This is a genomic window from Eubacterium sp. An11 (assembly GCF_002161065.1).
Lineage (GTDB): Bacteria > Bacillota > Clostridia > Lachnospirales > Lachnospiraceae > Anaerobutyricum > Anaerobutyricum faecale.
The window spans coordinates 1-57,671 of sequence record NZ_NFLV01000014.1 but is presented as its reverse complement, the minus strand read 5'-3'; the positions used below and the strand labels follow the sequence as shown (position 1 = coordinate 57,671).

At 47.0% G+C, this 57,671-nt stretch carries 60 protein-coding genes and 1 other annotated feature (1 of these 61 running past the window's edge); of the genes, 57 read left to right on the top strand and 3 right to left on the bottom strand.

From position 1 onward, the window contains the following. The 15 genes from B5E53_RS11670 to B5E53_RS11600 all read left to right on the top strand — a co-directional run. On the top strand, positions 1-36 hold the 3' end of the coding sequence (locus tag B5E53_RS11670) for a cell division protein SepF (RefSeq protein ID WP_242963654.1). 513 nt of this gene lie to the left of the window's left edge; the window shows 36 of its 549 coding nt (coding positions 514-549); the start codon falls outside the window, past its left edge; the stop codon is at positions 34-36. A gap of 158 nt (positions 37-194) precedes the next feature. Continuing rightward, the gene (aroB, locus tag B5E53_RS11665) at positions 195-1,310 is read left to right on the top strand and encodes a 3-dehydroquinate synthase (protein WP_087315213.1); all 1,116 of its coding nucleotides are present in this window, start codon (positions 195-197) and stop codon (positions 1,308-1,310) included. Continuing rightward, the gene (gene lspA, locus B5E53_RS11660) at positions 1,307-1,816 is read left to right on the top strand and encodes a signal peptidase II (protein WP_087315211.1); all 510 of its coding nucleotides are present in this window, start codon (positions 1,307-1,309) and stop codon (positions 1,814-1,816) included. The genes aroB and lspA overlap by 4 nt, the downstream gene beginning before the upstream one ends. Positions 1,817-1,977: 161 nt before the next feature. After that, positions 1,978-2,853, top strand: coding sequence for an RluA family pseudouridine synthase (locus B5E53_RS11655; protein ID WP_087315262.1), 876 nt, complete (start codon positions 1,978-1,980; stop codon positions 2,851-2,853). Between the two features lie 174 nt (positions 2,854-3,027). Beyond that, positions 3,028-3,294, top strand: a complete 267-nt coding sequence (gene rpsO / locus B5E53_RS11650; protein WP_087281797.1) for a 30S ribosomal protein S15 — start codon at positions 3,028-3,030, stop codon at positions 3,292-3,294. Between the two features lie 236 nt (positions 3,295-3,530). Beyond that, a complete protein-coding gene (locus B5E53_RS11645) occupies positions 3,531-4,187 on the top strand; it encodes a tetratricopeptide repeat protein (RefSeq protein ID WP_087315209.1) in 657 nt (218 codons plus the stop codon). A gap of 413 nt (positions 4,188-4,600) precedes the next feature. Next, on the top strand, positions 4,601-4,864 hold the full coding sequence (locus tag B5E53_RS11640) for an HPr family phosphocarrier protein (RefSeq protein ID WP_087281801.1): 264 nt from the start codon (positions 4,601-4,603) through the stop codon (positions 4,862-4,864). 25 nt (positions 4,865-4,889) lie between these two features. Then, positions 4,890-6,596: a phosphoenolpyruvate--protein phosphotransferase gene (ptsP, locus tag B5E53_RS11635; RefSeq protein ID WP_087315207.1), complete on the top strand. Its 1,707-nt coding sequence runs from the start codon at positions 4,890-4,892 to the stop codon at positions 6,594-6,596. A gap of 119 nt (positions 6,597-6,715) precedes the next feature. Further along, positions 6,716-8,722 (top strand): ATP-dependent helicase, encoded by a 2,007-nt coding sequence (locus B5E53_RS11630; RefSeq protein WP_087315205.1) that lies wholly within the window; start codon positions 6,716-6,718, stop codon positions 8,720-8,722. Between the two features lie 99 nt (positions 8,723-8,821). Further along, positions 8,822-9,643, top strand: coding sequence for an undecaprenyl-diphosphate phosphatase (locus B5E53_RS11625; protein WP_191532522.1), 822 nt, complete (start codon positions 8,822-8,824; stop codon positions 9,641-9,643). After that, complete coding sequence (locus tag B5E53_RS19770) at positions 9,640-10,455, top strand: class I SAM-dependent methyltransferase (RefSeq protein WP_242963652.1); 816 nt, start codon at positions 9,640-9,642, stop codon at positions 10,453-10,455. The genes B5E53_RS11625 and B5E53_RS19770 overlap by 4 nt, the downstream gene beginning before the upstream one ends. Before the next feature lie 161 nt (positions 10,456-10,616). Next, positions 10,617-11,384: a dihydroorotate dehydrogenase electron transfer subunit gene (locus B5E53_RS11615; protein WP_087315203.1), complete on the top strand. Its 768-nt coding sequence runs from the start codon at positions 10,617-10,619 to the stop codon at positions 11,382-11,384. Beyond that, positions 11,381-12,280: a dihydroorotate dehydrogenase gene (locus B5E53_RS11610; protein ID WP_087315202.1), complete on the top strand. Its 900-nt coding sequence runs from the start codon at positions 11,381-11,383 to the stop codon at positions 12,278-12,280. Before B5E53_RS11615 ends, B5E53_RS11610 begins: the two co-directional genes overlap by 4 nt. A gap of 284 nt (positions 12,281-12,564) precedes the next feature. Next, on the top strand, positions 12,565-12,981 hold the full coding sequence (locus B5E53_RS19535) for a hypothetical protein (RefSeq protein ID WP_204245521.1): 417 nt from the start codon (positions 12,565-12,567) through the stop codon (positions 12,979-12,981). Beyond that, positions 12,974-13,228: a DUF4160 domain-containing protein gene (locus B5E53_RS11600; RefSeq protein WP_087315200.1), complete on the top strand. Its 255-nt coding sequence runs from the start codon at positions 12,974-12,976 to the stop codon at positions 13,226-13,228. The genes B5E53_RS19535 and B5E53_RS11600 overlap by 8 nt, the downstream gene beginning before the upstream one ends. A 157-nt stretch (positions 13,229-13,385) precedes the next feature. Here B5E53_RS11600 and B5E53_RS11595 read toward each other — a convergent pair whose 3' ends face one another. Next, positions 13,386-13,637, bottom strand: coding sequence for a helix-turn-helix transcriptional regulator (locus tag B5E53_RS11595; RefSeq protein ID WP_087315198.1), 252 nt, complete (start codon positions 13,635-13,637; stop codon positions 13,386-13,388). Positions 13,638-13,783: 146 nt separating this feature from the next. Between B5E53_RS11595 and B5E53_RS11590 the strand changes: the two genes are divergently transcribed. The 4 genes from B5E53_RS11590 (at position 13,784) to B5E53_RS11575 (ending at position 16,454) form a co-directional block, all read left to right on the top strand. Continuing rightward, a complete protein-coding gene (locus tag B5E53_RS11590; protein ID WP_087315196.1) occupies positions 13,784-14,065 on the top strand; it encodes a hypothetical protein in 282 nt (93 codons plus the stop codon). 15 nt (positions 14,066-14,080) lie between these two features. Then, the gene (locus tag B5E53_RS11585; protein ID WP_087315193.1) at positions 14,081-14,404 is read left to right on the top strand and encodes a hypothetical protein; all 324 of its coding nucleotides are present in this window, start codon (positions 14,081-14,083) and stop codon (positions 14,402-14,404) included. A gap of 91 nt (positions 14,405-14,495) precedes the next feature. After that, positions 14,496-15,989 (top strand): hypothetical protein, encoded by a 1,494-nt coding sequence (locus B5E53_RS11580; protein WP_140401489.1) that lies wholly within the window; start codon positions 14,496-14,498, stop codon positions 15,987-15,989. Positions 15,990-16,034: 45 nt separating this feature from the next. Next, positions 16,035-16,454 (top strand): hypothetical protein, encoded by a 420-nt coding sequence (locus B5E53_RS11575; RefSeq protein WP_087315189.1) that lies wholly within the window; start codon positions 16,035-16,037, stop codon positions 16,452-16,454. 588 nt (positions 16,455-17,042) lie between these two features. On the opposite strand, the gene B5E53_RS20145 is transcribed toward B5E53_RS11575, so the two are convergent. After that, positions 17,043-17,198, bottom strand: a complete 156-nt coding sequence (locus B5E53_RS20145) for a hypothetical protein (RefSeq protein WP_162611902.1) — start codon at positions 17,196-17,198, stop codon at positions 17,043-17,045. 290 nt (positions 17,199-17,488) lie between these two features. Between B5E53_RS20145 and pyrE the strand changes: the two genes are divergently transcribed. The 21 genes from pyrE to manA all read left to right on the top strand — a co-directional run bounded on the left by pyrE (position 17,489) and on the right by manA (position 37,130). Beyond that, positions 17,489-18,163, top strand: coding sequence for an orotate phosphoribosyltransferase (gene pyrE / locus B5E53_RS11570; RefSeq protein ID WP_087315188.1), 675 nt, complete (start codon positions 17,489-17,491; stop codon positions 18,161-18,163). A 17-nt stretch (positions 18,164-18,180) separates the two neighbouring features. Next, positions 18,181-18,333, top strand: a complete 153-nt coding sequence (locus tag B5E53_RS19530) for a hypothetical protein (protein WP_191532532.1) — start codon at positions 18,181-18,183, stop codon at positions 18,331-18,333. Between the two features lie 149 nt (positions 18,334-18,482). Then, positions 18,483-18,977 (top strand): VanZ family protein, encoded by a 495-nt coding sequence (locus B5E53_RS11565; RefSeq protein ID WP_087315186.1) that lies wholly within the window; start codon positions 18,483-18,485, stop codon positions 18,975-18,977. A gap of 3 nt (positions 18,978-18,980) precedes the next feature. Beyond that, positions 18,981-19,289 carry a DUF6142 family protein gene (locus B5E53_RS11560; protein ID WP_087315184.1) on the top strand — a complete coding sequence of 103 codons (309 nt, stop codon included), beginning with the start codon at positions 18,981-18,983 and terminating at the stop codon, positions 19,287-19,289. Between the two features lie 89 nt (positions 19,290-19,378). Next, complete coding sequence (locus B5E53_RS11555) at positions 19,379-21,526, top strand: aminopeptidase (protein WP_087315182.1); 2,148 nt, start codon at positions 19,379-19,381, stop codon at positions 21,524-21,526. 19 nt (positions 21,527-21,545) lie between these two features. Then, the gene (locus B5E53_RS11550) at positions 21,546-22,835 is read left to right on the top strand and encodes a dihydroorotase (RefSeq protein WP_087315180.1); all 1,290 of its coding nucleotides are present in this window, start codon (positions 21,546-21,548) and stop codon (positions 22,833-22,835) included. 102 nt (positions 22,836-22,937) lie between these two features. Then, positions 22,938-23,855, top strand: a complete 918-nt coding sequence (gene pyrF, locus B5E53_RS11545; RefSeq protein ID WP_087315178.1) for an orotidine-5'-phosphate decarboxylase — start codon at positions 22,938-22,940, stop codon at positions 23,853-23,855. A 30-nt stretch (positions 23,856-23,885) separates the two neighbouring features. Further along, on the top strand, positions 23,886-24,398 hold the full coding sequence (gene purE, locus B5E53_RS11540) for a 5-(carboxyamino)imidazole ribonucleotide mutase (protein WP_087315176.1): 513 nt from the start codon (positions 23,886-23,888) through the stop codon (positions 24,396-24,398). Positions 24,399-24,534: 136 nt separating this feature from the next. Beyond that, on the top strand, positions 24,535-25,560 hold the full coding sequence (gene purM, locus B5E53_RS11535; protein ID WP_087315174.1) for a phosphoribosylformylglycinamidine cyclo-ligase: 1,026 nt from the start codon (positions 24,535-24,537) through the stop codon (positions 25,558-25,560). After that, complete coding sequence (gene purN / locus B5E53_RS11530; protein ID WP_087315172.1) at positions 25,554-26,180, top strand: phosphoribosylglycinamide formyltransferase; 627 nt, start codon at positions 25,554-25,556, stop codon at positions 26,178-26,180. Before purM ends, purN begins: the two co-directional genes overlap by 7 nt. Before the next feature lie 13 nt (positions 26,181-26,193). Then, complete coding sequence (gene purD / locus B5E53_RS11525) at positions 26,194-27,465, top strand: phosphoribosylamine--glycine ligase (RefSeq protein WP_087315169.1); 1,272 nt, start codon at positions 26,194-26,196, stop codon at positions 27,463-27,465. After that, positions 27,462-28,160 carry an AzlC family ABC transporter permease gene (locus B5E53_RS11520; protein ID WP_087315167.1) on the top strand — a complete coding sequence of 233 codons (699 nt, stop codon included), beginning with the start codon at positions 27,462-27,464 and terminating at the stop codon, positions 28,158-28,160. Before purD ends, B5E53_RS11520 begins: the two co-directional genes overlap by 4 nt. Before the next feature lie 64 nt (positions 28,161-28,224). Continuing rightward, positions 28,225-28,542, top strand: a complete 318-nt coding sequence (locus B5E53_RS11515) for an AzlD domain-containing protein (protein WP_087315165.1) — start codon at positions 28,225-28,227, stop codon at positions 28,540-28,542. A 246-nt stretch (positions 28,543-28,788) separates the two neighbouring features. Next, a complete protein-coding gene (locus B5E53_RS11510; RefSeq protein ID WP_140401488.1) occupies positions 28,789-29,244 on the top strand; it encodes a PTS sugar transporter subunit IIA in 456 nt (151 codons plus the stop codon). 10 nt (positions 29,245-29,254) lie between these two features. Next, complete coding sequence (locus B5E53_RS11505; protein ID WP_087315254.1) at positions 29,255-30,679, top strand: PTS fructose transporter subunit IIBC; 1,425 nt, start codon at positions 29,255-29,257, stop codon at positions 30,677-30,679. A 187-nt stretch (positions 30,680-30,866) separates the two neighbouring features. After that, positions 30,867-32,780, top strand: coding sequence for a PTS sugar transporter subunit IIA (locus B5E53_RS11500; RefSeq protein ID WP_087315161.1), 1,914 nt, complete (start codon positions 30,867-30,869; stop codon positions 32,778-32,780). Between the two features lie 47 nt (positions 32,781-32,827). Further along, entirely contained in the window at positions 32,828-33,817 is a 990-nt protein-coding gene (locus tag B5E53_RS11495; RefSeq protein ID WP_087315159.1) for a mannose/fructose/sorbose PTS transporter subunit IIA, read from the top strand. 33 nt (positions 33,818-33,850) lie between these two features. After that, positions 33,851-34,651 carry a PTS mannose/fructose/sorbose transporter subunit IIC gene (locus B5E53_RS11490; protein WP_087315157.1) on the top strand — a complete coding sequence of 267 codons (801 nt, stop codon included), beginning with the start codon at positions 33,851-33,853 and terminating at the stop codon, positions 34,649-34,651. 19 nt (positions 34,652-34,670) lie between these two features. Further along, positions 34,671-35,582 carry a PTS system mannose/fructose/sorbose family transporter subunit IID gene (locus tag B5E53_RS11485; RefSeq protein WP_087315155.1) on the top strand — a complete coding sequence of 304 codons (912 nt, stop codon included), beginning with the start codon at positions 34,671-34,673 and terminating at the stop codon, positions 35,580-35,582. 170 nt (positions 35,583-35,752) lie between these two features. Beyond that, positions 35,753-36,124 (top strand): DUF956 family protein, encoded by a 372-nt coding sequence (locus B5E53_RS11480; protein WP_087315153.1) that lies wholly within the window; start codon positions 35,753-35,755, stop codon positions 36,122-36,124. 52 nt (positions 36,125-36,176) lie between these two features. Further along, positions 36,177-37,130 carry a mannose-6-phosphate isomerase, class I gene (gene manA, locus B5E53_RS11475; RefSeq protein WP_087315151.1) on the top strand — a complete coding sequence of 318 codons (954 nt, stop codon included), beginning with the start codon at positions 36,177-36,179 and terminating at the stop codon, positions 37,128-37,130. A 216-nt stretch (positions 37,131-37,346) separates the two neighbouring features. On the opposite strand, the gene spoIIID is transcribed toward manA, so the two are convergent. Then, positions 37,347-37,601 (bottom strand): sporulation transcriptional regulator SpoIIID, encoded by a 255-nt coding sequence (gene spoIIID, locus B5E53_RS11470; RefSeq protein WP_087315148.1) that lies wholly within the window; start codon positions 37,599-37,601, stop codon positions 37,347-37,349. Between the two features lie 351 nt (positions 37,602-37,952). Continuing rightward, positions 37,953-38,238, top strand: a binding site (T-box leader). 238 nt (positions 38,239-38,476) lie between these two features. Between spoIIID and trpE the strand changes: the two genes are divergently transcribed. The 17 genes from trpE (at position 38,477) to B5E53_RS11380 (ending at position 56,987) form a co-directional block, all read left to right on the top strand. Beyond that, positions 38,477-40,042, top strand: a complete 1,566-nt coding sequence (gene trpE, locus B5E53_RS11465; RefSeq protein ID WP_242963650.1) for an anthranilate synthase component I — start codon at positions 38,477-38,479, stop codon at positions 40,040-40,042. Continuing rightward, positions 40,039-40,617 carry an aminodeoxychorismate/anthranilate synthase component II gene (locus B5E53_RS11460; protein WP_087315146.1) on the top strand — a complete coding sequence of 193 codons (579 nt, stop codon included), beginning with the start codon at positions 40,039-40,041 and terminating at the stop codon, positions 40,615-40,617. The genes trpE and B5E53_RS11460 overlap by 4 nt, the downstream gene beginning before the upstream one ends. Positions 40,618-40,626: 9 nt before the next feature. Then, a complete protein-coding gene (trpC, locus tag B5E53_RS11455) occupies positions 40,627-41,415 on the top strand; it encodes an indole-3-glycerol phosphate synthase TrpC (protein WP_087315144.1) in 789 nt (262 codons plus the stop codon). Continuing rightward, positions 41,385-42,170, top strand: a complete 786-nt coding sequence (locus B5E53_RS11450) for a phosphoribosylanthranilate isomerase (protein WP_087315142.1) — start codon at positions 41,385-41,387, stop codon at positions 42,168-42,170. The genes trpC and B5E53_RS11450 overlap by 31 nt, the downstream gene beginning before the upstream one ends. Next, positions 42,160-43,341 (top strand): tryptophan synthase subunit beta, encoded by a 1,182-nt coding sequence (gene trpB / locus B5E53_RS11445; RefSeq protein WP_087315140.1) that lies wholly within the window; start codon positions 42,160-42,162, stop codon positions 43,339-43,341. The genes B5E53_RS11450 and trpB overlap by 11 nt, the downstream gene beginning before the upstream one ends. A gap of 1 nt (position 43,342) precedes the next feature. Further along, entirely contained in the window at positions 43,343-44,149 is an 807-nt protein-coding gene (gene trpA / locus B5E53_RS11440) for a tryptophan synthase subunit alpha (protein WP_087315138.1), read from the top strand. 178 nt (positions 44,150-44,327) lie between these two features. Next, positions 44,328-44,807, top strand: a complete 480-nt coding sequence (ybaK, locus tag B5E53_RS11435; RefSeq protein WP_343215644.1) for a Cys-tRNA(Pro) deacylase — start codon at positions 44,328-44,330, stop codon at positions 44,805-44,807. 45 nt (positions 44,808-44,852) lie between these two features. Next, the gene (locus tag B5E53_RS11430) at positions 44,853-45,569 is read left to right on the top strand and encodes a LytTR family DNA-binding domain-containing protein (RefSeq protein ID WP_087315134.1); all 717 of its coding nucleotides are present in this window, start codon (positions 44,853-44,855) and stop codon (positions 45,567-45,569) included. Positions 45,570-45,677: 108 nt separating this feature from the next. Further along, a complete protein-coding gene (locus tag B5E53_RS11425) occupies positions 45,678-47,036 on the top strand; it encodes an InlB B-repeat-containing protein (protein WP_087315132.1) in 1,359 nt (452 codons plus the stop codon). A 50-nt stretch (positions 47,037-47,086) separates the two neighbouring features. Next, on the top strand, positions 47,087-48,013 hold the full coding sequence (locus tag B5E53_RS11420) for an EamA family transporter (protein WP_087315130.1): 927 nt from the start codon (positions 47,087-47,089) through the stop codon (positions 48,011-48,013). A gap of 411 nt (positions 48,014-48,424) precedes the next feature. Next, positions 48,425-49,969: a lactate permease LctP family transporter gene (locus B5E53_RS11415; protein ID WP_087315128.1), complete on the top strand. Its 1,545-nt coding sequence runs from the start codon at positions 48,425-48,427 to the stop codon at positions 49,967-49,969. Positions 49,970-50,043: 74 nt separating this feature from the next. Beyond that, positions 50,044-51,456 carry an FAD-binding oxidoreductase gene (locus tag B5E53_RS11410; RefSeq protein WP_087281875.1) on the top strand — a complete coding sequence of 471 codons (1,413 nt, stop codon included), beginning with the start codon at positions 50,044-50,046 and terminating at the stop codon, positions 51,454-51,456. Positions 51,457-51,474: 18 nt separating this feature from the next. Beyond that, positions 51,475-52,278, top strand: a complete 804-nt coding sequence (locus B5E53_RS11405; protein WP_087281877.1) for an electron transfer flavoprotein subunit beta/FixA family protein — start codon at positions 51,475-51,477, stop codon at positions 52,276-52,278. 13 nt (positions 52,279-52,291) lie between these two features. Continuing rightward, positions 52,292-53,299: an electron transfer flavoprotein subunit alpha/FixB family protein gene (locus B5E53_RS11400; protein ID WP_087315126.1), complete on the top strand. Its 1,008-nt coding sequence runs from the start codon at positions 52,292-52,294 to the stop codon at positions 53,297-53,299. Positions 53,300-53,501: 202 nt separating this feature from the next. Further along, positions 53,502-54,644: an acyl-CoA dehydrogenase gene (locus B5E53_RS11395; RefSeq protein WP_087315249.1), complete on the top strand. Its 1,143-nt coding sequence runs from the start codon at positions 53,502-53,504 to the stop codon at positions 54,642-54,644. A 73-nt stretch (positions 54,645-54,717) separates the two neighbouring features. After that, complete coding sequence (gene larA, locus B5E53_RS11390) at positions 54,718-56,007, top strand: nickel-dependent lactate racemase (RefSeq protein ID WP_087315124.1); 1,290 nt, start codon at positions 54,718-54,720, stop codon at positions 56,005-56,007. A gap of 215 nt (positions 56,008-56,222) precedes the next feature. After that, positions 56,223-56,987: an FCD domain-containing protein gene (locus tag B5E53_RS11380; RefSeq protein WP_087315120.1), complete on the top strand. Its 765-nt coding sequence runs from the start codon at positions 56,223-56,225 to the stop codon at positions 56,985-56,987. Positions 56,988-57,671: the final 684 nt, after the last annotated feature.

Sequence of the window (57,671 nt, the reverse complement as noted above, 5' to 3'; positions counted from 1 at the left end):
GACAGCATGATTTCTCCTGAATTAACGAAGTTTTAGAGAACATTTTTCATGACAGGCAGAGCGCCTGTGCGGCGGAATATCTGCTGTTTCAAAGAGAAAACAGCGAGGAGGCCGGACGGCGGCTCTGCCATTTCTTATGTCGGATGAACGCCAACAAATAGATGCCCGTCGGGCTGAAAATGCAGGAGGAGAATATGTTAGAAAAACGTTTGGAAGTAAAAGCAGATGGAAAAAAGGTATATGACATCATAATTCGTGACACCTTTGAGGGACTGGCCAAAGAACTGGCTCCTTTCGGCACAGAGGAACGGAAGCTCTGTATTGTGACAGAGAGAAATGTTTCGTCCTACTACCTCAATGAGGTACAGGAGATCCTGGAAAAGGTGAGTGCCAGAGTGGATATTTTTATTTTCCAGGAAGGAGAAGCCAGCAAGAATCTGGACACAGTCAGCCAGCTGTACCGGTATCTGATTCAGCACGAATATGACAGAAAAGACATGCTCGTTGCCCTGGGCGGCGGCGTGGTGGGAGATCTGACCGGTTTCGCGGCAGCCACTTATCTGAGAGGAATTGACTTTGTGCAGGTTCCGACCAGTCTGTTGTCCCAGGTGGACAGCAGCATCGGAGGCAAGACCGGTGTGGACTTTCAGTGTTATAAAAATATGGTCGGTGCCTTTTATATGCCAAAATTAGTCTATATCAATATTAATACCTTAAAAACGCTCTCCGAGAGAGAATTCCACAGCGGCCTTGGCGAGGTGATCAAGCACGGGCTGATCCGTGATAAGGAATACTATAACTGGATCAGGGAGAATAAAGAAGCCATTGCGGAGAGAGAGCCGGAGGCCATGGCGGTGATGGTAGAAGGAAGCTGCCGGATCAAGAGAGCTGTGGTGGAGGAAGATCCGAAAGAACAGGGAATCCGTGCCCTGCTGAATTTCGGTCATACCTTCGGACATTCCATTGAGAAATTGATGAACTTCCGGCTGACCCATGGAGAATGTGTGGGGATCGGATGTATCCTGGCGGCGTCCATGTCCAGAAAGAGAAATTATATTTCCAGAGAAGAATACGACGATATTGTGCGTATATTCCGGTATTTTGATTTCCCGGAACTGCCGGCAGAGCTTAAATGCGAAGAGATTGTCCGTGAGACAAGACATGATAAAAAAATGGAACATGGTTCCATCAAATTTATTTTGTTAAAAGCAGTGGGGGAAGCGGCAATCTGCAGGGATGTCACAGAAGAAGAAATGCTGGAAGTCTTTGAAGAGCCAGACAGCCGGACGAAGTCGGGAGGCCAGGCATGAAAAGGGAAATCAAAATGTTCATTGGCTGTGTGTTTCTGATCCTTCTGGATCAGGTCACAAAGCTTCTGGCGCTGCAGAACCTGAAAGGACAAAATCCGGTCACCCTCATTCCGGATGTCTTCCAGCTGCTCTATGTGGAAAACCGGGGAGCGGCCTTTGGCATTCTGCAGAACCGTCAGTGGGTGTTCCTCATCATCACGGTGATCGTTCTGGCGGCGCTTGTCTGGGCGCTGCCGAAGATCCCGCAGGAGAGACATTTCCTGCCCCTCACCCTCTGTCTGTGTTTTATCGGAGCCGGTGCGGTGGGAAATATGATCGACCGGATTTTCCGTGGATATGTGGTTGACTTTTTTTATTTTAAACTGATAGATTTTCCGGTCTTTAACGTGGCGGATATATATGTGACCACGGCGGCGGTCATTTTGATTGTGCTGATCGTATTTTTGTATAAAGAAGAAGATTTTGACCGGATTTTCCCGAAAAAAGACAAACGAGGGACAGAATGAACGAAATGAGAGAAAAGAATCAGCGGCAAAACGGCAGTGGCTGGGAGTCGTCCGGGCAAATTTGGGAAAAAACGGTCGGACAGAATGAAAAGAACCGGGACGGACAGGACAGCCAGGAGGAACAGAGATATTATTACACCGTGGAAAAAGAACAGGAAGGAATGCGCCTTGATCAATTTCTGGCAGCGGAACTGACGGAACATTCCCGTTCCTATATTCAGAAGCTGATCAGAGAAGGACGGGTGACGGTCAATGACAAGGCCATGAAACCCGGCGGAAGAATTCAGGCCGATGACAAGATCCTGATGACGGTGCCGCCGCTTCAGGAGCTCAGTGTGCTGCCGGAAGAAATGGATCTGGATATCCTCTATGAAGACGAGGATGTCATTCTGATCAACAAACCGAAAGACATGGTGGTGCATCCGTGTCCGGGAAGATATTCGGGAACGCTGGTGAACGGGCTTCTGGCCCACTGTCAGGACAATCTTTCCGGTATCAACGGCGTGCTGAGGCCGGGAATCGTGCATCGCATCGATAAGGATACCACCGGAGTGCTGGTGGTGTGCAAGACAGATCTGGCGCACCGGAGCCTGGCGGAGCAGCTGAAAGAACATTCCATCACGAGAAAGTATGAAGCCATCGTTTACAATAATATTCCGGAGGAGGAAGGGACGGTGGACGCGCCCATCGGCAGGAATCCTTCTGACCGGAAAAAGATGGCGGTGGAATACAAGAACGGAAAGCGGGCGGTGACCCATTACCGGGTGATCGATCATCTGAACCATCAGTTTAATCATATTGAATGTCAGCTGGAGACGGGGCGTACTCATCAGATCAGGGTTCACATGGCCAGTATCGGCCATCCGCTTCTGGGAGATGAGATATACGGCCCGAGAAACGGCAGAAAGGGACTGGAGGGACAGTGCCTCCATGCAAGGGTGCTGGGCTTTGTCCATCCGAGGACAGGAGAGTACATGGAATTTGAGGCTCCCCTGCCGGAATATTTTAAAGAACTTCTGCGAAAACTAAGCATCTGAAAAACTGAGCAGCCGAAACAGAAAAAAATTCTTTACAAACATTTTTCCGTATGGTAAACTTGCTAAAGTGTCTGCGTGAGAAGAAGGCGCAGGCGGACATAACCTTTGCCAGGATATGGAGTTACTCCGACCTTGTCTTCGTAAAGGTGTTTATAATTGAAGGAGGATTAGAACATGATCACAAAGGAAATGAAACAGGAACTGATTGCAAAATATGGAAGAAAAGAAGGAGACACTGGTTCACCGGAAGTACAGGTTGCCATCCTTACAGCAAGAATCAACGACCTTCAGGATCACTTCAAGGCTAACCCGAAGGATCATCATTCCAGAAGAGGTCTTCTGAAAATGGTAGGTCAGAGAAGAAACCTTCTTGCATATCTGAAAGCAAAAGATATTGAGCGTTACAGAACCTTAATCGAGCAGTTAGGATTAAGAAAATAATACAAAGGACGAGACGGCGCTGCATCCCCCGGGGTACGGCGCCTTTTTCCTGCGCGAAAAAAGACGCTTACAGTGTGGCGGACAGCTGTCAGGGACAGTGTTTGTTCACATTCTGCCAGTTGTTTTTTTAACGAAAATAAGATAGAATAAGACAGGAAATACAGCTGTGCCGACAGGAAGACAGCTGGTAACACAGAGACTGTTTATGGAACAGAGGAAAGTAAGAGGTTGTTTGTATGAGCAGATTATTGCGGGGAATCATAGCAGCAGCAGTCGTCGTTCTGATCATTGCCGGTATCTGGCAGTGGAGAGAATACGGCACAAAACAGGATCTTCGGGATGATGCTCTGCTGTATTTTGACGAAGAAGATTATTCGAAGACCATCCAGTATCTGGAGAGTGCCCTGGACAGACATTCTCTGTTTGCAGGCAGACTCAATCATGATATGACCTGTTATCTGGCGGAGAGTTATTATCAGCTGGAAGATTATGAGGAAGCAGAGGCGATTTATGACAAACTCATCGCATCTGATTCCAAAGAACCCAGATACTATCAGTTAAAAGGCAGATGCGCCAGAGATGCCGGCGATTATAAGCGGGCCATGGACATTTATTCCCAGGGCTGGGAAGCCACAGAGGACAGTATGTTCTTAAAAGATATCTGCGATATTTATCTGGAGCAGGGAGATTATGAAAATGCCCTTTCCTTTACGGAGCAGGGAATTGCTGCCGGAGGAGACAACAAGGGAGATTTCATGTATCAGAAGGTTATTATTTATGAGCGTTCACAGGATTATGAAGCTGCCTATGAGGCAGTGCAGGAGTACTGTGAGCTGTTCCCAAATGACGAGGATGCACAGAAAGAACGGACGTTTTTATCCACAAGGATATAAAGATATTGCCGGGCAAATCGGTTGACACTATATCCAAACAATGGTAAAATTAGTCCTATAAAATAACTAAGGGGACATAAAAAATAGAAAAAAGTCTGTAGATATTTTCACAAAAAAAGGGGTTCTTTTGTAATTTACCTAAATTGTGATGTATGGCAGTTCTTTTTTTGTTTATACTGCATGTTATGATTGTCATTTCCATGGGGATGATAAGGAAGCGGCATGCAGTCTGCGGTATCGCGCGTAAGCCGCCGTCAGCAGAGAGAGGCGGACGGTGGAACTATAATACTAATCCAACATGCATCTACCAGCAGTGAATTGATCCGGTTATTTTTATTCTGTTATTCTATAACATGACAGCGGCTTTTCAGGAAGCTGTTTCATAACTTTTTAAAGAAAAGGAGAAGAATATTATGGTATCACAAAAAATCACAATCAACAATCCACAGGGACTTCACATGAGACCAGCAGGTGTTTTTGCAAAAGGTGTTGCAAAGTTTGAGAGCGATGTAACAATCCACTTCAACGGCAAAGACATCAATGCAAAGAGCCTCCTCAATATTATCGGCGCATGTATCAAATGCGGTTCCGAGATCGAACTGGAATGTAACGGACCAGACGAAGAAGAAGCTTTAAAGACAGCTGTAGAATTAATCGAATCTGGTTTAGGAGAATAATGTAAATAATATAGAGGTGGAAATCATGTATACTGGTATTGGTGCATCTGCCGGGATTGGTATTGGTTCCGTAGTGATTGTGAAGGAACCATCTCTGGCATATGATAACGTTGCAGTAAGCGATATCGCTGCTGAAAAAGAACGTTTTAACAATGCACTGGAGAAATGTATTGCTAAGACGCAGGCTATGGCAGAAGACATGAAGACCCGCGTGGGGGAAAAAGAGGCAGAAATTTTAGAGGGACATGTCCTGCTGTTAATGGACCCGGAAATGACGAGTCAGATTAACGACAAGATTGAGAATGAAAAAATGTGTGCGGAGGCCGCTGTAGAGCAGGTCTGCGACATGTACGCACAGATGTTTTCCTCCATTGAAGATGAAATGTTCCAGCAGAGAGCAACAGACGTCTGTGATATCAAAACACGACTTCTGAAGATCCTTCTTAATGTGGAAGATCTGGATCTGGCGGCTGTTCCGGCAGGAACAGTTCTTGTGGCGGAGGATCTGACGCCATCTATGACTGCCGGTATTAATCCAGCCAACGTGGCCGGAGTGCTGACAGAGATTGGTGGAAAGACTTCCCACTCTGCAATTCTTGCAAGAGCTCTTGAGATTCCTGCTGTACTGAGCATCGAAGGAATCGTAAGTAAGGTGGAAAATGGACAGACCGTTATTCTGGACGGTTCCACCGGTCAGGTTTTCCTGTCTCCGGATGAGGCTACTCTTAAGGAATATACAGCCAAGAGAGAAGAATATCTGGCTGAGAAGGCTGCTCTTCAGGCCTTCGTCGGCAAACAGAGCGTTACAGCTGACGGCCATGTGGTTGAGCTGTGCGCAAACATTGGTAAACCGGAAGACGCGTTGAAAGTTGTGGAATGTGACGGAGAAGGCGTAGGTCTCTTCCGTACAGAGTTCCTTTTCATGGATCGTCCGCAGGTTCCGACAGAAGACGAGCAGTTTGAAGCATATAAGAAGGTTGCTGAGACTTTGTCCGGCAAACCGGTGATCATCCGTACACTGGATATCGGCGGAGATAAAGAGATTCCATATCTTGGACTTGGCAAAGAGGAGAATCCTTTCCTTGGATTCCGTGCCATCCGTCTCTGTCTCAAGAGACCGGATCTGTACCGTCCGCAGTTAAGAGCTCTGCTTCGCGCGAGCGCTTACGGCGAGATTAAGATCATGGTTCCGATGATTTCCTGCGTGGATGAGCTTCGTGAAGTGAAGGCAATGATTGAGGAGATCAAAGCAGAACTTGACGAGAAAGGCATCCCGTACAATAAGGATATCAAGGTTGGTATCATGGTGGAGACACCGGCGGCCAGCCTGATGGCAGATGCTTTCGCAAAAGAAGCAGATTTCTTCAGTATCGGTACCAATGACCTGACAGGATATACCATGGCGGTTGACCGTGGTAACCCGGATGTGGCTTATCTGTACTCTACCTATAACCCGGCAGTACTTCGCTCCATCGAGAGAGTGATCAAGGCCGGCAAGGCGGAAGGAACGATGGTTGGTATGTGTGGAGAGGCAGCAGCTGATCCTCTGCTGACACCATTGCTGCTTTCCTTCGGACTGGATGAGTTCAGTGTGAGCGCAACTTCCATTCTGGCCACCAGAAAGACCATTTCTCTCTGGACCATGGAAGAAGCCAATGCTGTGGCTGAAAAAGCAATGTCTCTGGTTACAGAAGCAGAAGTTAAAGCATATCTGGAATCAGTTGCAAAATAAAAATATATCAGAGATTATTCTGAAGCAAAGGAGAAAGGGTGTTTTTATAAACACCCTTTTTTTCCGCACAGAGCACAAAGTGTCAGCTAGAAGACAGGCACCTGTAGAGGATGGAGATTATGAGCGCAGAATTTAACGATGAACAGAAGAAAGCAATCACCCACAAAGACGGGCCGGCTATGGTACTGGCCGGACCAGGGTCCGGGAAAACCATGGTGATCACTTACCGGGTGAAGTGGCTCATAGAACAGGCAGGGGTGCATCCGTCGCAAATCCTTGTCATCACGTTCACGAGAGCGGCAGCAAGAGAGATGCAGCAGCGTTTTGAAAAACTGATGGAGGGGCAGAATGTGCCGGTTATGTTTGGCACTTTTCATTCCGTTTTTTTTATGATTCTTCGTTATGCATACCGCTATACGGGGGCAAATATCGTCCGGGAGGAAGACCAGCGAAGATACATAAAAGAGATGATTGACGAAAAAGAGCTGGAGATTGAGGATGAGACAGAATTTCTCACCGGTGTTCTCAATGAAATCAGTTATGTCAAAGGCGAGATGATGGATTTATCTCTGTACCACAGCAGCAACTGTGCCGATGAATTGTTTCGGGAACTCTATGAGGGATATGAAAAACAGCTCCGGAGCCGTCAGATGCTGGATTTCGACGATATGCTGGTTTTCTGTTATGAGCTGCTGAGGGACCGGCCGGATATTTTAAAGATGTGGCAGGAGCGCTTTTCTTATATTCTGGTGGATGAATTTCAGGATATCAACCGGATTCAGTATGAAATTGTGAAAATGCTGGCGGGAGAGAAGGCCAATCTGTTTATTGTCGGCGACGATGACCAGTCCATCTATCGTTTTCGGGGAGCCAAACCGGAAATCATGCTGGGATTTGAGAAAGATTATCCGAAAGCAAAGAGGATGATTCTGAATATCAATTACAGATGCAGTCAGGAGATTGTGGACGGGGCAAGGCGGCTCATCAGTCATAATACAAAACGGTTTGCCAAAGAACTCACGGCGGCCCGGGGAAGCCGGGTCCCCATTGTGTACCGGCAGTTTGACAATGTGGGTGCCGAGTGCGCCGATATTGTCAATGCGATCCGCTTTTATATGAAAAAGAAGATACCGCCGGAGCAGATGGCGGTGATTTTCCGGACTAACACGCAGCCAAGACTCCTGGCCGGGCGGCTGATGGAGTATAATATTCCCTTTCAGATGCGGGATGTGCTGCCTAACATTTTCGAACATTGGATTGCACGTAATATCATCACCTATCTGAAACTTGCCATGGGGAACAGAGACCGAAAACTTTTTCTCCAGATTATGAACCGGCCGAAACGGTACATTTCACGGAAAATGCTCACGGAGCCGGAGGTGGACCTGACGGCGCTCAAGCAGCAGACGTTTGGAAAAAGGTGGCTCTACGAAAAAGTCGACAAGCTGGAGATGGATTTATATTTATTGAAGAAGATGGAGCCCTATGCGGCCATCCAGTACATCAGAAACGGCATTGGTTATGAGGAATATCTTGCCGAGTACGCAGCTTTCAGGCGGATGAGCCCCGATGATCTGACAGAAATCCTTGATCAGATCCAGGAGAGTGCCAAAGGTTATCACACAACGGAAGAGTGGTTTGCCTATATTGAAAATTACGGGGAAGAATTGAAAAAGCAGATCGAGGCAGGCCGGCGCATGGATAATAATGGAGTTACTCTCACCACCATGCACAGTGCCAAGGGCCTGGAATACGAAGTGGTCTTTGTGATGGATATGAATGAGGGCGTTACCCCTCATAAGAAGGCGGTGAAAGATGCGGACCTGGAAGAAGAGCGCCGGCTCATGTACGTGGCTCTCACCCGGGCTAAAACCTACCTGTTTCTGTATTCAGTGAAGGAAATGTATCAAAAAGAAGCGAAGCCTTCCCGGTATCTGGCGGAAATCCGTTACGATACACAGTCTTTCCAGGCAGGACAGCGCATTAGACATAAGAAATACGGGGAGGGAACCATCGTTGGCGTAGACGGCGATAAAATTACTCTGCGGTTTGATAAAAACCCCCGCACAAAAATGTTTTCCCTGCGTTTTCTGACAGAACAGGGGCTGATCTCGACGGTTTCCTGAAAGGAAGTTTAAAGAAATCATCTTCCACAAGGGATGGCATTTATGATACAATAAACTGTATTTTTGAGAATAGTATCATTACAGGAGGTACGTAACAAAATGATTTTGGAAATGTTAAAGGTAATTTTGCTGGGTATTGTGGAGGGTATCACGGAATGGCTCCCGATCAGCTCCACGGGACATATGATTCTGGTGGATGAGTTTATCAAGCTCAATGTGTCCGATGCATTTAAGGAAATGTTTCTGGTGGTCATTCAGCTGGGCGCTATTCTGGCCGTCTGTATTTTATATTTTCATAAGCTGAATCCCTTTAGTCCCAAAAAGACTCCGGTGGAGAAGAAAGAGACCTTCCGGCTGTGGGGCAAGGTCATTGTGGGCTGTCTGCCGGCGGCCATCATCGGTCTGCCCTTCAATGATCAGATTGACGCCTTATTCTACAATCCGCAGACAGTGGCGTTTACTTTGATTCTGTATGGTATTTTATTTATCGTGGTGGAAAACTACAACAAAAAGCGGACGCCGACCATGACCACTCTGGAGTCGGTGAGTGTTAAGACTGCTTTTCTCATCGGATGTTTCCAGATTCTTGCATTGATTCCGGGAACTTCCCGTTCCGGTGCCACCATCCTCGGCGCGGTACTGATTGGAACATCCCGTTATGTGGCAGCGGAATATTCCTTCTTCCTTTCCATCCCGGTGATGTTCGGAGCCAGCCTGTTAAAGATGGTAAAATTTGGTTTTCATTATACAGGATATGAGGTGGCAGTGCTTCTGGTCGGTATGGTGGTGGCCTTCGTGGTATCCATTCTGGCCATCAAGTTCCTGCTGAATTATGTAAAGAAAAATGACTTCAAAGCCTTTGGTGTATACCGGATCGTACTTGGTATACTGGTGGCAGGATACTTCCTGCTGGCACGATGAAACGTTTTGCGATCACCGGCTGGTGTCAGATGAGAATCCGGCAGATGCTGGCGGAGGAACCGGAAACCGGAAAAGATGCCAAAGAGTCATGTGATTCTTCCCGGCAGTTTATCGACGCCACCGCAGGCACCGGAAAGGATACCCTCTTTCTCTGCGATCTTCTGGGAGAGAGCGGAGGAGATATTCTGTCCATGGATATCCAGGAGATGGCGTTGGAGAAAACAAAGGCCCGTCTCATGAAAAGCGGCTATGAGGAGTGCCCGGCGGAACGTCCGTTGATTAAAGGTTATGAAGCAGGGCCGGCGGAACGTCCGTTGATGAAAGGTTATGAAGCAGGGCCGGTGGACCGTCCGGCTGCCGTTGGAGATGACGATGACAAAAAGAATCCGGATGAAGATGCTGCCGGCGGCAGCATGGGAAGAGAAGAATGGGCGTTTTTGACAGATGTATCCGGCAGAAAGCAGGTGCGTCTGGTTCTGGGCAGCCATGAACACATGGATGCATACTTCCCGGCGGGATCCGTGAATCTGATCATGTTTAATCTGGGCTATCTGCCTGGCGGTGACCATGCTCTGGCCACGAAGCCTGCCACGACCCTTCCGGCGCTGGAGAAAGCGCTGGCGCTTTTAAAAACCGGCGGTCTGCTGTCTCTGATGATCTACAGCGGCGGAGACTCCGGATTTGAAGAGAAAGAACAGGTGCTGGCCTGGCTGAAAGGACTCGATCCAGAGAGGTATATGGTGCTGATTGAGTCGTTTTATAACCGGCCGAATAACCCGCCGCTCCCGGTATTTATTAAAAAGATGCTGTAGCATCAGCAGGAAATGACAGGAGTGCGGATATAGCAAGTCGCTGCAGGAGCAGGACATATCAGAATAAAAGTTACTTAAAAGTATGAAAGTTTGGAAGTAAACTTCCAAATCTATCATGAGTGACGCAGCAAGTGCGTCAGACAGAGGAAAAATGGAGGTACATGCATATGGTGAAAGAGAGGGCAGTTATTGTCAGCCAGAAATGCATCGGCACAGATATTTATGACATGGTGCTGTCGTTTCCAAGGGGAGCGAAAGAGGCAAAGCCGGGACAGTTTATTGCCATGTATTGTGAGGACGGCACAAAACTTTTGCCGCGTCCCATCAGTATCTGCGGCATTGATGCTGAAAACGGAACCCTTCGGGTGGTTTATCGGATTGCCGGCGAGGGAACCCGCCTGTTTTCTAAGATGAAAGAAGGAGATTCTCTGGAGGTGCTGGGACCGCTGGGAAACGGTTTTACCATGAAAGAAGAGAAAGCGATCATCGTGGGCGGCGGTATCGGAATTCCACCGATGCTGGAGCTGGCAAAGCAGCTTTCCTGTGAAAAAACAGTGGTCCTCGGTTACCGGGATGAATTATTCCTGAAAGAGGAGTTCGATGCCTGCGCCGATGTGGTCGTTGCCACGGAGGACGGCAGCTGCGGTACAAAAGGAACTGTGATCGACGCCATCAATGAGGCGAATGTGGATGGCGCAGTGATTTATGCCTGCGGCCCGATGCCGATGTTAAAAGCGCTGGCCGAGTACGCCGAAGCCCATAATATGGAAGCACAGATTTCTCTGGAAGAGAGGATGGCCTGCGGAATCGGTGCCTGTCTTGGCTGCATCTGCAAAACAAAGAAAAAAGATCATCACACCAACGTGAACAACCAGCGCATCTGCAAAGATGGCCCGGTATTTGATGCAAAGGAGGTCGTATTTTCATGAATTTAGAAGTGAAACTGGCAGGAGTTACCTTTAAGAACCCTGTGACAACCGCTTCCGGAACCTTTGGCTCCGGCGCGGAATATGAAGAATTTGTCGACCTCTCCGCCTTGGGAGCCGTGACCACCAAAGGCGTTGCCAACGTACCGTGGGAGGGGAATCCGACTCCGCGGATCGCCGAGACCTACGGCGGCATGTTAAACGCTGTCGGTCTGCAGAATCCGGGCATTGAGCTGTTCTGTGAGAGAGATATCCCGCACCTGAAAGAAAAAAATGCGTCCATCATCGTCAATGTCTGCGGCCGCACCGTGGAAGACTATGTGGAAGTGGTGGAGCGTCTCTCCGACGAGCCGGTGGACCTGTTGGAGATCAACGTCTCCTGTCCAAACGTAAAAGCCGGAGGCATCGCCTTCGGACAGAATCCGGATGCTCTTTATGACATCACAAAGGCCATCAAGGCCAAAGCAAAGCAGCCGATTGTCATGAAGTTAAGCCCTAACGTCACGGACATCACAGAGATGGCAAAAGCAGCGGAGGCCGGCGGCAGCGACGCCCTCTCCCTCATTAATACAATCACCGGTATGAAGATTGACATTCACCGGCGGAAATTTGTTCTGGCCAACCAGACCGGCGGCATGTCCGGTCCGGCCATCAAACCGGTGGCAGTCCGTATGATCTACCAGGTACACAAGGCATGCAGCCTGCCGATCATCGGCATGGGCGGCGTCATGACCGGCGAGGATGCCATCGAACTGATGATGGCAGGCGCCACCATGGTGGCGGTCGGTACCGCAAACTTCCACAATCCGCGGGCAACCATGGATGTGCTGGACGGTATCAAGGCCTACATGGAGCGCTATCATATCGAAGATATCAATGAGATTATCGGGTGTATGTAGGCGGATACCAGAGCACCAGACATTAAAGTAACAAATGTCAATAGACGGTGAAGGTATACGATGCCAAACCGGGAATAGCCGGAAAAGTGCAATGGATGTCCAAATCACTGATGGCTGATAATTTAATATATTAATGAAAAAGACATGGCAGATGAAATGGTTCTTCCTGCGTCAGGTTGCAGATTTGGTTGTGCGGAAGAGGAACGGCAGGCGGCCATGTCTTTTTTGCGCAATACGCCCGACGGACGGCCGCTGTGCCTGTGCAGGCGGGCGCCCGTCGGTGCATGTTGGAGAAAGGATATATATTTATTTTTGTCTTTCACGTCAGTCTCTGGCATGATAAAATGATGGAGAAGAATAAGGATTACTTTATTGAGGTAATGGGTAAGAGCAACATTGCTATCAAAGAAAAGGAAGAGAGGCAGGTGTTATTTATGAAAAACTATTATAGCAAAATTGATAACATTACATTAACATTTTCAGATATCGAAGAACGAGAAGGATTTGATTCTATTACATTTCGTTTTGAACGTCCCAACGAACATGGCTTTGATTTTGCGGAAGGACGTCTTCCGGAAAATATGATTTATAAATCTTATGGTTTTTCAGAAGACGAACTGATGCAGATGGAAAGATATCTCAGAAATAACAGTTTCCTGATCTGGGAGATTGCCAGAGAGGAAGGTGGGGAAATTGCCTAAAGCGTTGCTGGATTTTATGGGCTATACATTTTATTTTTATTCTGAAGAGGGAAATGAACCGGTGCATGTACACGTGTCAAAGGGGAAACCGTCGGATAATGCAGCAAAATTCTGGATAAAAAGGGATTCCATCGAGTTGGAAAGAAGAGGAAATATTCCTCAAAAAGATTTAAAAAGAATTCAGAAATATATCTGTGCTAACCGGGCGGATATTATCGCCAGATGGTATGAGTATTTTGGATTGTAAAATAATATGTAAAGCCTTAATTATACGAAAAAAATATAAATATAAGGACTGTATTGTGGTGCTTCTCCAAATTTCTAATCAAAGTTCAGGGATTTGGAGAAAGATTCATATAACAGTCCTTTTTTATTTGGTTAAAGAGAGATAGAACAGTAATTTATTAATTGTCGCTTAACAATTCATCAGTTGTCGTATTCAAAATCTGTGCAAATGCCTTTAGTTCAATATCAGTCACAAATCGTTTTCCACATTCAATGCGCTGAATAGCATTTTTGTCTAAATCAATTCCCTTAAGTTGTAATTTGTCCGCGAAAGCACGCTGAGGTACCTTAGGAGATAATTGTTTGCGCAGCATATATAATTTTTTTCCACATATATTATTGCTTCCATCTGTTGATCTATTTTTGTACATGATAACTCCTTTATATAAAAAATGAATAAAAATCTGAAAAAATGACATTCAGTGATTGTCATTATCTGTAGTTTATGATAAAATGCGAAATATAATGACACTTAGTAAATGTCAAAATGGATTTTTACAGAAAAGGAGGGAGACAAATGAGTAAGAGATTAATTAAGTGGATGTTGTTGGTACTAACAATTTGTTTTTTGATTCTTGGATTTATTTTTAAATCTACAGCGGAAAAACAAAAAGGGGTGTCCGTATCTGCAGGAGCAATCATTAATGGAGAATATGTAGAAACAGATTCTGGAAGAATGGGAGCAAATTATGAAAAATATAATTCTTTTAATGATGGAGGAACTATATTTTACGTTTTAGCTGGTGTCACAGGTGTTATCTGTATAGTAACATTTATATCCGACAGAAAGTCCAGATAGAAAGGGGAAATAAAAATGTATGTACAAACCAGAAGTTCTGATTTAGCAGAAATGTTGCCTATGTTTTTTTGTGTTTTAATTGGTTTAGCGATTATAATTTGGATTGCATATTTTATCCTGAAGAAACAGGATGATAAAAAAGAACTTATTACACGTAGAGTGAAAATTATAGAAAAACCAGTGCAACAGGGAAATGTAGAATGGTATGTGGTGGAGTGTGAGAATGGTGAAAGATTGAAACTTCGGAGTTTTCAGGGAAATAAATTAATTATTTCGGTTGGTGATTCGGGAATCATCAAATATCGGGGAAAAACAGTGCAGTCATTCCAACGACAGTGATAAATAATATTATATTTAAGAAGATGACAGATGAAACAGTCATCTTCTTATGTTATTAAAAAACTTTTGTTTAATACAAATAGGGAGAAGAATGATGAAAAAATTAATGAAAATTGTGATTGAATTTTTAGTAATTTCTGTTTTTGTTATCGGATGTGGGAAAAATAGCGAAAAGAATATGGAAGTAACAGAAGAAGATGCGAGCACAAATGGAACTATGGAGATATCAGGTGATAACAAGCAAGGCGATATTGAATCTGTAACGCAGGAAGAACCGGAATATGAAACTATTGATAAATATAGTGAAAACAGAGCATGGGTGACAATTAAAAATGAGGAAGAGGGACAGACGGGAGCCTATTATGGCTGCATAGATGAAACAGGGAAAATGGTATTTTACATTGATAATATCAATGCCTTTGAAACCTCATCAACTGTAACCCCTTTCTCTAATGGTTATGCGTTTGTTGGGACGGATCAGGCTGTCTACCAAATTGATGTACAGGGAACAATAGTCAATACATATGAAATAACAGAAGATAATAAAGTGAAGGCATATGCAGACGGAAAGTTATGGACAGAAGAATATGATTCGGATTTTGATACAGCTCAATATACGTATATTCTCCATGACACAGATGGGAAAGAATTAACTAGATTTGAAATAGAAGGAACAGAACCTATTTCTGATATGTATTATTATGGAAAGGGAGTGTGGGGGTATAATGCTTGGGATGATGAAAGAAATCAAATACAGAGATTTTATTGCGAAGAAGCTGACAAATGGATAGATTCCCTGGTGGCAGCAACAAATCATGATATTCATTTTTATGAAAATACAGCAGTATTAGGTATATCTTATGAAGATCCGGATGATACAGGATATAGGGCGAAAATTCTTTTGATGGATATTGATGGCAACGTGAGTGAAGTCAGCATGACTGGTGATTTAGGATGGAATTGGGATGGTAATAATGTAATAAATGAAGACTATTGTATTTTGGAAGAATATAAAAATTATTTGGTAATCTACAATATAGAAACAGGCGATTTTATTAAATTTGATAATGAATATGCAGATATGTTAAATATTGAATCCTTGCCAGATGAATTAAAATTTATAAATGGAAAGGTAGCTCTGCCATTAATTGGCCAGGATGAAAATCAATATGTTGCACTTTTTGACACCTCATGGAATATAGTGGGAGAACCAATTATGTGTACGAAATTTGCATATGCAGATGGAAAACTAGTTGTTGTGAGTGACGAACAGAGTGAGACTGGTGAGGGCTATCATAAAATATTTAATGTGTATGATTCAAATGCTAATCTGCTGTTTTCTTCTAAAGATTATCATTATACGGCGATGACAGAGTATTCTGATGGAATGGCATGTGCTTTGCCGGAAGGTGTAGACAGTCTTACAATCACAGGCGCAGACATGAAAGGAAATCTATTGAAAGATGACGATTTGGGGACAAGTGGTATGATGTTATCCGCAGAATGGAAATATATAGATGAAAAAGGTATGCCTCTTTTTGAATTTATAGATACTTCATCGGTAAAAATCGTATCCTGCAATTAATTTTTTGAAAATACAGATATAAATAAATGAAAGGAGTGAATCACCATGAAAAAACTAATATCTTATATTTTATGTGTTGTTATGGCATTATCACTGGCGGCCTGCGGAGGCGATTCTGCAAATGAGGCGGATAGTACAGAGGTCAGTGAAGAAAAGCAGTATGTGGAAGAAGCACAATTTGCTGAATTGTTTGCTTCTCCAGAGAATTATAAAGGGCAGTCTATTAAAATCAGCGGGGAAGTGTACCAGTTTGAAGAAGGGATGACGATGACTGCTGACATGATTTGCCATACGGAAGATGGGGATAGACTATTTGTAGTGGAAGGGCCGATGGATTCTGCGGTCATGGCATCGGGAGATGTAACGGTGGAAGGAATCATTGACGGTGAGACGGCCACAGGAATTGATGAATATGCAGGAAGCAAGGCAATAAAAATTATAGATGCCACGATGAAAGAAGAGTGACAAAGTTTCATTCCGGTGTTGATTCATATTTAAACACTGAACTATTTTGATTAGATCATATTTTTACGTTTCTGTTTTTCAGGAGACGGCGGTAAAGCGACATAGCCTTCCGCCGTCTTCTGTCAGTTTTTGTTTTCACAATTTGAGATGCGCTGGCCGAATTTCTCAATCACACACTGATGTGTCTTACTTTTTTTATCATAGTTAATCCCAATCAACAGAATATCACCGGTGTACTGACTGCGAGCAGATGGATGTTGTTTCTCTTTGGTCTGCGCGATGGCTGTCGCTGCGCTTTTATTCCATTTCAGCTCTGCCAGTAAGGCCGGGTAGATGCCGATGTGTTCCGGTTTCGGAAGAAAAATAAAGTCATCGAAGCTTCTTTCGGCAGGCAGTTCGCGAATGGGTTTAAATAATACTGCATGGCGCTTAAATAGGCGATGGTCAAAGCGCTGCTAAGAGTTTGCATTGTTGTATTGAATGACGGGAGTATACTCCATGTGGATTTTTTCGATTTGTTCTGCTACGGTTTCCTCATCCATATTGGGGGGCGTCCAGCAAGAGAACGGATTTCCTCTGAAAATCAATCTATGCGTTCCAGCGGCTTTCTTCCACTGCATTTGCCAGCTCTGTGCGGATTTCCTCGTTTGGAATAAATGCAGTCTGTGTTCTCTGGTTGTAGGCCAGATATCCCAGGTGAATGAGCAGGGTCAGCACATCATCTTTTCGTTTGAAAGTCACCATGCTATTTTGGAGCGTATCTGAGCTCCTGAATGACAGTTTCCTTTATAAAATCAGCCCTTTGTACAAGATTACGGTGCCGCTCTATATGGAATCCTTGAAGGAAATTTTTAAATTCTGTTCCTGAAAGAAATGCGGAAAGAAAAACTTTTCTCTGTCAGCAGGCTTACAAACAAATTTCCTCAATTGAAATTCGCCTAAGGGTATGATATGATGGAAAAGAAATACAAAAAGAAAATAAGGACGCAGGGAAAGACAAAGATTCTGCGTTCATAATACGGAGGTTTGGATAAATGGAACAGTATAAGAAAGAGTTTATTGAATTTATGATTGATTGTAACGTACTGAAGTTTGGTGATTTTGTAACCAAGAGCGGAAGAAAGACTCCGTTTTTTGTGAATACAGGATTTTACAGGACAGGTTCTCAGTTGAAGAGACTGGGAGAATATTATGCCCAGGCCATCAAGGATCAGTTCGGTCTGGACTTTGATGTGCTGTTTGGACCGGCCTACAAGGGAATTCCGCTGTCTGTGGCAGCAACCATTGCCATTTCTGAGAAATATGGTGAGGATATCCGGTACTGCAGCAACCGAAAGGAGATCAAGGACCACGGAGATAAGGGAATCCTGCTGGGAAGCCCGATCCAGGACGGAGATAAGGTTGTGATCATCGAGGATGTGACCACAGCGGGTACTTCTATTCAGGAGACATTGCCGATCGTGAAAGCACAGGGCGATGTGGATGTGATCGGTCTGGTGGTTTCTGTGGACCGTATGGAGCGGGGACAGGGCGAGAAGAGCGCTCTGCAGGAGATCCGGGATACGTACGGATTTAAGACTACGGCTATCGTGACTATGGCAGAAGTTGTGGAACATTTGTATAATAAACCTTACAAAGGTCAAATAATTATTAATGACGAGATAAAGGCAGCAATTGACGCTTATTATGAGCAGTATGGTGTGAAATAAGGAGGCTTGATGCTTTTATGAATGAAAAGGTTTTTAAGACTTTGAATCAGATTGGCGCTTCAGGAATAGTTGTGGGTATTCTCTGCATGGCTGTGGGAATCAGTCTGGGGATCTTAACCATCATCAACGGGGCGCGTGCGCTGTCTGCCAGAAAAAATATTATGATTTAGTATCTGAGATGGAGCAGCAGGAGAAATCGCTGCAAACATGACTGGCCGCAGGGCAGAGGAAGCAGGAATTGGTTTTGAGAGAGGTAGGTTAGAGCCTGCCGGGGAAACCGGTTCCTGCATGTATTATGTGATGGAAGGAATTGGATATATTGAAAAAAATAACCAGAAAAAAGATTGGCGCTGTCAGTTTTTTCCTTTTAATCATATACGGCTGTGTGGTGTTGTATTTTGTGTTATTCAGTGACCGGCTGGGACGGGTGGAGGGATACAGTACGTATCGGTACAATCTGATACCATTTATGGAGATACGCCGTTTTATCCTGTACCGGGACTATGTCAGTACGGAAGCATTTCTTATTAATCTGATTGGAAATCTTCTGGTTTTCTTTCCGGTGGGAATGCTGGTGCCCTTGTGGAGAACAAAGAAAACCGGTTTTGTCCGGATTTTGATATATACATTTTTATTTACGCTCTGTATAGAGAGCCTTCAGCTTGTGACGAAGGTCGGGGTATTTGATGTGGATGATCTGATGATGAATACCCTGGGTGGACTGGCAGGCTGGCTTTGCTACTGTCTGGCCCTCAAAGTGTTCCGGTGGATCCGGGCGCATTGTCAGAAAAAGAGCGGGAAGAAAGAGGAATAAATTATGATTTCAAGAAATGCTTTGTCTTTTTCAGAAAAAAAGGTTTCCAAAAACGCAGTCATAACATTGATTATGGGAATTGTGGAACTTGTGGGATTTATTATTTTGATGCTGGTTTCCATAGTAAGCCATGGAAATCTTGGAATCGCCGGAGGACTGATTGGCTGCCTGCTGGTGATTCTGGCTTTTTTTGGCGTCATCTGGGGAGTGTTGAGCTACGATGATGTAAAGACCAATCAGCAGTTTAAGATTTCAGGAATCTGTCTGAATGTCATAGTGATTTTTCTGGGTATTACCTTGGTGATGCTGTAATATGCTGATAGCGGAGCTTATTGATGTAAGCGGTATCAGATATAAATGAGTGAAAAATGTATTTTTGACAGGGGAGGATGGATTATTTTATGGATTACAGAGTATTACTGAAAGAAGAGAATGAGGCGGTGAAAGAGAGAGCGCAGCTGGCGGCAGAGCGCATCCGGGAAATTGCCTCAGGCAAAAATGAGAAAGTAGAAGGCGAGCTGGGAAAATATTTTAAGACGGTGGCTGCCTTTCTGGAAAAATGTGACGCCATTTATGCGGCAGTGTCCGACGGAATTCTGGACAGATGCACTCTGGAGGATCTGCAGAGGGAGAACCGAAAGTTTTATGGGGAGATTTTCCCGGAGAATTATGAGGCTTCCTATGCCAATCCGGCTTACGCGGTAAAGACTCTGGGAGAAGAGTACGGACGGATTCTGAGTTTCCTGTATACAGAGCTTCGTTCAGAGAGAGTGTTCTGTTTCGAACAGAATTTAGAGAAAATAACGATTTTAAATGAATTGTTTATCGAAATATACTGCATGTTTGAGCGCGGCGATGTGAGCTATCACCAGGTGAAAGATGTGATTTACTGGTTCCTTTATGATTATGCGGATGCGTGGATGGGCTGGAGAGTGCGGGAGATGCTCGACCCGTCGCTGTCGTTTGCGTCCGATATCGTGATGGGGGCGGATCTTTCTGATATCCGCTATCTGTATTCTTACGGGGAGTATATTTCAGAAAATGAGATTCGCATGGCGCAGTATTTAAGCAGCCTGCCTCAGAAGGAGATTGATGAGATCGCCTTTACATTTACAGACGGATACAGGGAAGGATTTGCCCTGAAAAATGTAGATCTGTCCAGGAAGAAAACGGTGAATATCCGTTATAATATTGGTTTTGAGAGAATTATCCGGGCAGCGGTATACCAGTTCAGGGAACTGGGGCTGGAACCGGTGATCTACCGGGCGGCGGTCAATACTCTCAATAAGAGACAGAATCTGAAAGTGGGATACGTTTCTTCCAATCCCAATGAACAGTATGATTATGATCACCGGTTTGACGACGCCATCTATTTTGATAAGCGGATGCTGGACAGGAAGCTTACCTGCATGAGAAAGGCTTATGAAGAGTTCGCGGATGAGGCGGAAGGGTTTGCCGGACCGGCATGTTTTGAAGTGTTCGGAGAGATTCCGTTTGAGCCGGAGAGCAAACCGGAAGCATACCGGCTGAGTGAGCGGCAGCAAAATCTCAAGGCAGAGTACGCGGCAGAATCCAACGCGCTGATCAACGAATTTATCAATCAGGATGAGCGGAGCTTTACGATCATCGCCTATCCGCTGCCGTCCATCGGCGAGAAGTTTGAGGAGATATTTGAGGAGGTCCGCAAGGTCAATAATCTGGACAAGGAGAAATATAAAGAGATTCAGCAGAATATGATCCAGGTGCTGGACCGCTCTGCCTTTGTAAAGATCATGGGACGGGGCAGCAACATGACGAATTTAACGATCGCGCTCACGGATCTGGAAGACCCAGAGACCCAGACCAAGTTCGAGAACTGTCTGGCAGATGTGAATATACCGGTGGGAGAAGTCTTTACTTCTCCGCGTCTCAAAGGAACCAGCGGACTTCTCCATGTGAATAATGTTTATTTAAATGGCCTTTGCTATAAGAATCTGCGGCTGCAGTTTGAAGATGGCATGGTGACGGAGTATTCCTGCGATAATTTCCCGGATGAGGAAGAAGGAAAGAAGTTTATCAAGGAGAATCTTCTTTTTAACAGAGAAACCCTGCCGATGGGAGAGTTTGCCATCGGAACCAACACCACAGCTTATGTGATGGCGGCAAAATACGACATTATGTCTAAATTGCCGATTCTCATTGCGGAGAAAATGGGACCGCATGTGGCTCTGGGCGATACCTGTTACTCTTATTCTGAAGAAGTGAGGGTGTTTAATCCGGATGGCAAGGAGATTATCTCCAAAGATAATGAGTGTTCCATTCTCCGGAAAGAGAATCCGAAGAAGGCGTATTTCAACTGTCATACGGATATTACCATTCCGTATGAGGCGCTGGGCCGCATTGTGGCAGTCAACAAAGAGCGGGTGGAAGTGCCGATCATTCTGGACGGGCGGTTTGTGCTGGACGGAACGCTGCGATTAAATGATCCGTTCCAGAATGAGGAAGAAGAAGAGCTTGATATAGAAGGAACTTCCAGCGAGATGTTAGAAGAGATTTTAGTGGAAGACTGAAAAGAAAAGGAGGGCCTGGATGCTTCTCATAAAAAATGGAAGAGTGATGAATCCCGCCACAGGCATGGATGAAGTGACTGATGTGTGGGTGGAAGATGGAAAAATTACCGGGTTCGGGGAGCCGGACACGGTCATGGAACCGGGGGCGGCTGTGAAACCGGATCAGGTCATTGACGCCGGCGGATGCATTGTGGCGCCGGGACTGGTGGATGTTCATGTACATTTCCGCGATCCGGGATTTACGTATAAAGAAGATCTGCAGACCGGCAGCGCCGCTGCCGCTGCGGGTGGATTTACTACGGTGGTCTGCATGGCCAACACAAAACCGGTGGTGGACTGCCCGGAAGTACTCGATGACATTTTAAAGCGGGCGAAGGAACTGCCGATTCATGTGAAACAGGTGTCTGCCGTGTCGAAGAACTTTGAGGGCAGGGAACTGGTGGATTTTGAGGAGATGGCCCGGCATGGCGCCTGCGGGTTTACCGATGACGGGATTCCGCTGACGGACGCCGCTTTTATCAAAAAAGCCATGGAGATGGCCGCCAAGGTGGATATGCCGATCAGCCTCCATGAGGAAGACCCGTCTTTGAATGAAGTAAATGGTATCAATAAAGGTGTTGTCAGTCAGCAGATGGGGCTGGGCGGTGCGCCGGCAGTGTCCGAGGATGTGATGGTGGCAAGGGATGTGATGCTGGCCCTGGAGACGGGAGCTAAGGTGGACATCCAGCACATTTCTTCCGGAAGATCAGTGGATCTGGTGCGCTATGCCAAGAGCAAGGGAGCAAAAGTATATGCGGAAGCGACGCCGCATCATTTTACGCTGACGGAAGAGGATGTGCCAAACTACGGAACCATGTGCAAGATGAATCCGCCGGTGCGGACCAGCTGGGATAAGACGAAGATCATCGAGGGTCTCATGGACGGAACCATCGATATGATCGCCACCGATCATGCTCCTCATTCGGCGGAAGAAAAAGAAAAAGAGTTTGCCTCGGCCCCGAGTGGGATCATCGGTCTGGAGACGGCTTTGGCACTGGGAATCACGAATCTGGTAAAAAGAGGATATCTTTCCATGATGGATCTTCTTGCGAAAATGACCGTGAATCCTGCAAAACTTTACCAGTTTGACTGCGGAGATATTTCTGTGGGCAGGGCGGCCGACCTGGTGATTTTCAATCCGGAAGAAGTGTGGCAGGTGGAGCAGTTCGCGTCCAAGGCCAGCAATTCACCATTCCTGGGAGCACAGCTTTGTGGAAAAGTGCGCTATACGATCTGTGATGGAAAGATTGTATATGCCGGCGAAAGATGACGGGCAATTGTCGATTTTTGCAGATTCGCGAGTATACAGCCGGATAAAAGTATGCTAGAATGTACCAATGATATAAACAAATAAATAATCTGGAGGGACAAGATGATTCAGGAATTAATTAAGAACATTAAAGAAAAAGATGCCCCTATCGTTGTCGGACTGGATCCGATGCTTTCCTATGTGCCGGAGCACATCAGAAAGGATGCCTTTGATGCCTATGGGGAGACACTGGAGGGAGCTGCGGAAGCTGTCTGGCAGTTTAACAAAGGGATTATCGATGCGACATACGATCTGATCCCGGCAGTAAAACCGCAGGTGGCCATGTATGAGCAGTTTGGTATTCCGGGTATGCAGGCGTTCAAGCGCACCTGTGATTACGCCAAGAGCAAAGGGCTGGTGATCATCGGCGATATCAAGCGCGGTGATATCGGTTCCACTTCCGAGGCTTATGCCATCGGTCATGTGGGAAAAGTACAGGTGGGAAGTCATACGTATTCTCCGTTTACAGAGGATTTCATCACAGTCAATCCGTACCTGGGTTCTGATGGTGTAAAACCGTTTATCAAAGTTTGTAAAGAAGAGAAAAAGGGCATGTTTATTCTTGTGAAGACATCCAATCCGTCCAGCGGAGAGTTCCAGGATCGTCTTATCGACGGCCGTCCGCTCTATGAGATCGTGGCAGAGAAAGTGGCACAGTGGGGTGAAGAGCACATGGGCGAAGACTACAGCTATGTGGGAGCCGTTGTGGGTGCAACCTATCCGGAGATGGGCGCAGTGCTTCGTAAGCTGATGCCGAAGAACTATATTCTGGTGCCGGGATACGGCGCCCAGGGAGGTACAGGAAAGGATCTGGCTCCGTTTTTTAATGAAGACGGACTGGGAGCCATCGTGAATTCCAGCCGTGGAATCATCTGTGCTTATCAGAAGTCTGAGGTATATGGTCCGGAGAACTTCGGAGACGCCAGCCGTCAGGCCGTTCTTGATATGAAAGAAGATCTGAAGAATGCTTTTGTAAAATAAATATATAGACAAAGAAAGGAAGAATACATTATGGCTAAAGTAGGTATTGTAATGGGAAGCGACTCTGATATGCCGATTATGAGCAAGGCAGCAGATATCCTCGCTGAACTGGGTATTGATTTTGAGATGACGATCATTTCCGCTCACAGAGAGCCGGAAGAGTTTTTTAACTATGCAAAATCCGCAGAAGAAAAAGGATATAAAGTGATCATCGCGGGAGCAGGCAAGGCGGCACACCTGCCAGGTATGTGCGCGGCAATCTTCCCGATGCCTGTGATCGGTGTCCCGATGAAGACATCAGATCTTGGCGGTGTGGATTCCCTGTATTCCATCGTGCAGATGCCGACAGGTATTCCGGTGGCCACTGTGGCGATCAACGGCGCAGCCAATGCAGGTATCCTTGCGGCAAAGATCCTCGCTGCATCTGATGAAGAGCTTCTCGGCAGATTAAAAGCGTACTCCGAGAAACTGAAAAACCAGGTGGTGGAGAAAGCGGAGAAGCTTGATTCCATTGGATATAAAGAGTATCTGAAACAGATGTAATATTTTGCAGACAGGAAAGAGATATCATATCGCTGAAAAAAGAAATATGATATCTCCGGAAGAAGATATACAGCATCACTGGAATAAGAAAAGATAAGAATGAAAATACGAACGTCAGAGAGGAAAGGAGTCTGTTATGGATTATAAGAACGCAGGCGTTGATATTGAGGCCGGCTATCAGTCGGTGGAGCTTATGAAAGAACATGTTAAGAAGACCATGCGGCCGGAGGTTTTAGGCGGCCTGGGAGGATTTTCCGGAGCCTTTTCTTTGAGCAAGATTAAAGAGATGGAAGAGCCGGTGCTCTTATCAGGAACCGATGGCTGCGGCACGAAGGTGAAGCTTTCCATGATACTGGATAAACATGACACCGTTGGAATCGACTGCGTGGCCATGTGCGTCAACGATATTGCCTGTGCCGGCGGCGAGCCTCTGTTTTTCCTGGATTACATTGCCTGCGGCAAAAATTATCCGGAAAAGATCGCTTCTATCGTAAAAGGTGTGGCAGAAGGCTGCCTGCAGTCAGAAGCGGCGCTTATCGGCGGCGAGACGGCGGAACATCCGGGACTTATGGCAGAAGACGAGTATGATCTGGCAGGATTTGCGGTAGGTGTCTGTGATAAAAAGGACATGATTACCGGAGAAAATATCAAGGCAGGGGATGTGCTGGTGGGCATCGCTTCTTCCGGTATCCACAGCAACGGATATTCCCTGGTAAGAAAGGTCTTCCCGATGGAAAAGGAAGCTTTAAAAGAATATAAAGAAGAGCTGGGTATGACTCTCGGTGAAGCGCTCCTGACTCCGACAAAGATCTATGTGAAAGCGTTAAAGGCAGTGAAAAAAGCCGGCATTACCATCAAGGGATGCAGCCATATCACCGGCGGCGGCTTCTATGAGAACATTCCTAGAATGCTTCCGGACGGGGTGCGTGCTGTTGTGGATAAGAACAGCTACCAGGTTCCGGCTATCTTCCGTATGCTGGCAAAAGAAGGCGATATTTCGGAAGAAATGATGTACAATACCTACAATATGGGTATCGGCATGATGCTGGCTCTTGATGCCTCCGATGCAGATAAGGCAGTAAAAGTCCTGAATGAAGCCGGAGAAAAAGCATGGATTGTCGGTGGAGTGGAAGAAGGAGAAAAGGGAGTGACCATATGTTAAAGCTTGCGGTACTTGTGTCCGGGGGCGGAACCAACCTGCAGGCCATCATGGATTCCATCGATGACGGAAGGATCACCAACGCAAAGATTCAGGTGGTGATCAGCAATAACGCCGGGGCCTATGCTCTGACACGGGCGGAAAATTACGGCGTGGAAGCGCTTCTGCTGTCTCCGAAAAGTTTTGACACAAGAGAAGAATTTAATCAGAAGTTACTGGAAGCGTTAAAGGAGCGGGATATTGACCTGGTGGTCCTTGCCGGCTATCTGGTGGTGGTTCCGCCTTGCGTGATAGAAGAATACGAGAACCGGATCATCAATATCCATCCGTCACTCATTCCTTCCTTCTGCGGCACCGGCTGCTACGGACTTCATGTTCATGAGAAAGCGCTGTCCAGGGGCGTGCGGGTATCCGGCGCCACGGTGCATTTTGTGGATGAAGGTACGGATACCGGTCCGATCATTCTGCAGAAACCGGTGATGGTAGAGCAGGATGATACGCCGGAGGTTTTACAGAAACGAATTATGGAACAGGCGGAATGGATTATTCTGCCGAAGGCCATTGACCTCATCGCCAATGGAAAAGTACATGTGGACGGACGGAAAGTTACCATAGATGAATAAGGGAGGATGCGCAATGAAAGTATTGATTGTTGGAAGCGGCGGAAGAGAGCATGCCATTGCATGGTCGGTGGCAAAAAGCGATAAAGTGGATAAGATCTACTGCGCGCCGGGAAACGCCGGAATTGCGGAATATGCAGAGTGTGTGGATATCGGAGCCATGGAGTTTGAGAAACTGGCAGCTTTTGCCAAAGAAAATGCGGTGGATCTGACTATCATCGGTATGGATGACCCTCTGGTGGGCGGCATCGTGGACGTGTTTGAGGCGGAAGGTCTGCGGGTATTTGGTCCGCGTAAAAATGCAGCGATCATCGAAGGTTCCAAAGCATTTTCCAAAGATCTGATGAAGAAATATAACATCCCGACGGCGGCTTATGAGAACTTTACTTCCAAGGAGGAAGCGCTCGCTTATCTGGAAACCGCTAAAATGCCGATCGTATTAAAGGCGGACGGCCTGGCTCTGGGCAAAGGCGTTCTCATCTGCAATACGCTGGAAGAGGCCAGAGAAGGCGTGAAGACCATCATGGAGGAGAAGAAGTTCGGCGACGCCGGTAATCAAATGGTCATTGAAGAATTTATGACCGGACGGGAAGTATCTGTTCTGGCATTCTGTGACGGCAAAACCATCAAATGCATGACCAGCGCCCAGGATCACAAGAGAGCGGGAGACGGCGACACCGGTCTTAACACAGGCGGAATGGGAACATTTTCTCCGAGTCCGTTTTACACCAAAGAAGTGGAAGAATTCTGCGAGAAATACATTTACCAGCCGACCATGGATGCCATGGCTGCGGAAGGACGTCCGTTTGTGGGCGTGCTTTTTACCGGTCTGATGCTCACGGAAGACGGACCGAAGGTGCTGGAGTATAATGCCCGGTTCGGTGATCCGGAAGCCCAGGTGGTGCTGCCGCGGATGAAGAATGATATCATTGATGTGATGGAAGCCTGCATTGACGGCAGACTGGATGAAATTGATCTTCAGTTTGAGGATAATGCGGCAGTCTGTGTGGTCCTTGCTTCCGACGGCTATCCGGTCTCCTATGAAAAAGGTCTGGTGATCGAAGGACTGGAGAACTTCAAAGGCAAAGAAGGATACTACTGTTTCCATGCGGGAACAAAGAAAACCGACAAAGGCATTGTCACCAACGGCGGCCGGGTTCTTGGAATTACCGCCAAGGGAGCGGATTTAAAGGAAGCCAGAAAGAACGCTTACGCAGCCACAGAATGGGTGAATTTTGCCAACAAATATATGCGTCATGACATCGGCAAGGCCATTGACGAGGCATGAGCAGTGATTTAAAAAGGGGACTCCGTGATGGAATCCCCATTTGTCTGGGATACTTTGCCGTCTCCTTCGCCTTTGGTATCCTGGCGGTGGAAGGCGGCTGTACTATTTTCGAATCGGTACTCATCTCGCTGACCAACCTGACTTCTGCCGGACAGTTTGCCGGTCTTACGGTCATCGTTCAGGCAGGAACGCTGGTCGAGATGGCGGTCACGCAGCTGGTGATCAACGCCCGGTATATGCTCATGTCCATTGCGCTTTCCCAGAAAGTGGACAGCGGTTTCCGGGGAATCTGGCGGTGGATACTCGGCTTTGGAATCACGGACGAGATCTTTGCGGCGGCTGTCCAGAGCGAGGGCCCGGTCACAAAGGGGTATTTTGGCGGCCTGATGTTTCTGCCGGTCATCGGATGGACTGCCGGTACATTCTGCGGGGCTTTTCTGGGAAACATTCTGCCGGAAATCCTGACCAATGCTCTGGGCGTGGCCCTTTACGGCATGTTTATCGCCGTGGTGGTACCGAAGTCAGCGGAAGATAAACGGGTATGCGCCGTGGTGCTTCTGGCGGTGGCCATCAGCATTCTTCTTAAATATGTGCCGATGTTTGCCGGTATTTCCAGCGGTTTTGCCATTATTATCTGTGCGGTCATTGCTTCCGTGGCGGGAGCTCTGTTTTTCCCTGTGGAAGAAGCAGAATGATGGGAAAATCCCGGTGAACGGAAAGGTTTGAAAAGGCGCAGTGTTTTATGGAGGAGATACCTGAATGGATTTGATGAAGTTTTTACCCTATCTCATCGTCATGGCGGGAGTGACGTACCTGATCCGGGTGATTCCCCTGGTGCTGGTGAGAAAAAAGATTAAGAACCGGTTTTTGAATTCGTTTTTATATTATATTCCCTATACAGTGCTGGCGGCCATGACATTTCCTGCCATCCTTTACGCCACAGGAAGCATGATTTCTGCGGTGGCGGGATTTATCGCGGCGGTGATTCTTTCTTACCGGCGCGGAAGCCTTATTGTCGTGGCGGCGGGAGCCTGCGGAACAGTGCTGCTGGCGGAGCTTCTTTTAACGGTCATATAGAGGGAGATATTTTTATGAGGGAAACCGCCGGCAGGCGGATATATCGGTATTGCGGGATGCAGCGGGACGAACCGTTTGTAAAATGGTTACGGCCGCTGTATTTCTTTGTCTTAAAAAAGAAACCGAAAATATAAACCGTATACATACAGATGTGAGAAAGACAAAACAGGAGTTTTACTTCGTCCGTTATTCTGATACAGTGTAAGTAACTATCGAGATAGAAGTAACGGACAGGAGGTGAATACAGTGAACACGATAGTAAAGAGGGAAATGATTTTTGACAACATAAAGGTAGAATCCAAAGAGAAGACAGAGGCCATCCGCATCATCAGCCATCTCTGTGCCAGAAAGAATATGGCCTACGAATTGAAACTGATTGACGCTTTTCGCAGAAGAGAGAATCTGGATTCCACAGGATTCGGAGGCGGAATCGCGATGCCCCATGCGCGGATACGGGGATTAAGCGACCCGGTATTTGCTGTCGTACGTTTTGCCTGGCCTGTGGAATGGGAGGCGCTGGATGGGAAACCGGTGGATCTGGCGGTGGTAGCCATCACGCCGGAAGAACCGGAAAAAAACAGTCATCTGCCGACTCTCGCACTGCTTGCCAGGAAACTGATGAATGAAGATTTTGTTTACAACCTCAAACATTGCACGGACGGGAACCAGCTGTACTATTATATGCTTCAGGAAATGAAATGAGGTGACAGACATGAAAATCATCGGAGTCACAAAATGTCCCACCGGCATTGCGCACACATACATGGCGGCGGAACGATTGGAAATCATGGGGAAAAAGCTGGGATATGAGATGCATATTGAGACCCAGGGTTCCCAGGGCACAGAAAACGAGCTGACCCGGAAACAGATCGCGGAGGCGGATTATGTGATCATTGCTGCCGATGTGGCCATAGAGGGCGCCGAGAGATTCGGAGGGAAGAAAGTATACCGGACTGCCATTAAACCGGTGTTAAAAGATACCCGCCGCGTGCTGCAGGAGATGGAGACAAGAGCGGAAGTGATGGAGGAACAAGGGGATGATTCCGGTGAGGGAGAGGAAACGTCGTTTTACGCGGCTTCAGGAGGGGAACCTTCGGCAATCCTTCATCAGCTGATGAACGGCGCATCTTACATGATTCCCTTTGTGGTGGTGGGAGGACTGTTCATATCCCTCTCCCTGGCTTTTGCCGGGGAGAGTTCGGCGTCCGGCTTGCACATTGCTTCTGTTTTCTGGAATAAAGTGCATGAGATCGGTCTGCTGGCTTTTGAATTGATGTATCCGATCCTTGCCGGCTTCATTGCGATGTCCATTGCGGGAAGAGCAGCTCTGGCACCGGCTATGATCGGAGCCATGATCGCCACGGACGGACAGCTTCTTGGAACCGGAGAAGGAACAGGATTTCTCGGCTGTATTGTGGTGGGCTATCTGGTAGGGTATCTGGTAAAAGCGATCAACAGAGTCAAAGTACCGAAGGCAGTCCGGCCGATCATGCCGATTTTTGTGATTCCCCTTCTGGGGGTGACTGTGTCCGCGGTACTGTTTATCTGTATTCTCGGCGGCCCGATCACCTTTGTCATGCACAGTCTCAACGAGCTGCTGGTATATCTGTCGGAAAGTCCGTCTACGGCCATTCTGCTGGGAATTGTATTGGGGGCTATGATCGGAGCAGATATGGGCGGACCCATCAATAAAGTGGCGTTCTTTTTCGGTGTGGCGTCCATCGCCGAGGGTAATTTGAGAATCATGGGGATCGCTTCGGCTGCCATCGGCGTAGCGCCTCTTTCCATGGGACTGGCGGCCCTGCTGGGAGGAAGAACATTTTCCAGGGAAGAGCGGGGCGCGGGCATCTATACGATTTTTATGGGAATGATCGGAATCAGTGAAGGTGCCATTCCCTTCGCACTGTCGGACCCGAAACACGTGATCCCGGCGGTGGTCATTGGCTCTGCCGTGTCCGGCGCAGCGGCGGCTCTTTTGGGTATTACTTCCGCCGCGCCCCACGGAGGACCCATTGTGGGCTTCATCGGGGCCACCAATCATGTGGTTTTGTATTTTCTGTGCATCGCGCTGGGAGTGGTCGTGTCGACTGCTGTCGTCCTGTTTACAAAAAAATGGACAAAGTCTGAGAAAAGATGACAGATTTTCGGAAAATACAGTAGTTTTTTTATAAAAAAAGAAATTTTCTCTTGAAAAAGAATCGTAAATGTGATGAAATAAATTTGTAAGTTAAGCACATGTTTTGGTCAGATAATGAAAAAACAATGAGTTTTAACTTAAGAATTTTTTTGTTAAATTCTAGATAAGTGAGGTGTGGTATGTAATCATGAGATTCACAAAAAGAGATATGGAGATGATAGGGTATCTCAAAGATTATGATGTGGTGGAGCTCTCCTCCATGTCCGATTACCTGGAAGTTTCCGTAAAGACTCTGAGGAATCAGCTGAAGGATTTATCCGAGGCTCTGGAAGAGTTTGGTATCTCCATCCAGTTCATGTCCGGTAACCGTGTGATGATCCGCGGTCATGAAAAGTTTGCTGACGTGATGAACATGAGCATCCCCCGCTTTGAGATGGAGTTTGAGAGAAGGGTTCTTCTTCTGCTTATACTCCATGATGATTTTCTCATCATCCAGGATATTGCGGACCGGCTTCTGGTCAGCAAGTCCTATGCGGAAAAACAGCTGGCCTCGATCATGAAGAAGTATCCGGACGATGTACAATCCCAGCGGCATTACGGTATCCGGTATGCATCGTCTCAGAACAGGAGAAGGGAGCTCTTCGTTAAGATCATGTTCCCGTATCTGTTTGGAGAAGATTACAGGGCAGCGCTGCGGCAGTTTCATCAGCTGCATTTTCCTATTCTGGATTACTTTACCAGTGACCAGATGGAGCGGGCGCAGAAGGCCCTTGATATGCTCCGGGGAGTGCGGTGGTTCCGTTTCACCGATGAATCCATGCAGCAGATTTTTCTGTATATTCTGTTCATGGCCAGGCACGGGGACAGCGGCAGTACTGAGAGTGCGGAGATGACTGCCGGAGACTTCGGGGAAGAACCGGAGTTTGAAGGATTATATCCGTGGATCTGCAGTTTTTGTCATGAGCTTCGTCTTCCGGACAGCGAATCGGAAGTGTGGTATCTGTATCAGCTTCTTTTATCGCTGCGCAAACAGAAGATTGCCTGTCAGGATCAGATCATGGAGAAGATGAGTCTGCCGGTGGGAGAGATTCTACGGGAGATTCATGAGAAGCTCAGTGTGGATTTCAGCCATGATGAAGAGTTGATTCAGGGATTGTCAGGACATCTGTACACCACGGTGCTCCGCGGGGATCATTTGGATGTGGAGACTGATTTCTACACGGTGAAGTCCATGAAGCGTCAGTATCCGTTTGGGTTTGAGATGGCGGCCATCGCGGCCGATTATATTTCGGATATGTACAAGCTGTCCATGAAAGATGACGAACTTGTCTATCTGGCCATTCATTTTCAGGCAGCCATTGAGAGAGCCAAGGATGAGAGAGAGAAGACCAAAATTATCATTGTCTGCCATTTCGGAGCGGCAGCGGCGCAGATCATCCGCGCAAAGATTGAGAGAAAGCTGTCCAATGTGGAGATTACGGGAATGTATTCTCTCCAGGAATTTTCGCAGATCGAAGCTCCGGAATGTGACTGCATTGTTACCACGGAACGTATTATAAACACAGAGCTGCCGGTTGTGTACATTTCCATGGCCCTTCCGGGCAGGGAGATCAAGAAGATCGGCGAGTGTATCCGGGAAATCCAGATCAACCGTCTTCTGGAGATGAATATTCTGGAAGCCATGATCCTTCATCTTGATGAGAAGGAGATGCCCGCGGCAGTGGAAGCCATGGTGCGGCCGCTCATTGAAGAAGATTATGTGGAAGAGGAATATCTGCAGACGGTTCTGGAACGGGAGAAGATTTCTTCCACCAGCCTGTGTCACATTGCTCTGCCCCACGGCAACCCTTCTCTGGTACACATGACCAGACTGATCGTTGCGAGAATGCAGCAGCCGCTGTTGTGGGATGATACGAGAGTCCAGTGTGCGTTTTTATTTGCGGTATCTTCCGAGATGCTCAAAGAAAAACCGCTGCTGTTCAATACGTTTTACCGGCTTCTTGCTAATCCGGACGTGGAAGAAAAGATCAGAAAGCTTCAGGCGGAAGAGAATGTTCCTGACGAGGTTTTCAGACAGAGACTGTTTCAAATTTTGAGATAGATAATATTGAATGATTTCTAACAGGAGAGAAAGGATGTGATTAACAAATGGTAGGAATTATTCTTGCAACCCATGGCAATTTTGCTACGGGCATCCTGCAGTCAGCATCCATGATTTTTGGTGAACAGCCAAACGTGGCAGCTGTGACACTGCAGCCGAACGAAGGTCCGGATGATGTCAGAAGGAAGATGGAAGAAGCCGTTGCTTCCTTTGAAGATCCGGAACAGGTACTGATTCTTGTTGATTTATGGGGTGGAACTCCATTCAATCAGTCCAACGGACTGATTGCCGGACATGAGGATAAGTGGGCGATTGTCGCCGGCTTAAACCTGCCGATGCTCATTGATGCATACGCTTCCCGGATGATGATGGAGACCGCTCACGAGCTTGCTGTTCAGATTTCCGGCAGCGCCAAAGAAGGCGTTCGTATTTATCCGGAATCTCTGGAGCCGAAGGAAGCAAAACCGGCGGCAGCAGCAGCTTCCGACGGACAGCCGACAGGCGCTCTGCCGGAGGGAACAGTGGTTGGCGACGGAAAGATCAAATACGTGCTGGCACGTATCGACTCCCGTCTGCTTCACGGACAGGTGGCAACTGCCTGGACAAAGACCACAAATCCAAACCGAATCATTGTTGTATCCGATGGTGTGGCTCACGACAATCTGCGTAAGAGCATGATCACAGAAGCAGCGCCTCCAGGAGTAAAGGCCAACGTAGTGCCGATCAGCAAAATGATTCAGGTAGCCAAAGACCCTCGTTTTGGTAATACCAAAGCGCTGCTCCTTTTCGAAACACCGCAGGATGCTCTTGCAGCTATCAAAGGCGGCGTGGACATTAAAGAGCTGAACATCGGTTCCATGGCTCACTCTGTTGGCAAAGTGGCTGTCAGCAAAGTATTATCTTTAGGAAAAGAAGATGTGGAGACTTTCGAAGAACTGAAAAAGCTCGGCATCACTTTCGATGTCCGTAAAGTTCCTAGTGATTCCAAGGACAACATGGACGCCATTATCGAAAAAGCAAAAGCTGAGCTTGGTTGAAGCTCGGAGAAAAAGGTATAGGAGGAAAAGTATATGTCAATTATTTCAATCGTTTTAGTTGTAATAGTTGCCTTTCTTGCCGGTATGGAGGGTATTCTGGATGAATTCCAGTTCCATCAGCCGCTGGTAGCTTGTACATTAATTGGTCTGGTTACCGGTAATCTGGAAGCCGGTATTATTCTGGGCGGAACGCTCCAGATGATTGCTCTTGGCTGGGCAAATATTGGTGCAGCCGTTGCACCGGATGCTGCACTTGCTTCCGTAGCATCTGCCATCATCCTGGCTCTTGGCGGACAGGGTGTAGACGGCGTTGGTACCGCCATCGCAGTGGCAATCCCACTGGCAGTGGCAGGTCTGTTCCTGACAATGATCGTTCGTACTCTTTCCGTGGTATGCGCACATCGTATGGACGCAGCCGCTGAAAAGGGAAGTTTCGCAGGCGTTGAGTTATGGCACATCATCGCTGTGATTATGCAGGGTCTTCGTATCGCGATTCCTGCAGCAGCTCTTCTGGCCATCCCTACATCCACTGTACAGGGATTCCTGGAGTCCATGCCTGCATGGCTGACAGATGGTATGTCCATCGGTGGTGGTATGGTCGTTGCCGTAGGTTACGCAATGGTTATCAACATGATGGCTACGAAGGAAGTATGGCCTTTCTTCATCATCGGTTTCTGTCTGGCAGCAATCTCTGACCTGACTCTGATTGCCCTTGGTGCAATTGCACTTTGCATGGCACTCATTTACATTAAGTTATCTGAGAGCGGCGGTTCAGGAAACGGCGGCGGTGGAAACGTCGGAGATCCGCTTGATGATATCCTGAATGATTATTGATGGTAAGGGAGGTATAGAAATGGCAGAAAAAATTACATTATCCAAAAAAGATCGTCTCGCTGTCGCATGGCGTTCCACCTTCCTTCAGGGTTCCTGGAACTATGAACGTATGCAGAACGGCGGCTGGTGTTTCGCCATGATCCCTGCGATCAAAAAGCTGTACACCAATAAAGAAGATCAGAAAGAAGCTTTAAAACGTCATCTGGAGTTCTTTAATACACATCCTTATCTGGCTTCACCTATCCTGGGTGTTACCCTTGCTCTGGAAGAGGAAAGAGCAAACGGTGCAAAGGTAGACGATGCAGCGATCCAGGGTGTTAAGGTTGGTATGATGGGACCTCTTGCCGGTGTCGGCGACCCGGTATTCTGGTTCACCGTTCGTCCTATGCTCGGTGCTCTCGGTGCATCTCTGGCTATGGGCGGAAGCATCCTCGGACCGATCTTATTCTTCGTATTATGGAACGTAATCCGTTGGGCATTTATGTGGTATACACAGGAATTCGGTTACAAAGCAGGAAGCAAGATTTCCGAAGACCTTTCCGGTGGTCTGCTTCAGAAAGTAACCAAAACAGCATCCATCCTTGGTATGTTCGTACTTGGTTCTCTGGTAGAGCGTTGGGTAACCATTAACTTTACTCCGGTTGTTTCCAAAGTACAGCTCAGCGAAGGCGCTTACATTGACTGGGACAGCCTGCCGGCAGGTGCAGAAGGTATCCGTACTGCTTTAGAGCAGTTCTCATCAGGACTTTCTCTGTCACCGGAACAGGTTACAACTTTACAGGACAACCTGAATTCTCTGATTCCAGGATTCGCACCATTACTGCTTACCCTGCTCTGCATGTGGTTATTGAAGAAAAACGTTTCTCCAATTATCATCATCATCGGATTATTCATCGTTGGTATCGTAGGACATGTAATCGGCCTTCTGTAATTTGTATTTAGCGTAACGGTTCAGCTGTGCCAGCAGCGGGTTTCCGAGATGTCATGGCTGGATTGTTACTAATTAAACAAAGGCAGACAAGATATCCCGGGTATGGTATACTGTACCCGGGATATCTGAACATTTGAAGAAAGTACGGCTCCAATGCAAGGAGGATCGATATGGCACAGTCAATAAACACAAAAGTGGATATGGTTGTAAAGGGAACTTCCTTTCACGGAATGAACAACTATGGCAATATCATGGTCGGAGATAAGGGTTTTGAATATTATAACGGACGTAAGGTCAGCGATTACATCCAGATTCCATGGGAAGAAGTCGATTACGTGATAGCTTCTGTTTTATTTAAAGGAAGATATATTCCGCGGTTTGCCATCCAGACGAAACGGAATGGTACCTTTACATTTTCGTCCAAGAAGCCGAAGGAGCTGCTCCGGGCCATCCATAAATATATTCCGAGGGAGCGCATGGTACATTCCTTAAGCTTTTTTGACGTACTGAAACGGGCATTCACCCGGAAGTTCCGGAAATAGCAGCCGGAAGGAACCAATATAATATAATCTTTATAAATTAGGGAGAACGGATATGGGAATCTTAAAGTTGAAACCGAGCGGAAAGGATTATATCTGGGGCGGACAGCGTCTGGCCAGAGAATATGGCAAAGAGATGAAGGGAGATATTCTTGCGGAAACATGGGAATTATCCTGTCATCCGGACGGACCGTCCTATATTACCAATGGTGCTTATGAGGGAAAGACACTTCGGCAGTATATCGATGCGGAAGGCAGACAGGTTCTGGGAACCAACTGTGATCGTTTTGAAGACTTTCCTATTCTGATCAAGTTCATAGATGCACAGGATAATCTTTCCATTCAGGTGCATCCGGATAACCGTTATGCACAGGAACATGAAGGGCAATATGGCAAAACGGAGATGTGGTACGTAATGGATGCCGGAAAAGACGCATTTTTGTACTATGGATTCAAAGAAGAGATTAGCCGGGAAGAGTTTGCCAGAAGGATTGAGGAGGACACTCTCACAGAGGTACTGCATAAGGAGTATGTACAGAAGGGAGATGTTCTGTTTATTGAGGCAGGCACGATCCATGCCATTGGAAAAGACATCCTGGTCGCAGAGATTCAGCAGAATTCCAACGTTACCTACCGGGTATACGATTACGGAAGAGTAGGCAAAGACGGAAAGAAAAGAGAACTCCATATCGAAAAAGCACTGGACGTGACCAAACGTGTTCCGGCAGTCAGAGACGGGAGTCACTATCCGCATATAGCGGACTGTGATTATTTTACAGTGGACAAGCTGTTTCTGGACGGAACGACGATGGAGAAAATGGAAGGCTGTGTAACCGGACAGTCTTTCGTCAGTATTTTGATCCTTGATGGACAGGGCAAAATATCCAATCAGGGAGAGACGGTTGAATACAAAAAAGGCGACAGCATCTTTCTGCCGGCCGGCAGCGGCTCCTATGCCGTTGAAGGAACCTGCGACGCGCTGATTACAACGGTGCGGGGACAGAAGTAGGGCGGAAGAACCTGACCGTCGATGTCAAAACAAAAATCACCTTGATAGAAAATAACAGGAGCTGCTGCAGAGCATGCTGACTGTACAGAATCTCAGACATTTATGAGGGATACTGGTACAGCAGATTGTTTTGCGGCAGCTCTTTTTGCTATCCCTGAGATGGGCTTCGTTAACAGCTCACAGCCTGTTCCGCCGTCTGACGGCCTGCTGCGACGTTTACCGCTGCATTTGAAGATATTTCTGCCTGGTTGCCATCCCTCCCCGGATATGCCGTTCTGATTTATTTACTTCCAGAATATCACGAACTTCTTCAGCCAGATGATGGTCGATCTGCGGAAGACGTTCTGTGAGATCTTTATGTACGGTGGATTTGGATATGCCGAATTTTTTGGCAGTGGAACGGACCGTGGAACTGTGATCAATGGTATAGTGAGCGATAGACAAAATCCTGTTTTCCATATATTGTTTCATATAAAAGGAACTCCGATGAATTTGATACAGTCTATGCTTGTAAGAGTTGTCCTATGACACGAAAAAAGGCATCGCTTAGATGGCTGAATAAGCGATGCCTTTTTTTGTCAACCAACCGGAAAAAGGAGGAGTACCGGTGGTCAGGTAATTGAAACGTTGAGAAGTAGTTGAAATGTTGTTTTTGATTTCATCTACTGTAGATATAATATATCATTTTCACAAAAAAATCTATACACTAGTTTGACAAAAAATGAATATAATTTTAAGAAATTGTGGACATTGTCGACAAAATGAACCAGTTGACAGCACAAATAATTACTGATATACTAGACGCAGTGAATAAAACAAGGTACAAAGTCTTTGAACAAAAGTAGTACCCTTCAGCAGGAACATGACAGAGAGTCGGGCAGGTGAGAGCCGATATGGGACGAGAAGGGGAATGGATTTGGGAGATGCAAGGTGAAAGTGACAGTAGCTGATGCCGCGTCCTCGCGTTACAGGGGTATGATATCGACTATACAGTCCGTATCAGAATCAGAGTGAATCATATTGCCGTTTGTGGCCGTGGAGAATAATTCCCCGGAAGGAGCGGCAGTATCATTAATTAGGGTGGCACCGCGGATATTTCGTCCCTGACTTATTGAATAAGTCAGGGACTTTTTTTATTCCATGGAAATTCCATTGAAATTTCCATGGAATAAAAAGCCCTCCGGGTGGGATGTGCACTCGCGCGAAGCAGAAAATGTCGCAAAAGCGACCGCGCTCGGCACAGGAGTTCCGTGAACGGAACTCCATATAAAAAAATCCGGACAGCGGCTGAGCAGACGGGAAGATTTATCTGCCCGGATGTTCAGACATTGGCCGGATTCAGGAACATGAGCATGAAGAGCGGAAGCTCGAAATGCGAATGTTTCCGGAGGATGGCGGGAGTGCGAAGCACGGAGCCATCCGGTTTTCCAACAAAAGATTCCACGAAAAATCCAGACAGCATCTCCCCGCAAGGGAAAGGAGCAGCCATGAAACAGATCCTCAAAGTTTACAGCAAAACCGTCAGTGTCATCGAAGAGACAGCGGTGGATATTTACAGAAATTATGTCGGAGACGGCAGGGGCTTTTTGCTGGAAAGCTACGATAAAAATTATGACCGTTATGTTTTTCTTGGAAAGAATCCGGAAGCAGTGATTCGGACAGAAAAAGGTCAGCTTACCGTGCAGAAACGAAGCGGTGAGGTGCTTCGGTTTTCCGGGAATCCGGCTGAAGCGCTGAAAGCCTATGCGGACAGCTTTGAAATCCGCCGGGACGGCAGCCTGCTGCCGTTTTCCGGCGGCCTGGTGGGAGCCCTCGGCTATGATTTTGTGAGATATCAGGAAAATCTTCCGGATGATAATCCCGATGAGATTGGTATTGAAACCATACAGCTTATGCTGGTGACGGAATTCCTTTCCATCGACCATGTGGCGGAGACCATGACGGCGGTTGTGCTGGAAGAGGATAGTGAAGAGGGCGGACAGCGGGCCGCAGGCAGGCTGGCAAAGATGCTGAAAGAAGCCTTTGCGAAAGCGGACGATGGGGAAAAAGCCGGCAGCAAAAGCGGACAGAATCCGGACGGACGGATTGTCAGGCAGTCCGATACTTTGGAAGAATACAGTGCAAAGGTAGAAAAGATTAAAGAATATATCCGGGAGGGACACGTATTTCAGACGGTGCTGTCCCAGCGGTGGACCATTGAGACCGGACAGGAAGGGTTCGAACTTTACCGGAGGCTCCGGGAGATGAATCCTTCTCCGTACATGTATTATTTTAACTTTGGTGATTTTGAGATCATCGGCAGTTCTCCGGAAATGATTGTAAAAGAGAAAGACGGTGTTGTGACCACCTGTCCCATAGCCGGAACGAGGCCGAGGGGAAAAGATGAGGCGGAAGATAAGAAGCTGGAAGACAGCCTGTTTGCGGACCCAAAGGAGAAAGCGGAACACGTGATGCTGGTGGATCTGGCAAGAAATGATATGGGAAGAATCGCGGAGTTTGGAAGCGTGAAAGTCAAGGATTTCATGCATGTACAGAAATATTCCCATGTAATGCATCTGGTTACCTTTGTGGAAGGAAGAAAAAAGCCGGAATACAAAGCTGTGGATTTGCTTCGCTCATTCCTGCCGGCGGGAACCTTAAGCGGTGCGCCGAAAGTCAGGGCCATGGAGATTATCGATGAACTGGAGAGTGTGCGGCGGGGACTGTACGGCGGAGCCATTGGATATATAGATTTTGGTGGAAATATGGATTTCTGTATTACCATCCGGACCATGATCAAAAAGGAAAAAAATGTTTATATTCAGGCGGGAGCCGGCATCGTTGCCGACAGCGATCCGGCACGGGAATATCAGGAGTGCTGCAATAAAGTGCGGGCTCTGGCCAAAATATTAGTGAAGGAGGAAAATCTATGATACTGCTGATCGATAATTATGATTCTTTTACTTACAACCTGTATCAGTATATGGGGATTTTCCACCGGGATATCCAGGTGGTGCGCAACGATAAAATCACCGTGGAAGAGATTCAAAAATTACAACCGGAGAGAATCGTCCTCTCTCCCGGGCCGAAGAGCCCTGCGGACGCCGGTATCTGTATGGATGTTGTACAGGAGTTTTATGATAAAGTTCCGATCCTTGGCATCTGTCTGGGACACCAGAGCATCGGAGCGGCCTTTGGAGCTGAGATCATTCACGCAAAAGAACTGATGCACGGGAAACAATCACGGATCACCCACAGCGGCCGGGGAATCTTTCAGGGAATCCCAAGTCCTGTCCGGGTGGCAAGATATCATTCACTGGCAGTGGACGAGAAAACCCTCTCTCCGGATTTCGAGATCCTGGCCAGAACCGATGACGGGGAGATCATGGCCATGGAACATAAAAAATATCCGGTCATTGGCATTCAGTTCCATCCGGAATCCGTGTTTACAGAACATGGTAAAAAAATGATAGAGAACTTTTTGAACTACGAAAAAAAAGAAAGTTGAGGAAAGAAAATGATACTGGATACCATTGTAGAAGATAAAAAAAGACGGCTGATGGAACATAAGGCAGCTGTCTCAGAGGAGGAAATGCGGCGGATGGCCCTTGCTTCCGGCAGAAAGAGCATTTCCTTTCATGATGCGCTGGCAAAAGAGGGCTTATCCATTATCGGAGAATTAAAAAAGGCGTCTCCGAGCATGGGAAAAATAGCCATGACCATGAAGCTGACGGACCGGATTGACGATTACAACAATTCTGTGGATGCCATTTCCTGTCTGACGGAGGAAGATCATTTCCTGGGAAATGTGGAATATTTCAGACAGATCAGAGATATCACACCGCTTCCCATGATTCGGAAGGATTTTATCATAGATGCCTATCAGATTTATGAGGCGAAAGTCATCGGTGCCGACTGCATCCTGCTGATCGCAGCCATTCTGACGGATGAACAGATGAAAGAATTTTATGAGCTGGCATATTCCCTGGGCATGGATGTGCTGCTGGAAGTCCACGATGAAGAAGAGATGGAGCGGGCGCTGCGCCTGCATCCGCGGATCATCGGAGTGAACAACCGGAATCTCAAAGATTTCACCATTGCCCTGGAAAATACCATGCGGCTCCGGCCGATGGTGCCGGATGATACGATCTTTGTGTCAGAAAGCGGCGTGACCACCGGGGAGCATATCCGTTTTCTGCAGCAGTGCCGCGTGGACGCACTTCTCATTGGCGGTGCCTTTATGCTGTCCGATCACCCGAGAGAACTGGCGGGAGAATGGAAAGTGATTTACAGCAGGGAGATATAAAAATGTGTGGGAAACCGAAAAGAACACTCATAAAAATCTGCGGCCTGACCACAGGAAAAGATGTGGAGTATGCCAATACATTTCTTCCGGACTTTGCAGGTTTCGTTCTGTTTTTTCCAAAAAGCAAACGGAATCTGGAGATTTCGGAGGCGGCAAAGCTTAAAGAGAAACTGGACAGCCGCGTGAAAAGCGTTGCAGTGACAGTCTCACCCACTGTGGAACAGGTCGGGATGATTCAGAAAGCCGGATTTGATTATATTCAGATCCATGGCAGCCTTGACCCGGAAGTCTATGAAGCCGTGCGGCTGCCTGTACTGCGGGCCTTCAATGTCAGCGATATGGATGCCTTCGGGGAGATGAGCCGCCTGGATAAAATTGCCGGATACATTTTCGATTCCAAGAATCCCGGCAGCGGCGAAACCTTTGACTGGTCCCTGATGGACCAGATTCCAAGGGATGGCAGGCTGTTGTTTCTGGCAGGGGGGATCCATGAGGGCAACGTGCGGGAAGCCATTGCCCGGGTCGGCCCCGACGGCATTGACGTGAGTTCCGCAGTGGAATATGAAGAACCGAATTCCGGCGGTGTAAACGGCGGTCAGAGCAGACATCCGGGCAGCGGAACAGACAGCGTTCGGGACAGAGATCCGGATGAAAGCGGACGCTGTGCCGGAGAAGAAAAGAAGATAATAAAAGCCCGGGGCAAAGACCCGGAGAAAATGAAAAAAATAATAAGGATGGTGCATGATGAACAATAAACAATATGGAGAATACGGCGGACAATATGTGGCGGAATCTTTGATGAATACCTTAAAGGAACTGGAAACAGCGTACCGGGAGGCCATCAAAGATCCGGAATTTATCAGAGAATATGAATATTACCTGAAAGACTATGTGGGGCGAGAGACACCTCTTTATCTGGCGGAAAAACTGTCGGAAAAATATGGAACAAAAATCTATTTGAAACGGGAGGATCTGAATCATACCGGCGCCCACAAGATCAACAATGTCATCGGACAGATCCTTCTGGCAAAACGTATGGGAAAGAAAAAAGTCATTGCCGAGACCGGAGCCGGTCAGCACGGCGTGGCCACCGCCACCGGAGCGGCCCTCTTCGGTATGGAATGTACCGTGTATATGGGTGAGGAGGATATGGCAAGACAGGCCCTCAATGTTTTCCGGATGGAAATGCTCGGCGCCCGGGTGGAATGCGTGAAGACGGGAAGCCGTACATTGAAGGATGCCACCAACGAAGCGATCCGTACCTGGGCAAAAAATGCGGAGGATACCTTCTACATCATTGGTTCCGCTGTGGGGCCGCATCCGTACCCGGAGATGGTAAAACAGTTCCAGCGGGTCATCAGTGTGGAAACTAAAAAGCAGATTCTGGAAAAAGAAGGCCGGCTGCCGGACTGCGTCATCGCCTGTGTGGGCGGCGGCTCCAATTCCATTGGAATGTTTGCGGAATTTATTGATGAAAAAGATGTGCAGCTCATCGGCGTGGAAGCCGCCGGCTGCGGTATCGAGACCGGGAAACATGCCAGCGCATTTTCTGTGGGACAGGCGGGCGTTCTTCACGGTATGCGTTCGTACCTGCTGCAGGATGAGGACGGCAACGTACAGATCGCCCACTCCATTTCCGCGGGGCTGGATTATCCGGGCGTGGGACCGGAGCACGCTTATCTGCATGACAGCGGCCGGGCGCAGTACGTGTCTGTCACCGACGATGAGGCCATGGAGGCTCTTCTGGAACTGTGCAAGACCGAAGGAATCATACCCGCCATTGAGAGCGCCCATGCCCTCGCCTACGCATTTAAAAAAGCAAAAGATATGACGCCGGATCAGATCATGGTCGTAAACCTCTCCGGACGAGGAGATAAAGACGTTCACACCATTGCTGATTATTTTAAGGACAGGGGGTATAAATAAGATGGAAAACCGGATTGAAAAACGAATGAGAGAGTTACAGGAAAATGGCCAGAAGGCATTTATCACATATATGACAGCCGGGCTGCCGGACATGGAAGGCACCAAAGCTTTGATCCGCGCCGAGGCGGAAGCGGGCATCGACGTCATTGAGCTGGGGATTCCGTTTTCAGATCCTACGGCTGACGGCCCTGTGATCCAGGATGCGTCTTACCGCTCCATCTGTAAGGGAACCAATGTGCGAAAAGTATTTGACGCTGTGGAAGAAGTGCGCCGGGACTGTCAGGTGCCCATCGTATACATGATGTACTATAATACCGTCCTTCACTATGGCGTGGATGCCTTTGTGGAAAAATGCGCCGCCGTGGGCGTGGATGGTCTCATTATCCCGGATCTTCCAAAGGAAGAGCAGGATGAACTGACGGAGGCCCTTGACCGGGTGGACAATGCGCCGATTCTCATCCAGCTGGTGGCTCCGGTCTCCGCAGACCGTATCCCGATGATTCTCGAAAATGCCCGGGGATTCGTTTACTGCGTCTCCTCCATGGGTGTCACCGGCCAGGCGGCAGATTTCCACAAAAATGTCCGATCTTACCTGGAAAATGTAAAGGCTGTCTCAAAGATTCCTGTCATGATGGGCTTTGGCATCCGCACCGCCGATGATGTGGCAAACTTCATGGATACCATCGACGGCTGTATTGTGGGAACCCACTTTATCGAACTGATGGAAGAGTCCGGCTACGACCTGGAAAAAGCAAAAGACTACGTGCGGACCTTCAAAGAAGGGCTGGCACAGGCGGCAAAGCGGTAAAAAATCTGAGAAATTGACGCCAAAGATGGTTTAATATAGAAGATAACTGTATAAAAAGATACTGTATGACAGCATCCCGCCAAAATGCGGGGTGCTGATTCTTTTCATTGACTATTCATGGGAATCGGGTACAATAACAGGGAAAGATAAAATAAACATACAACAGCAAGGAGCGACAATCATGAAAGAGACAAAGACCAATGTTATGCGTATTCTTGAAAAAGAGAAAATAGATTATGAGGCGAAGTTTTATCCCCATGGCAAGGAGGCCGTGGATGGAGTGACAGTGGCGGAGCTGACCGGTCAGAATCCAGAGCAGGTATTTAAAACGCTGGTGACCGTCAGCAATAAAAAGGAATACTTCGTGTTTGTCATTCCGGTGGCGGAAGAACTGGACCTGAAGAAGGCAGCCAAAGCCGTGGGAGCCAAGTCCGTGGAAATGATCCATGTGAAGGACATCAACAAGGTGACCGGATATATCCGGGGAGGATGCTCCCCTGTGGGCATGAAAAAAGCATACCGGACGACCTATCATGAGACGGCCAAAGAGCAGCCGGTGATCATGGTAAGCGCCGGCAAAATCGGCGCTCAGATTGCCTGTGCGCCGGACGATCTGGTGCGGATTACCGACGGGCAGTATGCGGACGTGTGTAAATAAAGCGACCGGTAGGGCAGGAGCGCGAAAGAGAAAGGAGGAAATGTTGTGAATGTATATCGTCTGGCGATCTGCGAAGATGACGGCGTTGAGAGAGAAGGACTCCGCGAGCTGTGTGATGCTGTTCTTCAGGAAAGGAACATCCCGCACCAATTGACGCTGTTTTCCTCTGCGCGGGAGCTGGAAGATCGGCTGGAAAGTGAAAAAGATATTTTTGATATTCTGATACTGGATATTATGATGGATAGCGGAATAAATGGAATGGAACTGGCGCACGCTCTTCGTGACAGAGGAGACAGGATCAGTATCATATTTATTTCCGGGTATGAGGAGTATCTGCAGGAAGGGTACGATGTACAGCCGGTTCATTTTCTCCTGAAGCCTGTCAGTCCACGGAAATTGGGAGAAGCGCTGTGTATAGACTGGGAACTTCGGCACAAGCCAAAAACACTGGTTCTCCGGAAAAAGAATAAGATGGTCAGTTTTTCTCTGGAGGAGCTATGCTATGTGGAAAGTTCCAACCATCATATTATTGTTCACTGTGATGGGGAGAATAAAGAATTTACCATGTCGCTGACAGAGATGGAACGCATGCTGCCGGCAGAGCAGTTCTGCCGCTGCCATCACAGTTTCCTGGTCAATATGCAATGTGTGAGAGAAATCAACCGGATGTATATCTATCTGCAGAATGGAGAGCGCCTGCCTATCGGACGAAAATATAATAAAGAATTTCAGAAAATGTTTGTCAGATACATGAATTTATAACGTGCGGGCAAAAAAGCCGCTCCGTCGGGCAGGATGAGGCGTAGTAAAGTACTTTGGCCGGCAGGCTGAGACAGAGAAAATCTGTCAGGAAAGAGCAGCGGCGGAAAGATGGCAGAGAAAAAGAGAGGAATCATGGCAGAGAAAAAGAAGGTAAAAAAGAAATATATCGTCGTCTTCCAGGATGAAGACAATACTGTCCTTAAGACAGCCTTTGTTCCGGCAGGTGAGACAGCGCATCCTCCGGATGTTCCGGCAAAAAAAGGAGAGACGGAGCATCAGGAGACGATCTTTGCCCGTTGGGATACCGACTATTCCAGAGTGGAGAGTAATCTGGTGGTAAAAGCCGTCTATGAGGAAGTTCCCAAAAAATATCTGGTCATGTATTTCCATGAAAATGACCGGCTGCTGGGAATGGAGAGTGTGCCCTACGGCAGTCCGGCGAAGGCGGAGATTCATCCTGAAAAAGAAGAGGATGAGGAATATGAATATATATTTGATCGATGGAGCCGGCCGCTGGATTGTGTAAAGGAAGATATCAATGTCCGGGCGGTTTTTAAGAAAAAAAGAAAGGTATTTCAGGTCCGTTTTTTTCATGAGGACGGTTCACTTCTGAAAGAAGAGCAGGTGGAATACGGAAAAAAGGCGGAACCGCCGGATGAACCGAAGAAAGAAAGGGATGCCGTATATCATTATCTCTTTCAGGGGTGGAGTCAGCCGTCAGCACAGGTGATGGAAAATATGGACATATATGCGGTGTTTTCCTCCATATATAATGAATATACCATTACATTTTATGATGAGGAGAAAACGATTGCAAAGACGATCTGTCATTATGGTGATCCTGTTGCTTTCCCGGACATTTCCCGGAAGGGGTACGACCTTGGCTGGTCAAAAACGCCGGAAAAAGTGGAAGGAAGCTGTGATATTTATGCGCGATGGACATTTTCCAATCCTGTGGGAAGAGAAGCCGGCAGCGGCAGAGGCACTTACCGGATTGTCAATCCGTCAGTAAAAAATGGAACGGTGGTCCTGACAAAGTACATTGATACAAAATCTGTGCGGATTACATTGCCGGACAGAGTGAAGCTGGGAGATTATTATTATACTGTCGAGGGAATCGGTCCCCATGCTCTGGCGGAATGTATCCATATGGAGAAGTTATGTCTGCCGGATTCTGTGCGATATGTGGAAGAACGGGGACTGGCCGGCTGTCGTCGGATGAGGAGTCTTTGGTGTGGAAAAAATCTCCGGAACATCGGGGCGAAGGCTTTTGCCGGGGACATTCTCCTGAAAGAGATTTTCCTGCCGGGAAATCAATGGAAGAAATGTCATAAAAAAGCTTTTGAGGGCAGCGGAATACGGGTGTTATTGCACGTTCTTCCGGGCAGCCGCAGACAGGTGGAGCGGGTGCTGGAAGCTGTCCACGGGCGTGAGAAAATACAGATCATACAACAAAGTCTGTCATAAAAAATATAAATCAGTAAGCACATGGTGAATACAGAAAGAAGGAAAGAAGTATGTGGTTATTGTTTGCTTTTGGCTCCGCGGGATTTGCAGGACTTACGGCGATTCTTGCCAAATGCGGAATTAAAAATACCGATTCCAATGTGGCGACAGCGGTCAGGACAGTGGTAGTACTGCTGTTTTCCTGGCTGATGGTTTTTATTGTGGGAAGTCAGTCAGAAATCCCGGAGATTTCTGCCAGAACATTAATATTTCTGGTACTGTCGGGAATTGCCACGGGAGCCTCCTGGCTGTGCTATTTTCATGCGCTGCAGATCGGAGACATTAATAAGGTGACTCCGGTGGACAAATGCAGCGTAGTTTTGACAATGCTTTTGGCGTTTATTTTTCTGGGTGAAGGAATTTCTGTCCTGAAAATAGTCTGTATGGTGCTCATAGGCGTGGGGACTCTTCTGATGATTGAAAAGAAAGTCTCTCATGCTCAGCCGGAAAAACAGACGGAACCGGAGACAGAAAAGAATGGGGATAACCAATCGTCCCCGGGACAGAAACGGTCAGGAAGTTATACCTGGCTTCTTTACGCCTTTGGCAGCGCTTTTTTTGCCAGTCTGACTTCTATTCTGGGAAAGGTCGGCATTGAAGGGGTGGAGTCAAATCTTGGCACTGCAATCCGGACTATTGTGGTTTTGATCATGGCATGGCTGGTGGTGGCCGTCACAGGCCAATTATCAGAGGTCAGAAAAATAGACCGGAAAAGCTGGATTTTTCTTATCTTATCCGGTTTTGCCACCGGGGGTTCCTGGCTGTGCTACTACCGAGCCCTTCAGACCGGTCCGGCCAGTGTCGTGGTGCCGGTAGATAAACTGAGTATTGTAGTTACTGTCATATTTTCTTATGTTGTCTTTCGGGAAAAACTGAGCCGAAAGGGATTAGAGGGGCTTATTATGATTGTCGGAGGAACGTTGCTGCTGACAATCTGAAAATGAGCCTGTTTCTTTAAATGCATATCTGTTTTTTGTGAAATTGCGGGGACAGCGGTCTGTATCCCCGCAATTTTTGTCTGAAAAAATATCCCATAAATGGAACAGCCGAGTGAAAAAAATAACAAAAAAATATAGTCAAAATCAGCAAATGGATGAAATGACAAAAAAATCCGACTAAAAATTATATGTTTCGCAATACAGGGTAAATAATTGCTGTTTGTCGGGAAGAACAAGATAAAAAATACACTCAAAGATTATATTGGACAACCCAATATATGAATTAATACTAAAAAATATGCCCAAAAATCTGTAAAAACGACGAAAAAAATAAAGGGTATTGCATAAAAATCCGTAGATGATATAATTAAATCATAAATATTGGGTGACCCATTAAGGGAGGGAATTAAATTGTTATTTTTGAGATTTGTTCTTGCGATTTTGCCGATTTTATGGCTGGTCATCGCTTTGAGTGTACTAAAAATTGCAGGACATAAAGCGTGTGTGGCTGCTCTGTTACTTACGGCGGTGCTCGCAGTATTTTATTGGAAACTGAGTGTGGTCAATACACTTACAGCGGGACTGGAAGGTGTTTTGAACGCACTGTGGCCAATCTGTCTTGTCATTGTAGCAGCTTTATTCACCTATAATCTGACGCTGGAAACCGGAGCTATGGAAGCTATCAAAAAAATGCTGGCGGGGGTTTCTGTGGATGAGCGGGTTCTTTTACTTATTATCGGATGGGGCTTTGGCAATTTCATGGAAGGAATGGCTGGTTTTGGAACGGCGGTTGCCATACCGGCTTCCATGCTGGTGGGAATTGGGCTTGATCCGATGCGCGCGGTACTGGCGTGTCTGGTGGTGAACTCAACGCCGACGGCGTTTGGTTCTGTGGGAGTCCCAACAGTGACTCTCGCTTCAATAACGGGACTTGATGTTCTTCCATTATCAGGAAATGTAGCTCTCATTCAATGCATACTCACATTTTTATCCCCGTTTTTCATGGTGTTTATCATGGGAAAAGGATTCAAAGCATTAAAGGGAGTACTGCCGATGGTGTTTATCGCAGCGCTGTCCTTCACGGTACCGTGGTTTATTGCAGCTCAGGTTATCGGATGCGAACTGCCAAATATTATAGGTTCCATCATTTCGTTGATCTGTATGATTGTGGCGGCGAGATTTTTGAACAAAAACCCAGAGGAAGAATACGCGATACCGTTAGCGGAAGATGACAAAGTCGTCGGACTTAGTATATCGGAAGGAGTCAAGGCGTGGAGCCCTTTCATTCTCATTTTCTTCCTGCTGATCTTTACCTCGACTTTATGTCCGCCGATTCACAATCTGATCGCCGGCATTGCCACTTCGGTGATTGTCTATGCGGGGGAAGGAGGAGGTACTCTGACCTTCAGCTGGATTAATACGCCGGGAATCATGATTTTTATTGCGGCGATAATCGGAGGTTTCATACAAAAGGCGTCGGCGGGAACTATGCTGCGGGTGCTGGGTGAAACCTTAAAGAAATACTGGAAAACCATTCTTACTATCTGCAGTGTCATGGCTACGGCCAAAATTATGGGGTACAGCGGCATGATTTCGGATATTGCCAGTATGCTGGTGGTTGCCACAGGCCCGTTCTATCCGCTGATTTCCCCTCTGATCGGAGCTCTTGGGGCCTTTGTCACCGGCTCGGGGACGTCCACCTGCGTATTGTTTGGCGGGCTGCAGAGCCAGACGGCGATTTCTCTGGGATTGAATCCTTCCTGGATGGCAGCGGCAAACGTTATGGGAGCCGGCATCGGAAAGATGATCTGTCCGCAGGGAATTGCCATCGGAGCCGGAGCCATAAATGCGGTGGGTTCGGAAAGTCAGATTTTGCGGTCGGTATTTAAATATTTTGTTATCTATGTTGTGCTGGCAGGAATCATTTGCTACGCGGGTTCGCTGATGGGATTGTGACCGCGCAGCAGTCAATGAATAAAAACATTACGGAGACCATAGTCTCCGGCAATAAAATACAGGGAGGTAGAAAGATGTATAATCAACTGACACCGGAAATTATCGAACAGATTAAAGGCGTTTGCCAGAATGTTTTTCTTGGTGAAGACATTAATCCGGATTACGCCAAGGATGAGATGCCGATTTACGGTACACATATGCCGGATATGGCAGTGCAGCCACGTTCCACAGAGGAAGTAGCGGCTGTCATGAAAATCTGCTATGACAATAATATTCCTGTAACGCCGAGAGGAGCCGGTACAGGTCTCGCCGGCGGCGCGGTTCCTCTGTACGGAGGAGTTCTCATTGACATTTCCAAAATGAATAAAATCATTTCTTATGATATGGAAAATTTCGTGGTTGAGATCGAAGCGGGCGTCCTGTTAAATGATCTGGCGGAAGACTGTCAGTCCAGAGGAATGTTATACCCGCCGGATCCGGGCGAAAAATTTGCCTGCGTAGGCGGTAACGTGGCAACCAACGCCGGCGGTATGCGCGCGGTCAAATATGGAGCTACAAGAGATTATGTCCGTGCCATGACCGTAGTTCTTCCTACCGGTGAGATCACTCATCTCGGTGCTACGGTATCCAAAACATCTTCCGGATATTCTCTGCTGAATCTGATGATCGGTTCTGAAGGAACGCTTGGTATCATCACTGAACTTACGCTGAAAATTATCCCGGCGCCTAAGGTGGTGGCTTCCCTTATTATTCCATTTGAGGACCTTGATACGGCTCTTTCCACCGTGCCGAAGTTTAAGATGGCGCACATGGATCCGCAGGCGATTGAGTTCATGGAAAGAGAAATTGTTTTGTCCTCTGAACGTTACATTGGGAAATCTGTATTTCCTCAGGAGCTGGAGGGAACACAGATTGGGGCATATCTTCTTGTAACGCTGGACGGCAAGAGTGAAGATGAGGTGGATGCGCTGATTGAAGAAGCGGCGGAGCTGGTTCTGGAAGCGGGAGCCATGGATGTACTTGTTGCAGATACTCCTGGAAAGATCAAAGACGCATGGGCGGCACGATCCTCTTTCCTGGAAGCTATCATGGAAGAGACAAAACTTCTGGATGAATGTGATGTTGTGGTTCCTGTCAATAAGATTGCGGAATATCTTGCATTTGTGAATAAAACAGGAGAAGAATGCGGACTGGAGATTAAATCTTTCGGACATGCCGGCGACGGTAATCTGCACATTTATCAGTGCTCCAATGATCTGGAAGAAGAAGAGTTCAAAAAGAGAGTGGATAAATTCTTTGACATTATTTATAAAGAAGCAACCAATTGCGGCGGCCTGGTATCCGGAGAGCACGGTATTGGTTCCGGCAAGGTGAAATATCTGGTGGAATCTGTAGGCGAGACCAATATGGCGCTCATGGAAGGTATCAAACGTGTCTTTGACCCGAAGATGATTCTTAATCCGGGCAAGGTGTGCTATCGTCTGTAAGAAATAGGAGGAAATAGAATGAATATTTGTGTTTGTATCAAACAAGTACCTGATACCAATGAAATCAAGGTAGATCCGGTTACACATACTTTGGTTCGTAAAGGAGTTCCGAGCGTGGTCAATTCTTTTGACACCTACGCACAGGAAGTGGGCGTGCGTCTGAAAGAGAAACTGGGCGGAAAAGTTGTTGTTATTTCTATGGGACCGGAACAGGCAAAAGAAGCTATCAAGAGCTGTCTGGCTGTGGGAGCTGACGCCGGATATCTGATTTCCAGCAGAAAATTCGGTGGTTCCGACACACTGGCAACAAGTTACATTTTATCGGAAGCCATCAAAGTGGTGGAAGAGAAGGAAGGACTGAAATTTGATCTGATCCTCTGCGGTAAGCAGGCTGTAGATGGAGATACTGCCCAGGTGGGACCGGAGATTGCAGAGCATCTGGATCTTCCGCAGATCACTTACGCCCTCGATATTGTGGAAGAAGATGGCGAGATTCAGGTGAAACGAGAATATGACGAAGGTTACGACATGATTTCCACTAAGCTTCCGGCGGTTGTGACGGTTGTGAAACTGCCGTACGAGCCTAGATATCCGACGATCAAAAGTAAGATGGCGGCAAAGAAAAAGGAGATACCGGTGCTGACAGAAGACGATATCCCGGCCATCGACCTTTCCCGCTGCGGATTAAACGGTTCTCCTACGAAAGTGAAAAAGACCTATACGCCTGTAAAGGAGAAAAACGGCGTGAAGCTGCAGGATCTGGAAGCGGCAGATGCGGCAGAGCAGGTTGTGAAACTGATTTACGATGCAAAGATTTTGTAAGGAGGACTGAAAAATGAGTAATCTCACGGATTATAAGAATATATGGGTTTTTATTGAGACAGAATGTGGCAAACCGAAAAATGTCGGTTACGAACTGTTAAATGTAGCAAAACCGCTGGCGGAGACAAAAGGCTGTGAACTTGTCGCCGTTGTCATCGGTAATAATATAGAAAATGTGGCAAAAGACGCCATTTGCTATGGCGCGGATTCTGCGATCATCGTGGACAGGGAAGAATATGAAATGTATACCACGGACGCTTTTGCAAAAGCGCTTACGGCCCTGGTGGAAAAATACAAACCGGAAACGCTGATGATCGGAGCCACCAACAATGGCCGTGATCTGGGACCGAGAGTTTCCTGTCGTTTAAAAACCGGCCTGACTGCAGATTGTACAGGTATTGACATTGATGAGGAAACCGGCAATGTGGCATGGACTCGTCCGACTTTCGGCGGTAACCTCATGGCAACGATCATGTGTCCGGACAATCGCCCGCAAATGGGTACCGTTCGTCCGGGTGTGTTTAAGAAGGGCGCGTACGATGAGAATAGAACTGGTGAGATCGTAAAAGAAGATATTGCGGTTGCTCCGGAAGAAATCCGTACTTCTCTGGCAAAAAGAGTGAAGGAAGTGGCAGAATCCATCAATCTGGAAGAAGCGGAAATCATCGTTTCCGGCGGCCGTGGCGTAGGTTCCGCAGAGAACTTTGCCATCTTAAAAGATCTGGCGGATGTTCTCGGGGCAACCGTGGGATGCAGCCGTGCCGTTGTGGATGCCGGTTGGATGCCTCATGCACATCAGGTGGGACAGTCCGGTAAGAACGTTGCGCCAAAGCTCTATTTTGCCATCGGCATTTCCGGAGCGATTCAGCATGTAGCCGGTATTTCCGGAGCCGATACCATCGTGGCAGTCAATAAAGATCCGGATGCTCCGATTTTTGATGTGGCAGATTATGGTATCGTGGGCAATTTGAATGAAGTTGTTCCGGCTTTGACCGAAGCATTTAAAAAGCAGAAAGCTTGATGAACAGGTAACTTCCCGCTTTTAAAGTGGGTGGACATAAATCTGGCGGATAATTTCTGGTACGATAAAAAATAATTACAAGTCAGATGCAAAAAAGATATGGGTATAATTCAAAAAAATTGAACCAGGAGGAATAAGTTTGGAAGGAAACTTCCAAATCTGCCTGGATCGACGCAGCGAGTGCGTCAGGAAAGGAGAAAGAATGAATTTCAGACAAGATGAAGAACATCAGGATATATTGGAAATGGTACATGAATTTGCGGTGAATGAAGTAAAGCCTCTGGCGGCGGAGATTGACCGCACGGAAGAATTTCCGATGAAAAATGTAAAAATGATGGCGGAAATGGGTCTTATGGGAATTCCTTTCCCGGAAGAGTACGGCGGTTCCGGCATGGATACGCTGGCCTATATCCAGACTGTGGAAGAAATCAGCAAATACTGTGCGTCCACCGGTGTTATTTTATCCGCGCATACGTCCTTATGCTGTACACCGATTTATCAGTTTGGAACCGAAGAACAGAAACAGAAATATCTGCCGAAACTGTGTACCGGTGAGTGGATCGGTGCATTTGCCCTGACAGAACCCAATGCGGGAACAGATGCTTCCGGACAGCAGACAGTGGCTGTAGATGCCGGAGATCACTGGGTATTAAACGGTTCGAAGATCTTTATTACAAATGCCGGGGTGGCCGATGTATTTATCGTGCTCGCCATGACAGACAAGTCACAGGGAACAAAAGGGATCTCCGCTTTTATCGTGGAAAAAGGATTCTCTGGATTTTCTGTAGGAAAACAGGAGGATAAAATGGGAATCCGCGCTTCCTCCACCTGTGAACTGATATTTGAGGATTGTATTGTTCCGAAGGAAAATCTTCTCGGTGAGCTTGGAAAAGGCTTTAAATACGCCATGATGACACTGGACGGAGGACGTGTGGGTATTGCGGCACAGGCGTTGGGTATTGCAGAGGGTGCTCTGGAGGAGACCACAAAATATATCACGGAAAGGAAGCAGTTTGGACGCCGGATTTCCCAGTTCCAAAATACACAGTTTGAGATGGCCCAAATGCGTGCCAATACTGAGGCGGCAAAACTTCTGGTTTATCAGGCTGCCTGTGCAAAAGACGACCATGAACCATTTTCTCATAAAGCTGCCATGGCAAAACTGGTGGCTGCCAGAAACGCCATGGATGTGACCACCCGCTGTCTGCAGCTTTACGGTGGTTATGGATACACCAAGGATTATCCGATTGAGAGAATGATGCGTGACGCCAAGATTACAGAGATCTATGAGGGAACCTCGGAAGTACAGATGATGGTTATTTCCGGATGGATGGGCGTAAAATAAAGCGAACATTTTCCGGGAAAAATAGTTTCGGAAATTGTGATGCCGCTTTTTGGGCGGCGGAATGGAGAGTTATATGCAGATAAAATTACCGTATTCCACAACGGGAATGCTGCTGCAGCTGGATGACGGCATGGATGTGGAAGTGCTGACTTCTTCTATAGAAGACATGCCGAAAAGTGATAAGACAGAGGATGAGATCGTGCTCGAAGCCATGGAGAACCCCATCGGTTCTCCGAAACTCTCCGAGCTTTCCAGAGGAAAACAAAAGATTGTTATCATCTGTTCTGATCACACGAGACCGGTGCCGAGCAAACACATTATCCCGTTTATGTTAAAAGAAATCCGGGAGGGGAATCCCGACGCGCAGATTACTCTTCTGATTGCCACCGGATTCCACAGAGCGACGACGAAAGAGGAGCTCATTGGCAAGTTTGGAGAGGAGATTGTGGCCAATGAAATCATTGTCATTCATGACAGCCAGGACATGGGATCCATGGTCAATATAGGTACTCTGCCGTCAGGTGCACCTCTTCTTATTAATAAGGTGGCTGCGGAGGCTGACCTTCTGGTCAGTGAAGGATTCATAGAGACACATTTCTTTGCGGGCTTTTCCGGTGGACGAAAAAGTGTGCTGCCGGGAGTGTCCAGCAAAGTGACGGTGCTGGGAAATCACTGCTCCGCCTTTATTGATTCTCCGTACAGCCGGACGGGGATTCTCGAAAATAATCCGATACATAAAGATATGGTCGCAGCAAGCCGGATGGCGAATCAGAGATATATAGTTAATGTCGTTATTGACGCTGATAAAAAAGTGGTACACGCCGTGGCGGGGGATGCCATCGAAGCCCACGAAGCAGGCTGCCGTTTCCTGGAAAGATACTGCCAGGTGAGGCCGAAGCGGGCCGCGGATATTGCCATCGCCACCAACGGAGGTTATCCGCTGGATCAGAATATGTACCAGTCTGTCAAAGGAATGACGGCGGCGGAAGCGGCGGCAAAAGATGATGGAATTATCATCATGGTATCAAACTGTGGCGACGGACACGGGGGAGAAGGATTTTATGAGGCTCTGAAAAACTGTTCCGGACCGGCAGACTTAATGGAAGAAATTCTTAAGGTGCCGCAGGATAAGACAAAACCGGATCAATGGGAATACCAGATTCAGTGCCGGATCCTCATGCGGCACAAAGTAATCTATGTGATGTGCGAGCAGTACAGGACGATGGCGCAGGAAATGGGATTCCAGGTGGCGGCGGATGTAAATGAAGCGCTGGAAATGGCGCTTCAGGAAAAAGGGCGGAACGCTCATATCGCTGTCATACCGGACGGCGTCTCCGTCATGGTAAAAAAACCGGAGAAATAAATATGTTTGCTTAATGTGGGATTCATTTTCACATTTTAAGGACGGGTCTGCAGATGAGCAGCAGGCCTGTCCTTTTTTTGTCAGAACGCCAGACTGTAAACTGCGCGCTGTAAACAGTGTCTTTTCCTTTTTTTGCTTGAAAAATCCGGGGGAATCTTTTAAAATGGAAGGACTTGTGAAAAAGTATCGTGAAGAGGGAAAAGCAGGAGGAAAACATGGATAACTTAGAAGAATATAAAAGTTATAAAAGCTATAGAAAGGAACACAAGAAGACATATCAGTATGTTTTTGATTATTTCTCGGAACAGATTTTATCTGGCGAACTAAAAGTGAACGATAAGATTCTTCCGGAAAGAGAAATTGCGGAGCAGCTGGATGTAAGCAGAAATTCTATCCGTGAAGTTATGCACATGCTGGAAATCAACGGTCTTTTGGAATGCAGGCAGGGCAGCGGCAACTATGTCCGGTGTGAACCGCAGGAATATATGGCTACTTTTATAAATATGGTTATGTCTCTGCAGAATATCAATTATACAGAAGTATATTATATCAGAATGGGGTATGAGACAGTCGCGCTGAAACTGGCTATGAAGAATGCCAGCCCTGAAGAGATAGAAGGGATGCATCAGGTTCTGCTGAAAATGGATAAAATCGTTGATCCTGAAGAAAGCGCTAAGTTAGATATCGAATTTCACAACCGTCTGATCGCGGCCTCTCATAACCGGCTTATTATTCTTTATTCTTCCATGCTCCGGAATTTTATGAATCGGTTTATTGTAGATTTTCGTGTGAAGATCATGGAAGAGAGACAGAGGGCTGAGGCTCTGCAGCGTTCCCACTGGAATATCTATGATGCCCTTGTAGACAAAGACTTTGTGGCTGGCAGTTCTGCCATGCAGAAACATTTTGATATAATCGGGGATCAGCTGGAGATTATGGAAGAGGAATTTCGAAAAAAAGGATCCGGGAAAAAAGAATAATAGAAAGAAACAGGATAAAAAAGCCGGAAGTGATATCTGCAAAAATTAATGTCAAAAAAATAGAAAAAATGCTTGACGGTATATGGAAGCTGTGGTATTATACTATCCGTTGCACACGAAGAAAACAATTTCGAAAGAAAAATGAAAGAATTTCTTAAAAAATAATTTAAAAAAGTTCTTGACAATCTTCGAAAGTGTGATATAATACAAAAGCTGTTGACGCAAAGCTTTAACAGTTTCGGTTGAAAGAAAGAATTTTTTGCTTGAAAGTCTTGATTGAACAAAAAAGAAAAAAGTTCTTGACAAACAAAAGAAGCTATGATATAATACAAAAGCTTTTGCGGTTCAAAAGCAAAAGGCTGAACGGAGTTCGGCAAAGTAAGTTGATAACTGAATAACAAAACAACCTCGAACGTTCAATTCAATTGAGATTTCGGGTCCGGAAGCGAGTGATGTCGGCGAGAAGGATCCATGGAAGAGAACGAAGTTCGAACCTAAACAACAGTAAAGAGCAGTAAGAGGACCAGTGGTCCTTGAGACTGGATACAGACATTATACCTGTTCGGCGCATCTCGATTGCGGATGCAAAGCATCCTTCATCTCGATGAGGCTGAGCGCCATATGGCATCTGCCAAAAAGGTCTGCCTGCAAGCAAGCTTGCGCAGAACATTTTTGGACATCTGC

Bases quoted from the DNA above. Each gene is read 5' to 3' on its own strand.
- aroB (WP_087315213.1), top strand. From the start codon at position 195: ATGTTAGAAAAACGTTTGGAAGTAAAAGCAGATGGAAAAAAGGTATAT.
- lspA (WP_087315211.1), top strand. From the start codon at position 1,307: ATGAAAAGGGAAATCAAAATGTTCATTGGCTGTGTGTTTCTGATCCTT.
- B5E53_RS11655 (WP_087315262.1), top strand. From the start codon at position 1,978: ATGCGCCTTGATCAATTTCTGGCAGCGGAACTGACGGAACATTCCCGT.
- rpsO (WP_087281797.1), top strand. From the start codon at position 3,028: ATGATCACAAAGGAAATGAAACAGGAACTGATTGCAAAATATGGAAGA.
- B5E53_RS11645 (WP_087315209.1), top strand. From the start codon at position 3,531: ATGAGCAGATTATTGCGGGGAATCATAGCAGCAGCAGTCGTCGTTCTG.
- B5E53_RS11640 (WP_087281801.1), top strand. From the start codon at position 4,601: ATGGTATCACAAAAAATCACAATCAACAATCCACAGGGACTTCACATG.
- ptsP (WP_087315207.1), top strand. From the start codon at position 4,890: ATGTATACTGGTATTGGTGCATCTGCCGGGATTGGTATTGGTTCCGTA.
- B5E53_RS11630 (WP_087315205.1), top strand. From the start codon at position 6,716: ATGAGCGCAGAATTTAACGATGAACAGAAGAAAGCAATCACCCACAAA.
- B5E53_RS11625 (WP_191532522.1), top strand. From the start codon at position 8,822: ATGATTTTGGAAATGTTAAAGGTAATTTTGCTGGGTATTGTGGAGGGT.
- B5E53_RS19770 (WP_242963652.1), top strand. From the start codon at position 9,640: ATGAAACGTTTTGCGATCACCGGCTGGTGTCAGATGAGAATCCGGCAG.
- B5E53_RS11615 (WP_087315203.1), top strand. From the start codon at position 10,617: ATGCATATGGTGAAAGAGAGGGCAGTTATTGTCAGCCAGAAATGCATC.
- B5E53_RS11610 (WP_087315202.1), top strand. From the start codon at position 11,381: ATGAATTTAGAAGTGAAACTGGCAGGAGTTACCTTTAAGAACCCTGTG.
- B5E53_RS19535 (WP_204245521.1), top strand. From the start codon at position 12,565: ATGTTGGAGAAAGGATATATATTTATTTTTGTCTTTCACGTCAGTCTC.
- B5E53_RS11595 (WP_087315198.1), bottom strand. From the start codon at position 13,637: ATGTACAAAAATAGATCAACAGATGGAAGCAATAATATATGTGGAAAA.
- B5E53_RS11590 (WP_087315196.1), top strand. From the start codon at position 13,784: ATGAGTAAGAGATTAATTAAGTGGATGTTGTTGGTACTAACAATTTGT.
- B5E53_RS11585 (WP_087315193.1), top strand. From the start codon at position 14,081: ATGTATGTACAAACCAGAAGTTCTGATTTAGCAGAAATGTTGCCTATG.
- B5E53_RS11580 (WP_140401489.1), top strand. From the start codon at position 14,496: ATGATGAAAAAATTAATGAAAATTGTGATTGAATTTTTAGTAATTTCT.
- B5E53_RS11575 (WP_087315189.1), top strand. From the start codon at position 16,035: ATGAAAAAACTAATATCTTATATTTTATGTGTTGTTATGGCATTATCA.
- B5E53_RS20145 (WP_162611902.1), bottom strand. From the start codon at position 17,198: ATGGTGACTTTCAAACGAAAAGATGATGTGCTGACCCTGCTCATTCAC.
- pyrE (WP_087315188.1), top strand. From the start codon at position 17,489: ATGGAACAGTATAAGAAAGAGTTTATTGAATTTATGATTGATTGTAAC.
- B5E53_RS19530 (WP_191532532.1), top strand. From the start codon at position 18,181: ATGAATGAAAAGGTTTTTAAGACTTTGAATCAGATTGGCGCTTCAGGA.
- B5E53_RS11560 (WP_087315184.1), top strand. From the start codon at position 18,981: ATGATTTCAAGAAATGCTTTGTCTTTTTCAGAAAAAAAGGTTTCCAAA.
- B5E53_RS11555 (WP_087315182.1), top strand. From the start codon at position 19,379: ATGGATTACAGAGTATTACTGAAAGAAGAGAATGAGGCGGTGAAAGAG.
- B5E53_RS11550 (WP_087315180.1), top strand. From the start codon at position 21,546: ATGCTTCTCATAAAAAATGGAAGAGTGATGAATCCCGCCACAGGCATG.
- pyrF (WP_087315178.1), top strand. From the start codon at position 22,938: ATGATTCAGGAATTAATTAAGAACATTAAAGAAAAAGATGCCCCTATC.
- purE (WP_087315176.1), top strand. From the start codon at position 23,886: ATGGCTAAAGTAGGTATTGTAATGGGAAGCGACTCTGATATGCCGATT.
- purM (WP_087315174.1), top strand. From the start codon at position 24,535: ATGGATTATAAGAACGCAGGCGTTGATATTGAGGCCGGCTATCAGTCG.
- purN (WP_087315172.1), top strand. From the start codon at position 25,554: ATGTTAAAGCTTGCGGTACTTGTGTCCGGGGGCGGAACCAACCTGCAG.
- purD (WP_087315169.1), top strand. From the start codon at position 26,194: ATGAAAGTATTGATTGTTGGAAGCGGCGGAAGAGAGCATGCCATTGCA.
- B5E53_RS11520 (WP_087315167.1), top strand. From the start codon at position 27,462: ATGAGCAGTGATTTAAAAAGGGGACTCCGTGATGGAATCCCCATTTGT.
- B5E53_RS11515 (WP_087315165.1), top strand. From the start codon at position 28,225: ATGGATTTGATGAAGTTTTTACCCTATCTCATCGTCATGGCGGGAGTG.
- B5E53_RS11505 (WP_087315254.1), top strand. From the start codon at position 29,255: ATGAAAATCATCGGAGTCACAAAATGTCCCACCGGCATTGCGCACACA.
- B5E53_RS11500 (WP_087315161.1), top strand. From the start codon at position 30,867: ATGAGATTCACAAAAAGAGATATGGAGATGATAGGGTATCTCAAAGAT.
- B5E53_RS11495 (WP_087315159.1), top strand. From the start codon at position 32,828: ATGGTAGGAATTATTCTTGCAACCCATGGCAATTTTGCTACGGGCATC.
- B5E53_RS11490 (WP_087315157.1), top strand. From the start codon at position 33,851: ATGTCAATTATTTCAATCGTTTTAGTTGTAATAGTTGCCTTTCTTGCC.
- B5E53_RS11485 (WP_087315155.1), top strand. From the start codon at position 34,671: ATGGCAGAAAAAATTACATTATCCAAAAAAGATCGTCTCGCTGTCGCA.
- B5E53_RS11480 (WP_087315153.1), top strand. From the start codon at position 35,753: ATGGCACAGTCAATAAACACAAAAGTGGATATGGTTGTAAAGGGAACT.
- manA (WP_087315151.1), top strand. From the start codon at position 36,177: ATGGGAATCTTAAAGTTGAAACCGAGCGGAAAGGATTATATCTGGGGC.
- spoIIID (WP_087315148.1), bottom strand. From the start codon at position 37,601: ATGAAACAATATATGGAAAACAGGATTTTGTCTATCGCTCACTATACC.
- trpE (WP_242963650.1), top strand. From the start codon at position 38,477: ATGAGCATGAAGAGCGGAAGCTCGAAATGCGAATGTTTCCGGAGGATG.
- B5E53_RS11460 (WP_087315146.1), top strand. From the start codon at position 40,039: ATGATACTGCTGATCGATAATTATGATTCTTTTACTTACAACCTGTAT.
- trpC (WP_087315144.1), top strand. From the start codon at position 40,627: ATGATACTGGATACCATTGTAGAAGATAAAAAAAGACGGCTGATGGAA.
- B5E53_RS11450 (WP_087315142.1), top strand. From the start codon at position 41,385: ATGGAAAGTGATTTACAGCAGGGAGATATAAAAATGTGTGGGAAACCG.
- trpB (WP_087315140.1), top strand. From the start codon at position 42,160: ATGAACAATAAACAATATGGAGAATACGGCGGACAATATGTGGCGGAA.
- trpA (WP_087315138.1), top strand. From the start codon at position 43,343: ATGGAAAACCGGATTGAAAAACGAATGAGAGAGTTACAGGAAAATGGC.
- B5E53_RS11425 (WP_087315132.1), top strand. From the start codon at position 45,678: ATGGCAGAGAAAAAGAGAGGAATCATGGCAGAGAAAAAGAAGGTAAAA.
- B5E53_RS11420 (WP_087315130.1), top strand. From the start codon at position 47,087: ATGTGGTTATTGTTTGCTTTTGGCTCCGCGGGATTTGCAGGACTTACG.
- B5E53_RS11410 (WP_087281875.1), top strand. From the start codon at position 50,044: ATGTATAATCAACTGACACCGGAAATTATCGAACAGATTAAAGGCGTT.
- B5E53_RS11405 (WP_087281877.1), top strand. From the start codon at position 51,475: ATGAATATTTGTGTTTGTATCAAACAAGTACCTGATACCAATGAAATC.
- B5E53_RS11400 (WP_087315126.1), top strand. From the start codon at position 52,292: ATGAGTAATCTCACGGATTATAAGAATATATGGGTTTTTATTGAGACA.
- B5E53_RS11395 (WP_087315249.1), top strand. From the start codon at position 53,502: ATGAATTTCAGACAAGATGAAGAACATCAGGATATATTGGAAATGGTA.
- larA (WP_087315124.1), top strand. From the start codon at position 54,718: ATGCAGATAAAATTACCGTATTCCACAACGGGAATGCTGCTGCAGCTG.
- B5E53_RS11380 (WP_087315120.1), top strand. From the start codon at position 56,223: ATGGATAACTTAGAAGAATATAAAAGTTATAAAAGCTATAGAAAGGAA.